At 65.3% G+C, this 57,671-nt stretch carries 45 protein-coding genes (2 of these 45 running past the window's edge); 20 read left to right on the top strand and 25 right to left on the bottom strand.

Going from position 1 to position 57,671, the window contains the following annotated elements; all coding sequences use genetic code 11:
• The 3 genes from G4L39_RS01340 to G4L39_RS01330 all read left to right on the top strand — a co-directional run.
• Window positions 1-929: the 3' portion of an NADH-quinone oxidoreductase subunit B family protein gene (locus tag G4L39_RS01340; protein ID WP_165105329.1), read on the top strand. The gene continues 58 nt to the left of window position 1, outside the view; the window shows 929 of its 987 coding nt (coding positions 59-987); the start codon falls outside the window, past its left edge; the stop codon is at window positions 927-929.
• Window positions 930-934: 5 nt separating this feature from the next.
• The gene (locus G4L39_RS01335; RefSeq protein ID WP_165105327.1) at window positions 935-2,467 is read left to right on the top strand and encodes a Ni/Fe hydrogenase subunit alpha; all 1,533 of its coding nucleotides are present in this window, start codon (window positions 935-937) and stop codon (window positions 2,465-2,467) included.
• A 586-nt stretch (window positions 2,468-3,053) separates the two neighbouring features.
• The gene (locus G4L39_RS01330; RefSeq protein WP_165105325.1) at window positions 3,054-3,596 is read left to right on the top strand and encodes a VPDSG-CTERM sorting domain-containing protein; all 543 of its coding nucleotides are present in this window, start codon (window positions 3,054-3,056) and stop codon (window positions 3,594-3,596) included.
• On the opposite strand, the gene ruvB is transcribed toward G4L39_RS01330, so the two are convergent.
• The 10 genes from ruvB to G4L39_RS01280 all read right to left on the bottom strand — a co-directional run bounded on the left by ruvB (window position 3,578) and on the right by G4L39_RS01280 (window position 13,885).
• Window positions 3,578-4,609: a Holliday junction branch migration DNA helicase RuvB gene (gene ruvB, locus G4L39_RS01325; RefSeq protein WP_283950740.1), complete on the bottom strand. Its 1,032-nt coding sequence runs from the start codon at window positions 4,607-4,609 to the stop codon at window positions 3,578-3,580. The genes G4L39_RS01330 and ruvB overlap by 19 nt on opposite strands.
• A gap of 45 nt (window positions 4,610-4,654) precedes the next feature.
• Window positions 4,655-5,485, bottom strand: coding sequence for a phosphoribosylformimino-5-aminoimidazole carboxamide ribotide isomerase (gene hisA, locus G4L39_RS01320; protein WP_165105324.1), 831 nt, complete (start codon window positions 5,483-5,485; stop codon window positions 4,655-4,657).
• A gap of 42 nt (window positions 5,486-5,527) precedes the next feature.
• The gene (locus G4L39_RS01315) at window positions 5,528-7,108 is read right to left on the bottom strand and encodes an amino acid permease (protein WP_165105322.1); all 1,581 of its coding nucleotides are present in this window, start codon (window positions 7,106-7,108) and stop codon (window positions 5,528-5,530) included.
• 81 nt (window positions 7,109-7,189) lie between these two features.
• Entirely contained in the window at window positions 7,190-7,609 is a 420-nt protein-coding gene (locus G4L39_RS01310; protein WP_165105321.1) for a phage holin family protein, read from the bottom strand.
• Window positions 7,606-8,619, bottom strand: coding sequence for a type I phosphomannose isomerase catalytic subunit (locus G4L39_RS15295; RefSeq protein ID WP_205880689.1), 1,014 nt, complete (start codon window positions 8,617-8,619; stop codon window positions 7,606-7,608). The genes G4L39_RS01310 and G4L39_RS15295 overlap by 4 nt, the downstream gene beginning before the upstream one ends.
• A gap of 335 nt (window positions 8,620-8,954) precedes the next feature.
• The gene (locus tag G4L39_RS01300) at window positions 8,955-10,010 is read right to left on the bottom strand and encodes an acetyl-CoA carboxylase carboxyltransferase subunit alpha (protein WP_165105320.1); all 1,056 of its coding nucleotides are present in this window, start codon (window positions 10,008-10,010) and stop codon (window positions 8,955-8,957) included.
• 75 nt (window positions 10,011-10,085) lie between these two features.
• The gene (locus G4L39_RS01295; protein WP_165105319.1) at window positions 10,086-10,361 is read right to left on the bottom strand and encodes a hypothetical protein; all 276 of its coding nucleotides are present in this window, start codon (window positions 10,359-10,361) and stop codon (window positions 10,086-10,088) included.
• Window positions 10,362-10,381: 20 nt separating this feature from the next.
• Entirely contained in the window at window positions 10,382-10,963 is a 582-nt protein-coding gene (locus tag G4L39_RS01290) for a GNAT family N-acetyltransferase (RefSeq protein ID WP_165105318.1), read from the bottom strand.
• A 223-nt stretch (window positions 10,964-11,186) separates the two neighbouring features.
• On the bottom strand, window positions 11,187-12,227 hold the full coding sequence (locus tag G4L39_RS01285; protein WP_165105317.1) for a PEP-CTERM sorting domain-containing protein: 1,041 nt from the start codon (window positions 12,225-12,227) through the stop codon (window positions 11,187-11,189).
• A 179-nt stretch (window positions 12,228-12,406) separates the two neighbouring features.
• Window positions 12,407-13,885, bottom strand: coding sequence for a glycoside hydrolase family 30 protein (locus tag G4L39_RS01280; RefSeq protein ID WP_165105316.1), 1,479 nt, complete (start codon window positions 13,883-13,885; stop codon window positions 12,407-12,409).
• A 341-nt stretch (window positions 13,886-14,226) separates the two neighbouring features.
• On the opposite strand from G4L39_RS01280, the gene G4L39_RS01275 reads away from it, so the two are divergent.
• From G4L39_RS01275 to G4L39_RS01260, 4 genes are all read left to right on the top strand, one after another.
• Entirely contained in the window at window positions 14,227-17,004 is a 2,778-nt protein-coding gene (locus G4L39_RS01275) for a glycoside hydrolase family 95 protein (RefSeq protein ID WP_165105315.1), read from the top strand.
• Between the two features lie 385 nt (window positions 17,005-17,389).
• Window positions 17,390-19,456, top strand: coding sequence for a S9 family peptidase (locus G4L39_RS01270; RefSeq protein ID WP_165105314.1), 2,067 nt, complete (start codon window positions 17,390-17,392; stop codon window positions 19,454-19,456).
• A 365-nt stretch (window positions 19,457-19,821) separates the two neighbouring features.
• Complete coding sequence (locus G4L39_RS01265) at window positions 19,822-20,679, top strand: HDOD domain-containing protein (RefSeq protein WP_165105312.1); 858 nt, start codon at window positions 19,822-19,824, stop codon at window positions 20,677-20,679.
• Between the two features lie 202 nt (window positions 20,680-20,881).
• A complete protein-coding gene (locus G4L39_RS01260) occupies window positions 20,882-22,219 on the top strand; it encodes a nucleoside permease (RefSeq protein ID WP_165105311.1) in 1,338 nt (445 codons plus the stop codon).
• A 336-nt stretch (window positions 22,220-22,555) separates the two neighbouring features.
• On the opposite strand, the gene scpB is transcribed toward G4L39_RS01260, so the two are convergent.
• On the bottom strand, window positions 22,556-23,362 hold the full coding sequence (gene scpB, locus G4L39_RS01255) for an SMC-Scp complex subunit ScpB (protein WP_165105309.1): 807 nt from the start codon (window positions 23,360-23,362) through the stop codon (window positions 22,556-22,558).
• Window positions 23,363-23,368: 6 nt separating this feature from the next.
• Window positions 23,369-24,205, bottom strand: a complete 837-nt coding sequence (locus G4L39_RS01250; RefSeq protein WP_165105308.1) for a segregation and condensation protein A — start codon at window positions 24,203-24,205, stop codon at window positions 23,369-23,371.
• A gap of 340 nt (window positions 24,206-24,545) precedes the next feature.
• Between G4L39_RS01250 and G4L39_RS01245 the strand changes: the two genes are divergently transcribed.
• The 4 genes from G4L39_RS01245 (at window position 24,546) to larA (ending at window position 29,065) form a co-directional block, all read left to right on the top strand.
• Window positions 24,546-25,943 carry a purine-cytosine permease family protein gene (locus G4L39_RS01245; protein WP_165105306.1) on the top strand — a complete coding sequence of 466 codons (1,398 nt, stop codon included), beginning with the start codon at window positions 24,546-24,548 and terminating at the stop codon, window positions 25,941-25,943.
• 2 nt (window positions 25,944-25,945) lie between these two features.
• On the top strand, window positions 25,946-26,119 hold the full coding sequence (locus G4L39_RS01240; protein ID WP_165105305.1) for a hypothetical protein: 174 nt from the start codon (window positions 25,946-25,948) through the stop codon (window positions 26,117-26,119).
• Between the two features lie 41 nt (window positions 26,120-26,160).
• Window positions 26,161-27,660, top strand: a complete 1,500-nt coding sequence (locus tag G4L39_RS01235; RefSeq protein WP_165105304.1) for a rhamnulokinase — start codon at window positions 26,161-26,163, stop codon at window positions 27,658-27,660.
• A gap of 133 nt (window positions 27,661-27,793) precedes the next feature.
• Window positions 27,794-29,065: a nickel-dependent lactate racemase gene (gene larA / locus G4L39_RS01230; RefSeq protein ID WP_165105302.1), complete on the top strand. Its 1,272-nt coding sequence runs from the start codon at window positions 27,794-27,796 to the stop codon at window positions 29,063-29,065.
• 629 nt (window positions 29,066-29,694) lie between these two features.
• Here larA and G4L39_RS01225 read toward each other — a convergent pair.
• The 4 genes from G4L39_RS01225 to G4L39_RS01210 are packed head-to-tail and all read right to left on the bottom strand — an operon-like array spanning window position 29,695 to window position 33,848.
• Window positions 29,695-31,158, bottom strand: coding sequence for a Gfo/Idh/MocA family protein (locus G4L39_RS01225; protein ID WP_165105301.1), 1,464 nt, complete (start codon window positions 31,156-31,158; stop codon window positions 29,695-29,697).
• Complete coding sequence (locus G4L39_RS01220) at window positions 31,155-32,231, bottom strand: DUF6807 domain-containing protein (RefSeq protein ID WP_165105299.1); 1,077 nt, start codon at window positions 32,229-32,231, stop codon at window positions 31,155-31,157. The genes G4L39_RS01225 and G4L39_RS01220 overlap by 4 nt, the downstream gene beginning before the upstream one ends.
• A 43-nt stretch (window positions 32,232-32,274) precedes the next feature.
• On the bottom strand, window positions 32,275-33,528 hold the full coding sequence (locus G4L39_RS01215) for a 3-keto-disaccharide hydrolase (protein ID WP_165105298.1): 1,254 nt from the start codon (window positions 33,526-33,528) through the stop codon (window positions 32,275-32,277).
• On the bottom strand, window positions 33,525-33,848 hold the full coding sequence (locus G4L39_RS01210; RefSeq protein ID WP_165105296.1) for a hypothetical protein: 324 nt from the start codon (window positions 33,846-33,848) through the stop codon (window positions 33,525-33,527). Before G4L39_RS01210 ends, G4L39_RS01215 begins: the two co-directional genes overlap by 4 nt.
• Before the next feature lie 144 nt (window positions 33,849-33,992).
• Between G4L39_RS01210 and rseP the strand changes: the two genes are divergently transcribed.
• From rseP to G4L39_RS01185, 5 genes are all read left to right on the top strand, one after another.
• Window positions 33,993-35,420 (top strand): RIP metalloprotease RseP, encoded by a 1,428-nt coding sequence (rseP, locus tag G4L39_RS01205; RefSeq protein WP_165105295.1) that lies wholly within the window; start codon window positions 33,993-33,995, stop codon window positions 35,418-35,420.
• Entirely contained in the window at window positions 35,417-37,243 is a 1,827-nt protein-coding gene (gene ispG / locus G4L39_RS01200; RefSeq protein ID WP_165105294.1) for a (E)-4-hydroxy-3-methylbut-2-enyl-diphosphate synthase, read from the top strand. Before rseP ends, ispG begins: the two co-directional genes overlap by 4 nt.
• Window positions 37,243-37,701: a BON domain-containing protein gene (locus G4L39_RS01195; RefSeq protein ID WP_165105292.1), complete on the top strand. Its 459-nt coding sequence runs from the start codon at window positions 37,243-37,245 to the stop codon at window positions 37,699-37,701. Before ispG ends, G4L39_RS01195 begins: the two co-directional genes overlap by 1 nt.
• 141 nt (window positions 37,702-37,842) lie before the next feature.
• Window positions 37,843-38,022 (top strand): zinc ribbon domain-containing protein, encoded by a 180-nt coding sequence (locus tag G4L39_RS01190; RefSeq protein WP_165105291.1) that lies wholly within the window; start codon window positions 37,843-37,845, stop codon window positions 38,020-38,022.
• A gap of 14 nt (window positions 38,023-38,036) precedes the next feature.
• Complete coding sequence (locus G4L39_RS01185; RefSeq protein ID WP_165105289.1) at window positions 38,037-38,330, top strand: TMEM14 family protein; 294 nt, start codon at window positions 38,037-38,039, stop codon at window positions 38,328-38,330.
• 131 nt (window positions 38,331-38,461) lie between these two features.
• On the opposite strand, the gene metX is transcribed toward G4L39_RS01185, so the two are convergent.
• From metX to G4L39_RS01160, 5 genes are all read right to left on the bottom strand, one after another.
• Window positions 38,462-39,631, bottom strand: coding sequence for a homoserine O-acetyltransferase MetX (gene metX, locus G4L39_RS01180; protein ID WP_205880688.1), 1,170 nt, complete (start codon window positions 39,629-39,631; stop codon window positions 38,462-38,464).
• Between the two features lie 51 nt (window positions 39,632-39,682).
• Complete coding sequence (locus G4L39_RS01175) at window positions 39,683-40,972, bottom strand: O-acetylhomoserine aminocarboxypropyltransferase/cysteine synthase family protein (RefSeq protein ID WP_165105287.1); 1,290 nt, start codon at window positions 40,970-40,972, stop codon at window positions 39,683-39,685.
• Window positions 40,973-41,140: 168 nt separating this feature from the next.
• A complete protein-coding gene (locus G4L39_RS01170; protein ID WP_165105285.1) occupies window positions 41,141-42,718 on the bottom strand; it encodes a hypothetical protein in 1,578 nt (525 codons plus the stop codon).
• Between the two features lie 103 nt (window positions 42,719-42,821).
• Window positions 42,822-44,207 carry an ABC transporter permease gene (locus G4L39_RS01165; protein ID WP_165105284.1) on the bottom strand — a complete coding sequence of 462 codons (1,386 nt, stop codon included), beginning with the start codon at window positions 44,205-44,207 and terminating at the stop codon, window positions 42,822-42,824.
• Between the two features lie 124 nt (window positions 44,208-44,331).
• Entirely contained in the window at window positions 44,332-45,546 is a 1,215-nt protein-coding gene (locus G4L39_RS01160) for an ABC transporter ATP-binding protein (protein WP_165105283.1), read from the bottom strand.
• A gap of 534 nt (window positions 45,547-46,080) precedes the next feature.
• On the opposite strand from G4L39_RS01160, the gene G4L39_RS01155 reads away from it, so the two are divergent.
• A complete protein-coding gene (locus G4L39_RS01155) occupies window positions 46,081-46,773 on the top strand; it encodes a zinc metallopeptidase (RefSeq protein WP_165105281.1) in 693 nt (230 codons plus the stop codon).
• Between the two features lie 64 nt (window positions 46,774-46,837).
• On the opposite strand, the gene G4L39_RS01150 is transcribed toward G4L39_RS01155, so the two are convergent.
• Window positions 46,838-51,898, bottom strand: a complete 5,061-nt coding sequence (locus G4L39_RS01150; protein ID WP_165105280.1) for a S8 family serine peptidase — start codon at window positions 51,896-51,898, stop codon at window positions 46,838-46,840.
• Window positions 51,899-52,044: 146 nt separating this feature from the next.
• Here G4L39_RS01150 and recG point away from each other — a divergent pair, with 146 nt between their 5' ends.
• Window positions 52,045-54,168 (top strand): ATP-dependent DNA helicase RecG, encoded by a 2,124-nt coding sequence (recG, locus tag G4L39_RS01145; RefSeq protein ID WP_165105278.1) that lies wholly within the window; start codon window positions 52,045-52,047, stop codon window positions 54,166-54,168.
• Between the two features lie 40 nt (window positions 54,169-54,208).
• Here recG and G4L39_RS01140 read toward each other — a convergent pair whose 3' ends face one another.
• Window positions 54,209-54,934, bottom strand: coding sequence for a 3-keto-disaccharide hydrolase (locus tag G4L39_RS01140; protein ID WP_165105277.1), 726 nt, complete (start codon window positions 54,932-54,934; stop codon window positions 54,209-54,211).
• A 405-nt stretch (window positions 54,935-55,339) separates the two neighbouring features.
• Here G4L39_RS01140 and G4L39_RS01135 point away from each other — a divergent pair, with 405 nt between their 5' ends.
• Complete coding sequence (locus G4L39_RS01135) at window positions 55,340-55,810, top strand: hypothetical protein (protein ID WP_165105276.1); 471 nt, start codon at window positions 55,340-55,342, stop codon at window positions 55,808-55,810.
• A gap of 123 nt (window positions 55,811-55,933) precedes the next feature.
• The gene (locus tag G4L39_RS01130) at window positions 55,934-56,548 is read left to right on the top strand and encodes a DUF4230 domain-containing protein (protein ID WP_165105275.1); all 615 of its coding nucleotides are present in this window, start codon (window positions 55,934-55,936) and stop codon (window positions 56,546-56,548) included.
• 34 nt (window positions 56,549-56,582) lie between these two features.
• Here G4L39_RS01130 and G4L39_RS01125 read toward each other — a convergent pair whose 3' ends face one another.
• A complete protein-coding gene (locus G4L39_RS01125; RefSeq protein WP_165105274.1) occupies window positions 56,583-56,849 on the bottom strand; it encodes a hypothetical protein in 267 nt (88 codons plus the stop codon).
• Window positions 56,850-57,378: 529 nt separating this feature from the next.
• Window positions 57,379-57,671, bottom strand: partial view of a PTS sugar transporter subunit IIA gene (locus tag G4L39_RS01120; RefSeq protein ID WP_165105273.1) — the 3' portion only. 208 nt of this gene lie beyond the right edge of the window; the window shows 293 of its 501 coding nt (coding positions 209-501); its start codon lies off the right edge, out of view; its stop codon occupies window positions 57,379-57,381.

The raw sequence follows: 57,671 nt of genomic DNA, 5'->3' as shown, positions 1-57,671 counted from the left end.
CCGTCGTGGACCTGGCCGAGGACATCCTCGACCTCGTCCAGACCGTGGACCTCGTGTTCTGGCCCTGCGCCATGGACTTCAAACGCGCCGACGTGGAGGCCATGCCCGACCAGTCCATCTTCGCCACCCTCGTCAACGGCGCCGTCCGCACCACCGAACAGGAGGAAATGGTCCACCTGCTCCGCCAAAAAAGCCGGTTCCTCATCGCTTACGGCGCCTGTGCCCACCTCGGCGGCATTCCCGGCCTCGCCAACCAGTTCAGCCGCGAAGCCATCCTCCGCTACTACTACGAAGACGGCCCCTCCACGGTGAACCCCGAAAAGGTCCGACCCCAACCCCACCTCAACCACAACGGACACAACCTCACCCTGCCCTCCCTCCACCACATGGTCCGCGCCCTCGACCAGGTCGTGCCGGTGGACTACTACATCCCCGGTTGTCCGCCCACCCCCGCCATCACCAAAAACGCCATCGCCGCACTCCTGTCCAACAACCCGCCACCCCGCGGATCCGTCCTCGCACCCGACGTCGCCCTCTGCGACCAGTGCCCCCGCAAAGCCTCCAAGCCTCTCCAGCTCAGCTTCCACCAATTCCATCGGCCCCACACCCTCCAGGCCGACCCCAACCAGTGCCTCCTCGCCCAGGGCCTGCTCTGCCTCGGCCCCGCAACCCGCGCCGGTTGCGAAGCCCTCTGCCCCCGCGGCAACATGCCCTGCACCGGCTGTTTCGGCCCCACCTCCCGCGTCCGCGACCCCGGCGCCAAAATCCTCTCCAGCCTCTGCGCCAACCTCGCCGCCAAAACCGAGGAGGAAATCGACGCCGCCCTCGACACCATCCCCGACCCCGTCGGCACTTTCTACCGCTACAGCCTGCCCCACAGCCTCCTGCGGCGCAAAGTCGACCTCCCAGTCAACGGAAACGGATCCTGAACGCCATGCAACCGGAAGCCCAAACCCTCTGGAACCAGGCAGCCCGGCGCGCCAACACCGCCTACGCGGAGCACCGGCGCAAGGTCACCATCGACCCCATCACCCGCCTCGAAGGCCACGGCAAAATCGACATCTTCCTCGACCCCGACGGCAACGTCGAACAGGCCTACCTCCAAATCCCCGAACTGCGCGGCTTCGAGGTCTTCTGCCAGGGCCGACCCGCCGAGGAAATGCCCCAAATTACCAGCCGCATCTGCGGCGTCTGCCCCACCGCCCACCACATGGCAGCCACCAAGGCCCTCGACGACCTCTACCACGTCGAACCCCCACCCGCCGCCCGCAAAATCCGTGAACTCGTCTACCACGCCTTCATGCTCGAAGACCACGCTCTCCACGTCTACCTGCTGGGCGGCCCCGACTTCATCGTCGGCCCCGACGCCCCGGCCGCCCTCCGCAACGTCGTCGGCGTCGCCCAAAAGGTCGGCCCCGAAGTCGCCCGCCGCGTCATCTCCATCCGACGCCGGCTCCGCGACCTCATCTCCTGGCTCGGCGGCAAGGTCATCCACCCCGTCCTCGGCCTGCCCGGCGGGGTCGCCAAACGCCTCGACCCCGAGAAACTCCCCGAATTCCAACAACTGGCCACCGAAGCCCTCGACTTCGCCCTCTTCACCCACGACGTCTTCCAAAGAATCGTCCTCCAAAATCCGGACTACCTCCGGCTCATCACCTCCCCGGACTACACCCACCGCACCTACTACATGGGCCTCGTGGACCCGCAAAACCGCGTGGACTTTTACGACGGCCAACTCCGCGTCGTAAACCCGGACGGCCACGAATACGCACGCTTCGATGTCCGCCAATACCGCGACTTCATCGCCGAACACGTCGAACCTTGGAGCTACGTCAAGTTCTGCTACCTCAAGCCCCTCGGCTGGCACGGCTTCGAAGAAGGCCCCCGGACCAGCATCTACGCCGTTGCACCGCTGGCCCGACTCAACGCCGCCGATTCCATGGCCACCCCGCGCGCCCGCGAAGCCGCCCGGCTCTTCTTCTCCACCCTCAGCGGCAAACCTGTCCACCACACCCTCGCCAACCACTGGGCCCGCGTCATCGAAATCATCCAGGCCGCCGAACGCATGGTCGAACTCACCCGTGACCCCGAAATCACCAGCGACCAGATCCGGCGCCTGCCCACCGAAAAACCCACCGTCGGCATCGGCGTCGTCGAGGCCCCGCGCGGCACACTCATCCACCACTACGAAACCGATGAACGTGGCCTCATCACCCGCGCCAACCTCATCGTCGCCACCCAAAACAACGCCGCCCGCATCGCCATGAGCGTCGATCGCGCCGCCAAGGCCCTCATCCGCAACGGCGCGGTCTCCGACGCCCTTCTCAACAAAATCGAAATGGCCTTCCGCGCCTACGACCCCTGCTTCGGCTGCGCCACCCACGCCAGACCCGGGCACCTCCCGCTCACCCTCAACCTCTACGACCACCAAAAACGCCTGGTCCGCCAAATCACCCGCACCGACTAAACCCTCCGCCCCCACACACCGCGCCAACCCGCCCGCTGACCTGGGTCACCGGCCAGCCCCTACAACCACTTTGTCTCCGCCCAACCCTACCCCTGCACCAACCACCGAACCGACCCAACCGGCCCCACCATTCCCAACGATCCCGCGCGCCGCGGCCTGATCCACGCTCCACTGCCTGAAACGAGCACTCCTGACACCCGGCGTCCGCCGTAGCGCAAGAACACCCCACGCAAGCCCCAGACCCGCCACCCACAAGGTTCGCCGGCACAAACCAACCCGCTGCTGCCCGCCCCAAAAGTGAAAAGTGTAAAGAATGGCAGACAAAACACCCCCAAAACAGGCCAATTTTCTGGCACACTTTACACTTTGGAGGCGCCGATAAATCACACGGCAAAAACTCAAGGCGCCCATGACCAAGCCAACACGTTGCGGTTAAGCATGTTGCCCCGCTCGAGTTCTCGCCGCCACTTGCAAGTTGGCACAATTGATGCTACTTCACAAACCACAACTTGAGACTAAAGCATTCAGCCGAAGCCGCCGATGATCAGAGACGGGTTGGATTCGGCCCGGTAGACATCAACCAACCATGAAGACCATGAACCTGTGCCTCGCCGCCGTTGCGGCCGCCCTTTTGGCAGCGTCCGCAACCACCCAAGCCGTGCCCATCCGGCTCGATACAGCACCTTACATCGCCCCCACCACAACCGTGCCCGGCGAGCCCGGAAACCAGGGAGTGGGCACCATCAGGTCCTGGCTCCAAGCCCTCGTCGACGAGTACAACGCTGTCAACGATCCCGACCTGCCCGCGGTCCAGAACGGACCAGCCGTGGATTACACGGCCCCATCCGGAATCACCACGGTCGTAATCCCCGTCGCCGGGTACACCTACCTCACCATCCATTGGGGCGGAAAAAGAAGCTCCGACCACTCCCAGGCCTGGTACTTGGGGGGAGACCTGACCACGTTGGAACTCGTCTCACCGACCGGCAAGGGCCTCTCCGGTTACCGGCTCTGGAACCCGGTCCCGGTCACCCGTGTCCCTGACGGCGGCAGCACACTCGCCTTACTGGGCATCGCCCTGCTCGGCGTCGGCGCATGGGCACGCCGCGCTCAGAACAGGGTCGGTTGAGTCCCGCGCGCCGGTTGGATCCCCAGCTTTTTGGCGGCCCGGTCCGTGGCCACTCGCCCCTGCGGGGTTCGCTTCAGGTACCCTTCCATGATCAGGTAGGGCTCGTACACCTCCTCAATCGTGTCCGGTTCCTCGCCCACCGCCACCGCCAGCGAGTGAATCCCCACGGGGCCGCCCCCAAACTTCACCACCACCGCCTCCAAAATCCGCTTGTCCATCTCGTCCAGCCCATCCTCGTCAATCTCCAGCATTGCCAGGGCTCGATCCGCCAGCTCGCGCGTAATCCGGCCGTCGCCGCGCACCTGCGCATAGTCCCGCACCCGCCGCAACAGATTGTTCGCAATCCGGGGTGTCCCCCGGCTCCGACGAGCGATCTCAAACGCAGCCTCTGAATCCATCCGCACCCCCAGGATCCGGGCCGCCCGCAACACCACCTGCTGCAAATCCTCCGCCGTGTAGTAGTCGAGCCGTTCCCGAATCGGAAACCGCGTCAGCAACGGTGACGTCAGCAACCCGCTTCGCGTCGTCGCCCCGATCAACGTGAACCGCGGCAGATCAATCCGGATGCTCCGCGCGTTCGGGCCCTGATCAATCACAATGTCCAGCTTGAAATCCTCCATCGCCGGGTACAGGTACTCCTCGATCGTCTTCTGCAGCCGGTGAATCTCGTCAATGAACAGTACGTCCCCCGGCTCCAGATTGGTCAGCAACCCCGCCAGATCCGCCGCCTTCTCAATCGCCGGCCCGCTCGTGCACCGGATGTTGGCGTTCATCGCCCGCGCCAGAATGTGCGCCAGCGTCGTCTTCCCCAACCCCGGCGGACCGCTCAACAAAATGTGGTCCATCGGCTCGCCCCGCTGCCGCGCCGCCGCCACCGTGATCTCCAGCCGTTCCTTCACCCGCGCCTGTCCCACAAACTCCTCAAACCCCGCCGGCCGCAGCGTCTGTTCCCACGCCGCGTCCGGCTGGTTCAACACATCCCGCATCCGCCGATCCGCCATGTCCCGCAACATGAACAACCCAACCTCACCCGGCAAGGTCGAAACCCCGTCCTCCACTCAACCGCGTCCCGGGTCCCCCGCGTCATCGCCCGGAGCCGCCGACCGGATGCCCGGCCCCGTCCGCTCCAACCACCGCCGGTTGAACGCCACACAATCCGCATACCGCACGCCCGTCCCCCCGAAAATGTCCAACGCCGAACCAATCGTCAGGTCCACCCGCCCCCTGCCCACCTCCGTCACCCGTTCCAGGTCCTCCAACGACCGCGCCCCGCCCGCGTACGTCACCGGCACGGGCGACCACGCGGCCAGTCGCTCCACCAACTCCAGATCCACCCCGCGGCACAAACCTTCCACATCCACCGCATGCACCAAAAACTCCGCGCAACTGCCGGCCAGCCGTTCCAGGGTCTCGGCTGACAACCGCAGCTCCGTCCACGTCCGCCACCGATCCGCCACCACCACGTAATCCTCCCCCCGACGCCGGCAGCTCAAATCAATCACCAACCGGTCCCGACCCACCGCACGCACCAGCGCCCCCAGCCGATCCTCGTCCAGTCGCCCCTCCCGAAACAACCAGCTCGTCACAATCACATGCGACGCGCCCGCATCCAACCATCCCGCCGCATTCGCCGCCGTGATCCCGCCCCCCACCTGCAACCCACCCGGGTACGCCGCCAGTGCCGACCGCGCCTCGGCCTCGTTCCCTGGCCCCAGCATGATCACGTGTCCACCCGTCAACCCGTCCCGCCGGTATAACGCCGCGTACCACGACGCCGGCCGATCGGAAACAAAATTCGTCCGCAACCGTTCCGGCGCAGCCTCATCCAACGAGCCGCCCACAATCTGCTTCACCCGACCCTCATGCAGATCAATACATGGCCGAAACATACCCCCACAACCTACCCGAACCGCCGCCGCGCCAACAGCCCGTCAATTCACCCGGTCCCCATCCACACCCCCGCAGCCCGCCTGCGACCCGTCCACCGGCCGCCGTCCCAACCACCATACCCGCGCCCCGTAAAACATCAGCCCCGCCACCAGCCATAACCCAAACCGCCACCAGGTCCGCGCCGGCAGTTGCCACATCAACCACCCGCACGTGGCCATCGCACCCAGCGGCACCCACGGCACCCACGGCACCCGAAACGGTCGGGGCCGATCCGGCTCCCGCCACCGCAACACCAACACCCCGGCTGCCACCACCACAAAGGCAAACAACGTGCCGATGTTGCACAATTCCACCATCTCCTCAATATGCGTCACCGCCGCCACCGACCCCACCACCACACCCGTCCACACCGTCGTCACATGCGGCGTCCGAAATCGCGGATGTACCCGGGCCGCCCAGGCCGGCAACAACCCGTCCCGCGCCATCGCAAACAAAATCCGCGGTTGCCCCAGCTGAAACACCAGCAACACCGACGCCGTCGCCACCACCGCCCCCAGCGCAATCCAGCCGCTCAACCAGTCCAACCCCCGCTCCACAAACGCCATCGCCAGCGGATCCGCCACGTTCCGCAACCGGTCCCACCGCACCATCCCCGTCAGCACCAACGCCACCACCGCATACAACACCGCACACACCAGCAAACTCCCCAGAATCCCCCGCGGCAGGTTCCTCTGCGGATCCCGCGTCTCCTCCGCCGCCGTCGAAACCGCGTCAAACCCGATGTACGCAAAAAACACAATCGCGGCCGCATGCCCCACCCCCGCCCAACCATTCGGCAAAAACGGACGCCAATTGCCGGGGTCCACGTAAAACGCCCCCACCCCGACAAACAACCCGATCACCGCCAGCTTCACCAGCACCATCGCCGTGTTGAAGGCCGCGCTCTCCCGAATCCCGCGCACCAGCACCCACGTAATCAACCCCACAATCGCCGCCGCCGGCACGTTCAACACCAACGGCACACCCCACAGCCGTGGTGCCTCCAACCACGCCCGCGCCTTCTCCACCACCGCCGGCGCCAGCGCCCCCACCTCACCCCCCTGCGCCAACCAGGCCGACATCTCCCGCGCCGCCGCCCACGCCGACCGATAATCCGTCCCCAGCCAAACCGGCCATTCCCACCCCAAACCCGCCACCAACGTCTGAAAATAATCCGACCAGCTGATCGCCACCGCCACGTTCCCAATCGCGTATTCCAGAATCAGGTCCCACCCGATGATCCACGCCACCAACTCCCCCAACGTCGCGTACGCGTACGTGTAGGCCGAGCCCGACACCGGCACCAATGCCGCCAGCTCCGCATAACACAACCCCGCCAACGCACACGCACCCGCCACCAGTAAAAACGACAACACCAGACCCGGCCCCGCCCCCAAATGATGCTCCCCACCCGCCGCCGCCGTCCCCGCCGTCGAAAAAATCCCCGCACCCACAATCGCACCCACACCCAGGAACACCAGCTCCCGCGCACCCAACGCCCGCCGCAAACGTAAATGCCCGGGGATTCCCTCCCCACCCAGCGCCTCAATCGGTTTGCACCGGTTCCAACGCCATCCACTCATACCGTCCACATCCAACGCACACCCCCGCGACCTCACACCAGCCGGCGTACCCGCACCCGATCCTGCACGCGCCGACCCGGTTCAAATGTCAATCACCGAACCCGACCCGCCCCGCCGGGACCCACGCGAACCGCCCGACCCCGACGACCCCTCCGAACCCGACCCCGTCAGCCGCGTCAACAACCCGTTCATCACGCTGATCACCAGCGCGCCCCAGAACGCCGCCCAAAAATCCTCCACCACAAAATGCGGCGCCATCAACCAGCCCACCAGCCACAACAACAACCCGTTGATCACCAGCACAAACAACCCCAACGTCACCACCACCAGCGGCAACGACAACACCACCAGCAACGGCCGCAACACCGCGTTCAACACCCCCAGCAACAACGACGCCACCACCAGGTCCAGCGGCTTCTGATATTGCACCCCGGGCACAACGTAAACCGCCACCAACACCGCCAGCGTCCCGATCAACCACTGTTGCAAAAAACGTTTCATCGTCCCTCCCTCGACATCACCGAGCCCGCCGACTCCAGCGGCCCCGGCTCGGCTTCCAATAGCTCCGCCGACCCTCCCACCTCCAACTCCAACGCCGCCACCCCGGCCGGCACCACGCAAAACGTCCCCGGCAACAGCTCCACAACCTCGCCCCCGCCCCGGACCCTCACCCGACCCCTCACCACCCCCAGCACACGACACCGGCCCCCCGGCCACTTCACAACCGTTGGCCCCTCCCACCGCCACGCATCCACACGAAACAACTCATGATCCACCAACCGACGACGACTCCCCTCACCCGATCCCTCCCAAACCTCCGGCAACGGACCCGGCTCCACATCGTCAAACCGGATCGATTCAAGCGCCTCCGCCACATGCAACTCCCGCGGCCGCCCGTCCAACCCCACCCGGTTCCAGTCAAACACCCGATACGTCGTGTCCGAGTTCTGCTGAATCTCAAACAACACCACCCCCGCACCCAGCGCATGGACGCGTCCGCTCGGCAAAAACACCGCGTCCCCGGCCCGAACCGCAAACCGGTGAATGCATTCCTCCACCCGACCCTCCCGCAACCGCCGCTCAAACTCCTCCCGTGTCACCCCACGCCGCAGCCCCGCATAAATCACCGCCCCGGGCTCCGTCTCCGTGAAATACCACAGCTCCGTCTTCGGTTCGCCCCCCAACCGCACCGCCACCTCCGCCGGGGGATGCACCTGCACCGACAACAGCTCCCGCGCGTCCAGGATCTTCACCAGCAACGGAAACCGGCCGCCCTCATCCCGCGCACCACCCAGCAACCCCTCCCGATGCTCCTCCATCAGCCACCGCAAATCCCGGCCCGCCCACCGGCCATTCCGTATCACGCTCACGTCCCCGGGCCGGTCCGTCACCTCCCACGATTCCCCAATCGGCAGTCCGGGCGGCAACGCCTTGCCATACAAGGCCGCCAGGCGCCGCCCGCCCCACACACGCTCCTTGAACCGCGGTTCCAACAGCAACGGATAGAACATCTCCCCCACTCAACATGCCCGGCACCATCGCCGCAAACCAAAAACCCGAACCATGTCCACACCCGCACAACCCGTACCGGGGCGGGGCCCTCCCCGCAAACTCATGCACGGGCCCGGACGTCCCGGAAACCAACCCACCAACGCCAAACCCCGTCGAAACCAGTGCTTCCCGCCGACGAGACCTCCAGAAACGTCCGCCCGCCACCTCCGCCCATCACAACAGCAACCCGCCCCTCGCCAGGCCGGCCCGCCAGGACGCCAAGAAAACCTCATCCACAGGGCGGTGCCCTGTCAGACGCGCACGCACAAACCCCATCCGGCGGTCACGCCTCGGATCAACCCGACGTCGGCGCCGCCCCGGCCGCCGCGCCCGAACCCTGACCGTTGCAACCCTGTCCCGACTCAACCACCGGCGCCGTCAGCCGCATCGGCTGCCTCTCAAACCGGCCGTACGCCCGAAACTTTTCATACCGGCGCCGACGCCGCTCCTCGCCCGACCACCCCTGCAACTCCGCCAAATGCCGCAACACCGCTTCCTTCAGCGCCGCCGCGGCGGCCGCAGGATCGTTGTGCGCACCCCCCAGCGGTTCCGGGATCACCTCGTCCACCAAACCCAGCGCCAGCAAATCCGACGCCACAATCTTCAACGCCGCCGCCGCCTGCGGCGCCGCCGACCGATCCTTCCACAAAATCGCCGCGCAACCCTCCGGACTGATCACCGAGTAATACGCGTTTTCCATGATCAACACCCGGTCCGCCACCCCGATCCCCAACGCACCGCCCGAGCCGCCCTCGCCAATGATCACCGCCACAATCGGCACCTCCATCAACATCATCTCCCGCAAATTCACCGCGATCGCCTCCGCAATGTGCCGCTCCTCCGCGCCAATGCCCGGATACGCCCCCGCCGTGTCAATCAACGTCACAATCGGCAAACCGAACTTGTCCGCCATCCGCATCAGCCGCAGTGCCTTGCGATACCCCTCCGGATGGGCCGACCCGAAATTTCGCAGGATGTTCTCCTTCGTGTCCCGACCCTTCTGCGTCCCGATCAACATCAGCGGCTGCCCGTTCAACCGCGCAAACCCGCCCACCACCGCACGGTCGTCCGCGTACAACCGGTCCCCGTGCAGCTCCTCAAAATCCGTGAACACGAGCCGCACATAATCCAGCATGTACGGCCGCTTCGGATGCCGGGCCAGCTGCACCCGCTGCCACGGCGTCAGTTGCGTGAAAATCTGTCGCCTCGTCTCCGCCAGCTTCTGCTCCAGCCGCTGGATCTCCTCTTCAAACGCCGCGTCCATCCCGTGCGCAGCCGCGTGTTTCCGCAGCTCCTCCAGCTTGGCCTGCAGCTCCACAACCGGCTTCTCAAAGTCCAGATAATGCCTCATGGACGCCACCAAACTAGGTCCGCACACCCCGGCTGGCAACGGCGAACTCCCTTCATGCCCGACCCGCCCGGCCGTTCACCACACCCGCAACCACCCCGTCACCAACACCCCCAACACCAGCATCCCCACCACCCACCAAAACCACGTCAGCCCCTCCGGCTTCAGCCGCGGTCCCTCCCGGCCCCCAAACTCCCGTCGCACATACGCCTCGTAATCAAACTCCTCCTCCTCCGGCTCCTCGCCCGACCACGCCCCGGCCCAACCCGTCCGCTCATCCGCCCCGCACTCCGGACACACCGGCGCCTCCGGATCCAACCGACACCCGCAACACGGACAAACCGGTGGCGCCACACCGCACCTCCTCCCTCCCCTCAGCCCGCACCCGCGTATTCCTCGTCCGTCCGCAACACCAGCTCCATCAAAATGTAGTCATGCTTGATCCCCTGCATGTCCTTCACATGATCGGGAATCCGCACCAGATGCGTGAACCCCAGCATCGCAAACAGTTTCATCGCGGCTTCCTGCTCCCCGATGAACTCCGCCTCCACCTTCTCCAGGCCCAGGTTCCGCGCCACCTCGACAATCTCCGACACCAGGGCCCGGGCCAGACCGCGCCCCCGAAACCGCGGATGCACCAGTACACTCACCCGCCCCACATGCCGTTTCCACCCCCCCAACTGCTGATGCAACGTCGCGTCCCCCACCACACGGTTCCCCGCAAACGCCAGCAACGGAAAATTCCGACCATAGTCAATGTTCTGACACCAGTTCCGGATCACCGCACGGTCCGTCACCCGATACTTGATGAACATCCGTTCCTGCTCCGGCACCGCCAGAAAAAACTCGTGTAACGCCGGCTCGTCGCTGCTCTGCAACGGCCGCAACGTCACCTGAGTGCCGTCCTTCAACGTCACAACCTTGGGAAACTTCTGAAGCTCCAGTTCCAGGGACATAGGCCAATACCCTCACCGTTTTACACCCAGTATGACCCCCGCTCATGACCCCCGCAAGCCTTCCCCACAAAAACCCCGGTCCACGCCCGGCACTGCCCGGGACCGAACAAACCGGCCGGATCAGCCCGATCCGTCGGATCAGCCCGATCCGTCGGATCGGCTCCATCCACAAACAAAAACGGCGGGGCCCAAACAGCCCCGCCGTTCGGAGTCCGTCCTCGCCTCACGCCGTACGCCGCCGCAACCACAAGGTGACCAGCGCCATCACACCACCGACCGCCAAAAGGGAGAGTGCCGAAGGCTCGGGAATCGGCGCCACATCGAAGTAGGTGGTGCCGATCCGAATTTCATCCACCTGCACCGAGCTGTACCCCACGGTGGTGTTGAAGTTCCCACCAAAGAGCCGAATCACGTTGAACACGTAATCGCGGTCGTTGTTCAAATCGAATTGCGTGGGCGTTAGCGTCAGATCGGCCGAATTGATGTCCGGTTCCACCCTCAGGTCCGCGGGGTTGAACCACAGGTAAATCCGGTCTGCCGCCCCCGCCACCCTTGGATCCGTTCCGGGGTTGTGATCAATGCGGGCCACAATGAATGTGACAGGTTCATTGGTCAACGGCACCGTGGAGGTCACCTGCTGGGCCGCCGAACCACGATTCAACACCGCCCAGGTGTCAACATTGCGGTTCGGGTCGATGCCCGAGGTGTTCTCCGACCCCCGCCCGATGGAGACCATCTCGTTGCCGGCACTCGAGCTGATGTTCCTTGAGGCATTATAAAAGAACTGGAGCGCCCCGACGCCGCGGCCGTAATAGGCCACCTTACCGTCCGGGCTGTTGTACTCGTAAGGCATCCCCACCCGCAACGCCAGCAAGCTGACCCACGTCGTCGTGGGTTCGCTGTCAAGGCCGCGATCCACGTCAAGCAGCCTTCGCGGGGCGGCGTTCCCGTTGACGCCGCCGGGAAAGTTGTCCCCCTCAGGCCGACCGTCACCGGTCACCCAAACGCGGTTACCCGAGGTCACCAATGTGTTCCCAAACGCGTCCGTGTAGGTAAAGCTACCGGCGACAATCAAGGTGTTGGCGGTGGTGTTCGCGTCGCCCAGCCAGTTGGTGGCAAAGCCCAGGCCACCGGACTGTCCCACCAGGCTCTGACCGGGGGTGTAATCGAACCCTTCGTAGGCCAGCAGCACCGCCGCCGCCTTCATGGGTGCCACGGAAATCGCAGCCGATGCAATCAGTGCGGGCAGGAATCGCGTCTTCATAGCTTCTGAATCGAGCGGGTTTTCTTTCGTTTTCCAGCGCTCTTATAACGACGCGCGCCCCGTGGCATGAATGCCGTTCCTGACAAAACGCCTTTAAAAATTGCCAATTGCCCGGTCGGCCGGGACGCGGGGTCCGGGCAGTCTGGCCACCAGAGCGGGCCGGTCATTCGCCATGCCTGTTACAACTCACTCACCCACGTCACCATGCTTCGGGCCGGGAGAGTCCAAGCCCGACCGGTTTCCATGAGAGGGCCCGGCTGCAGATTCACATCGGGCTCCGGCGTCGTTAGATACGATCGGAACCTGAGTCGCGACCCGTCGGCCATCCGCAGGATCACCGGCACTTCGCGGTCCGTCCGGTTCAACGCCACAAACGTGTACGTGCCGGACCGGGGATGTCGAAATCCCGAAATCCATGGGCCCGACTCATCCGGCAGACGCGCCCCGGCCGGGTCCACCTGCACGTGGATCCGGACCGCCCCGGGTCGCACAAACCGTGCGTAATGCCCCACGGCCCAGAGCAGCTTGGATTCGTACACCCGGCCTCCGGCAGGGTTGCGATCCACATACACCAGTCCGTCCTTGTAATCGTACGGGCTGATGGCCAGCCACCATTGCCACGACGTGGCCCAGGCCAACACCAGATCCTGATGAATCACCTCGGCCACAAACAGCGCCGGCTCAATCCCGAGGTCGCGGCCCGGGCCGCGCAGCCGGCCGCCGTCATTCTCGTCCAGGATGCAGTACTCGCTCATCCAGTACCGCAGGCGCGGATGGTCGGTGCGGAGCCGTTCTCCGAGATCCTGCCGGACCCGGCGCAACTGAGTTCGGCTCGTGGTTGTGCCGTAGCCATGCGCGGCCACCACTGGTGCCACCGCGGGCGTGCGCAGGAGCGCGTCGGACCGGTCCCCGAACAACTCCCGCAGCTGATCCGAACAGAGCGGTTCACCCTCCGTGGGGCCCAGCAAATGAAGCAATTGGGCCGCTTCCGGCAGCACAAGCCGAACCTTCAATCCGCGCGTCTGGAGGGCCCGGCCCAATACCGGCACCAAGGCACGAATTTCCTCGTTGGTCCAGGGGCATCCCTCCTGGCCGTTGCGACGTGACCAGCGCCATTGGGGTTCATTGATCGGGCTGAGGTAGTCGAAGGGCAGGCCGGCCTTCTCGAAATGCTCACACACCGTCGCCAGAAACTCGGCAAAAGCGGCGTATCGTTCGGGGGCAAGGTTGCTGTGTTCGGAGCCGTCGCCCCAGGCACGCCCGTTGCGGGTCAGGTGCACCGGCGGGCTGTTGACGAAGGCGACCACGGTTTCCACACCGTGGCGCCGGGCCGCCTCCAGAAACCACTGTTGACCGGCCTGCTTGGACCAATCCCAATAGCCTTGCGCATTCTGGAAACACTCGGCCCGCCGCCATGGGTCGCGAATGCCGCTGTCGGCCCCCTGTTCGGCGCTGCCGGCCCCGATGTTGAACCGCCAGATCGAAAGGCCAATCCCCCGAGGTCGTCCGGCCGGGTCGAACTCGCGACTGAACAGGAGCCGTGCCACCTGTTGCCGGGTCTCTTCCGGCCAGCGCCCGACGAATTGGGCCGCCCATGCATCCGACGCACCAAATCCCTCGATCGGTTGAAACGACTCGGCCGGGTTCGCCACCCACATCACCGGGGTCGTTTCCGGAACGCCGGCCCCTGCAGCTTCAAATGGCGCCGCCCACCCCAACACCATCAGGATCCAGGCGCACGCGAGGTCCCTGAATCGGCGGTCAACCCACGGGCGGCTCGCCGGACCCCGTTCCGACCCAAACCACTCTCCGACCCTTGCCCGGATGCACATGTCCCTGACTAGACGGGCGCCGGCCACACGCTTATTCACCGACCCGGCGGTGCGAACCGCCGGCCGCGGACGGAAAGGGTGGTTCACCCGCTCGAACCTGAACTTGGGTCCCGTCGTACCGTCGCCCGACCGTTGCCCGATCCGCCGAATTTCCCTACCCTCTCCCCATGCGCGTGCACGCCATCCAAGCCCTCCTTCGGTTCCCGTGGGTTCTCTGCGTGTGGGTTCTGCCGGCAATCCGTGCGGAAGCCGGGCAAGGTCATCTCATCCGGTTCAATCAACCCGCAGCCGAATGGGTGGAGGCCCTGCCCATTGGCAACGGTCGCCTGGGTGCCATGGTCTTCGGAGGCGTGGCCAAAGAACGTTTGCAACTGAACGAGGACTCCGTTTGGGCCGGCCCGCCCGTGCCCACCAACGCGCCGGACCTGGCCCCCAAGCTGGCCGAGATCCGGAAACTCTTCTTCGAGGGCCGTAACGCCGAAGGACAGAGCCGGGTGGCGCGCGAGATCCTGGTACCGCGGATTGCGCCGCGGTCCTACCAGCCGCTGGGCGATCTCTGGATCGAACATCTCGACGGGTCCGGTGCGGGCTTTCCCATGGCTCTGGAGGCGTGGCAACGATCGCCCCTGGACGACGTGCCCGATCCCTCGGTACACCGGCCCGGATTCCAGGACCCGCGATGGAAACCCGCGGCGACAGCCGAACAACGTGAGGTTCCCCCGGGCCGGTCGGTCTGGTTCCGGACCGAATTCAACCTGACCTCCGAGCAACTCCAACGCATCGCCGGTCGGCCGGTGTTGGTGATCTCGCCCGTGGACGATCGAAGCGTCTGGTACCTCAACGGGGCTGAGATCGGCCGCACCACCGACTACGGACGCACGTATCGGCTGCGTCTGCCGTCGCTGGAGCCCGGGACCCACGTGCTGGTCGTCTGCGTCACCAACGAGGGTGGCCAGGGGCACTTCGCCCAAAAGGTCAGTCTGGAGGCGGCCGAGGCCGGTGGTCCGGATTATGCCCGTCAGCTCGATCTGCAAACGGCCGTGGCCACCACCCAATATCGCTGGCTGAGACATCGCGTCCGTCGGGAAGTCTTCGCATCAGCGCCGGACGATGTCCTGGCCGGCCGCATCGAGATCGAGGCGCCCGGCCGGCTCCAGTTGCGGTTCCGGCTCAATCGCGCTGCGGATTTCACCACCCGCGTGGCCGGGCCCGATCTGCTCATCATGGAAGGACAGGCCCAGCACAACGGTCGTCACCTCGGCGTCCGCTGGGTGGCGGCTCTCAAGGTGATCCCGGAAGACGGCCGCCTCCTGGTCGAAACCAACACGCTGCGGGTGCAGGACGCCCGCGCGGTTCGTTTCCTCCTGACAGCCGCCACGGATTACAATTTCGACAATCCCTGGCAGCCGCTGACGCGGGATCGGGAGGCCTTTTGCCGGGAACGCCTGGACCGCGCCGCCGGACTTTCGTGGGTCGAGCTGCTGCAGCGCAGCGTTGCAGATCATCGGGAGTTTTTCGACCGGTGCACCCTCGACCTGGGCAACACCGCACCCGAACGGGCCGCCCTGCCCACACCAGCCCGACTGGAGGCATTCCGCAATGATCCGAATGACCCCGACCTGATCGAGACCTACTTCCAGTTCGGCCGGTACCTGCTCATCTGCTCTTCGCGACCCGGCTCCCTGCCGGCCAATCTGCAGGGTCTCTGGAACGAACACCTGGAAGCCCCGTGGAACGCCGATTACCACATCAACATCAACCTGCAGATGAACTACTGGCCCGCCGAGGTCACCGGTCTGCCGGAACTGACCGAGCCGTTCTTCCGCCTGCTGCAGGGCCTGCGCCGCAGCGGCACCGAGCTGGCCCGGAAACTCGGCTGCCGCGGCTTCGCCGCCACCCACACCACCGACGCCTGGCAATGGGCCGCCCTCATCGGAGCTCCAAGCTACGGCATGTGGCCCCTGGGCGCCGCATGGTGCACCGCCCATGCCATGGAACATTACCGGTTCACCGGCGACCGCGCCTTCCTGGAAAACGTGGCCTACCCCCTGCTGCGCGACTCGGCGGCGTTTCTCCTGGACTGGCTGGTGGAGGATCCGGAAACGGGGCTGTTGGTCTCCGGCCCCACCACCTCACCGGAAAACACCTACCTCCACCAGGGGCGGCGGCTCAACCTCGCCATGGGCAACGCCATGGACCAGATGATCATCCGCGAAAACTTTGAAAACCTGCTCGAAGCCGCACGCCTGCTGGAAAAACAGGACCCCATCGTGGAGGAGGTCCAACGCGCCCTGCCGCGTCTGGCCAGGCCCCGCATCGGCCCGGACGGCCGGCTCCTCGAATGGGGCAAACCCTACGAAGAAGCCGAACCCGGCCACCGCCACATTTCGCATCTCTACGGACTCCACCCGGCCAACCAGATCAATCCCTGGGACGAACCTGAATTGCTCGAAGCCGCCCGCAAGGTGTTGGAATACCGACTCCAGCATGGCGGCGGTCACACGGGTTGGAGCCGCGCATGGATCATCAACTTCTACGCCCGCCTCCTCGACGGCGACAAGGCATGGGAAAACCTCGTGGCCCTGCTGCAAAAGTCCACCCTGCCGAACCTCTTCGACACCCACCCGCCCTTCCAGATCGACGGGAACTTTGGAGGATGCGCCGGCATTGCCGAAATGCTCCTCCAAAGCCACGACCGCCGCGGCACCCTGCGTCTTCTGCCGGCCCTGCCCGCCGCATGGCCGAACGGTGAGGTTCGAGGTCTGCGGGCCCGCGGCGGGTTCATTGTCGACATCCAGTGGCGGGACGGCCGCCTCGAACACGCCCGTATCCAGTCCCTCCTGGGCCGCACCTGTCGGGTGGCCTGGCGCGACCAGGTCGCCGAATGGCCCACACGCCCGGGCGAGGTCCTTGAGTTGGACGGTCAACTCCATCGGCGCCCCTGAACCCGCCCGGCCAAGCCGTCCCCCCGGTGGCCCATCCACCGGCACCATGCCCCGGACGCATAACAAACTGGCCGGGCCCGGGGCCACAAGCGCCCGCGCCCCCGCCCCACCGCGTGGCAGGAACGCCCCATCTGGTGCCCTTACGCAGCCCTTACGTTGACACGGCAACCTCTCGGACAGTGGCCCTTGCGCCCGCTGATCCCACAACGGAGCCACCCGCACCCTTGGCCAGCCCTCACATCTCAACCTCCTTCCTGCCCTCATCCCTGCATCACGCACCCGACCTCAAACCGGGCCGCCGGCTCTCCGGCATCCGCTCACGCCACCCTCCCCAAAACCGTTTCCGGTCTTGCAAACCAACCGGGAGCAACTCGAGCATGAACCCATGGAATCGCGTCTTCACCTTGGGCTCCTGTTGGCGGCACTCTGCCTGATCGGCGCCAGGGGTGCCGAGTCGGTTTCTTCATCCGCCCAGGGGCTCGACCCTCGAGATGTGGCCCGGCTCCAATGGGTCACCACGGCGGTGGTCTCGCCCGACGGACAGCATGTGGCCTTCCTCCGCACCGTGCCCCGGGACCTTGAGAAAGACCCGGACGGCCCCGCATGGTCCGGCCTGTGGGTGTACGACATCGAAACCGGCCGGGAACGACCCTTTGTCACCGGCCGGGTCGAGATCACTCGACCCGCGTGGACCCCGGACGGCCGGGCCATCACCTTTCTGGCCAAACGGGGCGACGACAAACACAAGGCACTCTGGCTGATCCCGATCGACGGCGGCGAAGCCCGCAAGGCCGCAGAGCTGCCCACCGACCTCGCCGACTATGCCCTGGCCCCGGACGGACGGCGCGTGGCTGTGGTGGCACCCGAGCCGGAACCCAAACACCGCCGCAAACTCCAGGACAAGGGCTTCAACCAGCAGGTCTACGAGGAAGATTGGGCCACCAACCGACTGTGGGTGCTCGCCCTATTCGAACCCGGGGAGGATCCCCGACCCCTCCCGCTCACCGGCCATGTGCACCGCGTGGAGTGGCGGCCCGGTTACGAGCACCTCGCAGTTTCCCTGGCGCCCACACCCTCCGTGGACGACAGCTACGTCCGACAGCAAATCCGTATCGTGCACGCCGGCAGCGGCGAGGTCGTCGCAACCGTCAACAACCCCGGAAAGCTGGCCGGGTTCCGATGGAGTCCGGACGGGCGCCGTCTGGTCATGATCGCCGCCGAAGATGCCCACGATCCCGCCCCCGGCCGGCTCATGCTGGTGGACCCCGGCACGGGCCGCTTCACCCAGCTCCTGCCCGACCATTCGGGACAGGTGGAGGATTGCGCGTGGTTGAATCAGGACCGCCTTCTGGTCCTTTGCAGCGAAGGGGTCGGTTCCGCCCTCTACGAGGTCACATGGGAAGGACCGAACATGAGCCGCCAACGACGGTTTGAATCCCTTGCGCCGGTGTTTGATTCAGTCACCGCTGGCGGGACAAACCCCGTGGTGGCCCTGGTGGGCAGCCATCCCACCCACCCGGCCGAGCTGTTCCTGTGGCAGACCGATCGCCCCGGGCCGGATCGCGTGACCGACAGCAACCCGTGGTTGGCCCGGCGCAGGTTGGCCCGGCAGGAGCTGGTTCACTGGACCGCCCGGGACGGACTGGCGCTGGAAGGTATTCTCATCCGGCGGCTGGAAGACGACGGCAGGCCCGGACCTTTAATCCTCTCCGTCCACGGCGGGCCGGAAGCTCACGTCCGCAACGGATGGTTGACCTCCTACAGCCTGCCCGGCCAAGTGGCAGCCGCCAGGGGCATGGCCGTGTTTTACCCCAACTATCGGGGCAGTACCGGCCGCGGCGTGGCATTCTCGCGGCTGGGCCAGGGCGACCCCGCCGGGAGAGAATTCGACGACCTCGTGGACGCAGTGGATCACCTCATCACCATCGGCGTGGCGGACTCGAATCGGGTGGGTGTAACCGGCGGATCCTACGGCGGCTACGCCACCGCGTGGTGCGTGACCCGGTATTCCGACCGATTTGCCGCCGGCGTGATGTTCGTGGGCATCAGCGACAAGATTTCCAAGGTGGGCACCACCGACATCCCGGAGGAAGAGTACCTGGTGCATGCGCGATTTCGGCCATGGGAAAAGTGGACCTTCCTCCTGGAACGCAGCCCCATCTATCACGCCGGTCGGTGTCGCACCCCGCTGCTCATCCTTCACGGCAAGGACGACCCGCGCGTACACGTCAGCCAGTCCCTGGAAATGTACCGGCACCTCAAACTCCGCAGCAGCGCCCCGGTACGCCTGGTCCTGTACCCGGGCGAAGGCCACGGCAACCGGCGGGCTGCATCCCGATACGACTACCACCTGCGCATGCTGCAATGGTTCGAACATTACCTGCTCGGCCCCGGCGGTGAGCCCCCGTCGCCCGAAGTGGACTACGGCCTGCCCGAAGCTGCGGAGAACTGACCCTTCCGAACACTTCCGATCCCATTGGCACCTTGCGGCCCGCGCCACCGGCCGCAGCTTGCGAGACACGGCCCCGCCGGGCGATTGTCCCCGGCATTTCCCCGGGGCCCGCACCCCGCGGCCCCCTGCGCCTCGGAGCCCTGATCGGGCCCGTACTCCGTGCCCGGTAGGAGCCCTTACTTTCTTCACGCCGAAGCTTTCTTTCCAGGCTTGGAGTGATCATTCTGGGCCGGGTAAAAGGTCGCAGATGCAGGGGCGCGTTCTGCCGGACCCGGCGCCACGCCCCCGCGCGGCCCCCGCATGTGGCCCAAGCCCGGGTTTTGGCGGCCCGGGCGGGCAAAACTCGGATTTGCGAGCAGCTCGACATGAAAGCGCAAGAGATCGTGGCCAAGGTCCGGAATCTGCCGCCGGTCTCTCAGGCGGCGTTGCGGCTGGTGACCATGTTGGACCAACCGGCCATCAGCAACGATGAGATCGTGGAGGTCCTCAAATGCGACAATGTGCTCACCGCCAAACTCTTGCGCGCCTGTAACTCGCCGTTTTTCGGCCTGGAAGAACCGGTGGCTTCGGTGGATCAGGCCGTGTTTTTACTGGGGCACCAACAGATCCTGCACATCGTGCTCAGCCTGGCCTTCGGCGGGGCGATGTCAGTGGTGCTCCCGCAGCATGCCGTGGAAGCCGAGGATCTCTGGCGTCATTCGGTGACCACTGCGCAAGCGGCCGAAACGGTCCTGGCTGAGGGCCTGGAACTGCGGGAAGAGGTCGAACCGTCGGTGGCATTCACGGTGGGGTTGTTGCATGACCTGGGCAAGCTGGTCATGGCCCAGGTCCTTCCCGCCGATCAACAGGCGGAAATCCGCGCCCGCGTGGCCCTGGCAGGCATGTCGCGTTCCGAAGCCGAACAGGACGTGGTGGGGACCGACCATGCCGAGGTCGGCGGCGAGCTGTTGAGGCTCTGGCACCTACCGGAAACCCTGGTGGAGGGTGTTCGATACCATCACCAACCGCGCCTGGATCATCCCCGCTGCCTCTCGGTGATTGCGCACGTGGCGAATGTGGTCGCGCACCGGGCACGGTCCGACGCCCCCAACGTACCCGGCACCGGTTTGCTGGATCCTGCCGTCGAACAGCGTCTACAGCTCGATGAAAACCGCCTTGAAGAACTGGCCGCGCGGCTGCGCGACCAGTTCGAGCAAATCGAGCATCTGATGCGCCTGGGCTGATCGCGGTCCCGACACAACCCGGCATCGGGTGCGGGAGCAACCCCATTCAACGACGATTTGTGGCCCGGCTGGACCGGTCGGGTCCCCTCACCGGACACGCCGGCTCCGAAGCAAACCAGCAAGCTGACCGCCCGTTTTCTCAAACAAGCCGGGGCGCTGTGCTTGCCTCGAACCTCGCCCACCCCCTACTCTGCGGCCGCCTATGCACAAAGCCATCCGCCTCCGGCTGTTTGGGATGATGGTCCTGGAGTTTGCCATCTGGGGTGCGTGGTTGCCGCTGATTTACTCGTACCTCCCCAGCCTGGGCTTCACTCCGCTGCAACAATCCTGGATCCTGAACGCATTCCCCATCGCTGCCATCGTCGGGATGTTCTTCAGCAACCAGTTCGCGGACCGGAACTTTGCTGCGGAACGTTTCCTGGCCTTCAGTCACGCCGTGGGCGGCCTGGCCATGCTGGGGTTGGCTTTCACCACGTCCTTCTGGCCGTTCTTCGGTCTCATGCTGGTGCATTGCCTGCTGTATGTGCCCACCATCTCCATCTGCAACTCAATCGCCTTTGCCCACATCCGCGACCCGCAACGCGAGTTCGGTCCGGTCCGCATGGGCGGGACCATCGGTTGGATCCTGGCCGCCTGGCCCTTCACCTTCATCCTGGTGGATTGGGAAGCGGTCCGGGCGGCGGCGCCCCGGGACTGGATTGAGTGGCTCGGCACCGTGCTGGGACACGGCCTGAAGGGTGAAGCCCTGTTCCATGCAGTCCGCTGGACCTTCATCGTCGCCGGAATCACCTCGCTGGCCATGGCGGTCTACAGCCTGACGCTGCCGCATACGCCGCCCCGGAAAACGGCCGAGGGCCTCGATCGACTCGCCTGGCTCAAAGCCATGCGCCTGCTGCGGCAACCGTTCGTGCTGGTGCTGTGGATCATCACCTTCGTGGACGCGTTCCTCCTCTACAGTTACTTCAACTGGACCGGCGCCTTCCTCGCCACCGAACCCCACCAGGGCGGGCCCGGCATCCCGGGCAACTGGATCATGCCGGTCATGAGCATCGGCCAGGTCATGGAAATCCTCACCATGCTCATCCTGGGCGCCACCCTCAAACGACTCGGCTGGCGGGTCACCATGACGCTGGGCATCCTGGGACACACGGCCCGTTTCGCCGTCTACGCGTTCTTCCCCCAAAACCAGCTCTTCATCATCCTCGTGCAAATGCTCCACGGCATCTGTTACGCGTTCTTCTTCGCCACGGTGTACATTTTCGTGGACGCCTACTTCCCCAAGGACAGCCGTGCCAGTGCCCAGGGCCTGTTCAACATGATGATCTTCGGTTTCGGCAACATAGCCGCCAATTTCATTTGCCCATGGCTGCGACAAGAAGTGTTCACCCACGACGGGGTGACCGATTACCGCGGCCTGTTCCTGGTGCCCACGGTGATCTCGGTGCTCGCCGCGCTGGCACTCGCCGTGGCCTTCCGTCCGCCCCCACCACCTGTGGAGGCCGCGCCGGCCCCTGACAACCAGGGATCTCCCGCCGCCTGACCCGCGCCCGCGCAAGGCCCGCGTACCAAGCCGGCACCCTCACACCCATCAACCCGCAGACCGCCCCCGGTCGCATCGAGGGGAGAATCGCCGGTGGACACTCTCCCGCCCGGCTCCGGACCGCCGCGCCGACTCTTCCCATACCAACGGTTCCGGGGCCGAGCCGCTGCCAAAAATCAGGCCAATCGGCAGTGTGTCGCCCCGGACTCCGCCCGGGGCTCCAATGGCAGCATCGGAGCAGAAAGGGGCTGACTTGTAGCGCGGCAGCAAGGCGCGGCCCGGGGCACACGGTTGCTCCGCCCCGATGGCGGTTACACGAAAAGCCAAGCGACGAAACTAAGACCCCGCGGGCAGGGAGCCGGATGCAGCCTCGATTCCGGCCGGCGACCCGGACTCCGAATTCACCGTTTTCACCCCTGCCGCCTGTGCACCGGCTCCGCCCGGGTCGGCCGGCGCCGACCCGCGGGAGTCCGCGCCCACGGTACCCTCCGCGACCGGGGCAACAGCCGACCCGGCGTCGGCCTTCTCGGAACCCGGGACTTCGGAGTTTGGGGATCCACCGGCCCGTTCCGCCGGTTTCCAGCGCCGGAGTTCATCCGCTGCCGGCAAATCCTCCAGGCTGCGCAAACCAAAGTATTCCAGGAACTGGTCCGTCGTCCCGTACGTAACCGGCCGGCCCAGGGTCTCCGCACGGCCCACTTCCTGGATCAGCCCGCGTTGCAACAGGGTCTGCATCACACCGTCCACGTTCACTCCGCGGATCTCTTCGATCTCGGCCCGCGTCACCGGCTGACGGTATGCAATGATGGCCAGGGTCTCCAGCGCCGCCAGGGAGAGGCGCGGCGGCCGAACCTTCCCACCGACCAACACGCGGATCCACGGGGCAAACTCGGGTCGCGTCACAAACTGCCACGCACCCGCCACACACACCAATCGGTAACTGCGCCCGGCCTTCTCCAACTCGACCGCCATCGCGTTCAATTCGGATTCCACCTCCAATTCCTTGATCCTGCCCCAGGCCCGCGCGTCCTCGGGAGTTTCTTCGGCCTCGGCCGCCTGCACCAAAACGTCCCGGATCTCCCGGGCCGACAGCGGCTTTTGCGAAACGAACAGCAGGGCTTCCAAAACAGAACGAAGTTCCATGCTTGCTCAAACCGGGGTTGCAGACGAATCGGTATCCGACGGGGTTTCCAACCCCGCGGGTTCCCGGGCCGTACCACCGGGATCAACTGCACCAGACGGCAATGTCTCGACGGCCACCGGCTCGCGGCGGATCAGCTCGATCTCGCCAAACTCCTCCCGCTGAAAAGCCGCGACCTGCTGAAGCCGCATCAATTCCAGCAACGCCAGGAAAGTCGCCACCACTTCGGCCCGATGTTGCATCGACCCGAACAGGGCTTGGAAACTCACCCGGGGCCGGTCCGACAACACCCGCAGGATCAACTGCATCTGACCGGGAACGGTCCAACGATCGTCCACGATCTCCGCGGGCGGTTGGCGGAGCGCCAACCGCTGCAAAACCTGCTGCACCGCCGTCAACAGGTCAAACAACGTGGCGCGCGGCCCGGGCAACGTCACGGGCTCAAGGTCACGCACCGGCGGCGGACGATGCGGAAACACCGATTCCTGATGCCGTTCCAACTCCTGCAACTGCACCGCCGCGTCCTTGAACTTCTTGTACTCCACGAGCTGCCGGATGAGCTCCCAGCGCGGGTCCGGCCCTTCCTCCTCCCCTTCAACGAGGCTCTGCTGGTCCTCGGGCAGCAACTCACGACTCTTGATGTAAAGCAGGGTGGCGGCCATGACGATGAACTCACCGGCCACCTCCAGGTCCAGCTGCCGCATCAACTCCAGGTACTCGAGGAACTGGTCCGCCAACCGGGTCAGATTGACCTCGTAAATGTCCACTTCCTGCCTCTTGATGAGGTAAAGCAGCAGGTCGAGCGGACCTTCGAACACCTCGAATGTTACCTTGTACTCCGCCATGCCGTGCCGGGCCGGAAGCCTTTCCGTCCCAGGGTCCGGGCATCGTAGGCCGCCGCCGGGCGCTTGGCAACCGCCCTCTCGGACCGGGCGCGCCGGGAGAAATCGCGCGGCCGTAACACGACCCCACCCAACCAGACCCATATCCAGGACCGGCCCGGCGACCGTTCCCGGGCTCCCCCGCCCACACCGCCGGGGCCTTCCCCACACCCTCAACAACACGCCCGGGCCCGGCCAACATTCCGGGCTGGTCAAATGCACAGGGTCGGATTACTCTGCGCGCCCGAACATGCGCGACGCAGAGGCTCAGTCCAGGCGCGGAACGGATGGTTCTGCCACGGCCATGAACGAAACTGCACCGGCTGCCGCCCCGTCATCCGCTCACGCGGGCGACGAATTCGAACGGGAACCCGTGCCCGAACACGCCCTCAAGGGCCCCACCGCTTTCTGGGGCATGTACGCCGGTGAACACACGGCGGGGACGGAGTTCATGATCGGACCGCTGTTCGTGGCCTGGGGGGTCAGCGCGTTTGATCTGTTGGTCGGCTTGCTGGTGGGGAACCTCCTGGCGGTGCTGAGCTGGCGCTACATCACCGCCCCCATCGCCACCCGGTACCGGCTCACCCTCTATTACCAGCTCGAACGAATTTGCGGCCGCAAATTGGTGGTCCTGTACAACCTGGCCAACGGGATCCTCTTCTGTTTCCTGGCCGGGGCCATGGTGACCGTGTCCGCCACCGCGGTAGGAGTTCCCTTCCCCGGCATTCAGATGCCCACCTTCCAGGACACCCTGCCCACCAATGCGGCCTGGTGCGTGACCGTTCTGGCCCTGGGCGCCGCGATGACCTTCGTCGCCATTCGCGGGTACGGTTTTGTGGCGCGCGTGGGGCACCTGGCGGCCCCGTGGATGTTCCTCGTGTTCGTGGCCTGCGGCCTGGTCATGCTCGGCAAACTGGGCTCGCTCAACCTCGTCGAGCTACTCACACCGCCGGAGGGGCATCAGAGCCGGATCGGATTCTGGGGCGTGGTGTTCTTTGCCTGGTTCTGCAATGCCGCCATGCACATCGGCATGTCCGACCTGTCGGTGCTCCGGTTTGCGCGGAAACCGTCGTACGGATGGGCCTCGGCTGCGGGCATGTTCCTGGGCCATTACATTGCCTGGATTTGCGCCGCCCTTTTGTTGGTGTACTGGGTGCGGGAAAAGGGCGTGGACCCGGCCCAGGGCATGGCCCCCGGTCCGATGGTCTGGGACGCGGTCGGTTGGGCGGGACTGATCTGTGTGGTGATTGCCGGCTGGACGACGGCCAATCCGACCATTTACCGCGCCGGGCTCGCCTTCCAGTCGCTCTACCCCCGCATGTCGCGGGCCACCGGCACGTTGATCGCCGGAACGCTCTGCACGCTGGCGGGCCTGTTCCCGGCCGTGGCAATGAAACTGCTGGATTTCGTGGGTTTGTATGGCACCACGCTCGCCCCCGTGGGGGCGGTGATCCTGGCGGAGGTGTACCTGGCCCACCGCTTCGGTCTACCCCGGGATTGGGCGGCCTCCACCGGTCGGAGCTTCAACCTGGCCGTCCTGCTGGCCTGGGCCATTCCGCTCGCACTGTTCTACTGGGCCTACTGGCACTGGAACGTCTTCCCCTCCTACCTCACATTGCCGGTCTACCTGTTGACAGGGGTTCTGTACCTGTTCCTTGCCAAGACGCTGTACGGGCACAGCGCGACTTCAACCCGGGCATAACCATGCAAACGATCTTTCGAGTCCTGGCATTTGCAGCACTGGCGCTGACCGTGGTCCCGCCCTTCCTGTTCATGATCCAGCAACTGGCCGAACCAACCATGAAGAGCTGGATGCTGGCCGGGACCGTGCTCTGGTTCGCAACGGCTCCGTGGGCCCTGCGGGGAGGTGCCCGCTAACCCATCCCCACGTCGGCCCGGCTGCAGAAAAGTGGCAGGCTATGAACGCGCAAGTCTACCTGGCAATCGACCTGGGCGCAGAAAGCGGCCGTGTCATGGTCGGCCGCTGGACGGGCAAACGGATGCTCATGGAGGAAATCCACCGGTTCCCCAACGGACCCGTGGCCCTGGGTGACACGCTCCGTTGGGACATCCTCCGGTTGTGGGAGGAAATCCAACAGGGCCTGATCCGCGCCGCCCGGCAGTACGGTCGCCGCATCGTCTCCGTGGGTGCCGACACCTGGGGCGTGGATTACGTCCTGCTCTCGCGCAGGGGCGAGTTGCTGGGGCTGCCCTACGCCTATCGCGACAACCGCACCCGCGGCGTGATGGAACGGGTTTTCCGCAAGATTCCCCGTCCCAAACTGTTTGCCCGGACCGGCCTCCAGTTCCTGCCGTTCAACACCTTGTTTCAACTGATCGCCCACCAACAAACGCACCCCGAGCTGCTGGCCACGGCGCATCGGCTCCTTTTCATGCCGGATTTCGTCCACTGGGCACTGTGCGGGTCCGAGGTGGCCGAGTACACCATCGCCAGCACGTCCCAATGTCTGGACCCCAAACGCCGCACCTGGGCAACCAATCTGCTCAAGGAACTGGGCCTGCCCACCAGGCTTCTCCCGGAAATCGTGCCCCCGGGAACCCAACTGGGCCCGCTGCGCCCAAGTGTGGCGGAACGAACCGGTTTGGAAGGTGTCCATGTGGTGGCCCCACCGGCTCACGACACCGCCTCCGCGGTGGCCGCCGTGCCCGCCCGCGCGGGCCGCAGCGTCAACTGGGCCTACATCAGCTCCGGCACATGGTCGCTGATGGGCGTGGAAATGCCGCAGCCGGTCCTTACCGAACGCGCCCTGGCCATCAACATCACCAACGAAGGCGGCGTGGACGGCACTGTGCGGCTCCTCAAAAACATCACCGGCCTCTGGCTGGTCCAGCAATGCCGCAAAGCCTTCGAAGCCCGCGGCCGCAGCTTCACCTACCCCGAGCTGGTCCAGAAAGCCACCGAGGCCGTGCCCCTGCGGTCGCTGGTCAACCCGGACGACCCCCGGTTTCTGAACCCGCCGGACATGCCCCGCGCCATCCAGGAGTTCTGCCACGAAACCGGCCAACCCGTCCCCCGTACCGAAGGCGAGCTGATCCGGTGCGCCCTGGAAAGCCTGGCCCTGCGCTACCGCCAGGTGTTGGGCTGGCTGGAAGAACTGGTGGGGCAACGGCTCGAGGTGGTCCACATCGTGGGCGGCGGATCGCAAAATCGCCTGCTCAACCAGCTCACCGCCGACGCCTGCCAGCGTCCCGTCATCACCGGACCCGTTGAGGCCACCGCCATGGGCAACGCACTCACCCAGATGCGCGCCCGGGGCGAACTCAAATCCCTGGCCGATATGCGCGAGGTGGTGCGCAAGTCCGTGGACCTCGGCGAATATCAACCCCGCAAGTCCGACCTGTGGGAGGAAGCCTTCGCCCGCTTCGAAGAACTTACCCGCCGCTCCGGCGGGACCTGAAACCCACCCCACACCAGGCAACCGGCGCCGGCCCCGGGCGCCCGCACCTCCGTTTGCCTCCGCGCCCGACCCGGACTACGATGCCCTTGCAAAACCGCGACAACCCAAACCGTTCAAACCAGCAGGGTCAGCCATGATCGTTCACCTTGCCTACGGCGAAGGCACGTTGCCGGTGGACCTGCCGGACGACCGCACCACCGTCATCAAACCCCGACACCTGCCCGGCCTGCCCGACGAACGCAAGGCCGTGTCGGAAGCCCTCGAACATCCCATCCACGCGCCCCCGCTGCGGGAATGGATCCGGCCCGACACCCGCATCTGCATCCTCTTCACCGACATCACCCGCGCTACACCCAATCACCGGCTCATCCCCTGGCTGCTGGAGTACCTGTCCTTCGTGCCCCGCGAAAACATCACCCTGCTCAACCAAACCGGCACGCACCGACCCAACACTCGCGCCGAGCTGGAACGCATGCTCACCCCCGAGGTTGTCGCCCGTTACCGGGTCATCAACCACGAATGCGAAAACGAAGCCGACCTCAAGTATCTGGGCGACCTGCCCAACGGCACCCCCCTGTGGATCAACCGCCACGCCGTCGAGGCCGATTTGCGCATCGTCACCGGCTTCATTGAACCGCACTTCTTCGCCGGCTTCAGCGGCGGCCCCAAGGGCATCATGCCCGGCGTGGCCGGCCTGCGCACCATCATGGGCAACCACGGCGCCCGCAACATCGGCCACCCCAACGCCACCTTCGGCGTCCTCGACGGCAACCCCATCTGGGAGGAAATCCGCGACGCCGCCCTGCGGGTCGGCCCTTGCTTCCTCCTCAACGTTACCCTCAACGAAAAACGCGAGATCACCGGCGTGTTCGCCGGCGACCTCATCCGGGCGCACCGCGTCGGTTGTGACTTCGTCAAGGCCTCGGCCATGTATCGGTGCGCCGAACCCTTCGACGTGGTCGTCACCACCAACAGCGGGTACCCCCTCGACCTGAACCTCTACCAGGGCGTCAAGGGCATGAGCGCCGGAGCCCGCATCCTCAAACCCGGCGGCACTCTCATCTTGGCCGCCGAATGCCGCGAAGGTGTACCGCCGGGCAGCCCGCTGGATCGCCTGCTCCGACGGGTCAAACACCCCGGCGAAATCCTCCAACTCCTCGCCACCCCCGGCTTTGAACATCCGGAACAATGGCAGGCCCATATCCAGGCTCTGGTCCAGCAGCGCGGCCGCGTCCTGCTCTACAGCTCCCTCCCGGACGACATCGTTCGCGCCGCCCACCTGGAGCCGTGCCACGACATTGCCGCCGCAGTCCGCAACGCCCTCCGCCAAGCCCCGCCCCACGCCAAGGTCGCAGCCCTCCCCCAGGGCCCGCTCAGCATCCCCTACCTCGAATCTACCAACTAACACGCCCGCCGTCCTTCATCGCCGCCGGCACCCGGCCCGCCCGGTTCCCGCCTCAACCAAGCCCGGGACTCCCAATCAATTTCCTCCACTTCCGTTCCACACCCGGTTCAACAGCACCTCCGGCGATGAATCGGAGAATGAGGCCCGAAAGCTGCAAAACCGCTCCGTGTCATCGCCCGTCCACAACCGTCCGCCAGGGACGACGCACGGCGGCCGCCGCCGCCAGCCTGCTCATCCCGGTTTGCAGCCTTCATCCTTCCGCGCCGCGTTGAAAAGTCCGCACCGCCCTTCGCACGGTTGGCCACCGGGCGTCAGCCCCAACAACAAGGTCGCCCCGGCAACAGCCCGGCCGTTCTTGATCCGCGTCCCGGCCGAACCGACCCGGCACCAACGGCAGATTTCCAAATCACCGAACCCCCGCCCCACCTGGTCACCGGGACCACCATCCCGCTGGGCCACGCTACACGTCCAACAGGTCACGGACCGGGCCTGCTGCTGGTCCGAGCCCGGGACATGCCACGCCGGGATTCACCGGATCGGATCGGCCGACCAATGCCGCCCCGCCCCCCAAGCGCATCCCCGCGCCCGTACCCCGGAAGCAAGACCTGCGCAGCCCGCCGGCCGTCTGCCTACACCCGCCGGGGCACCACAAACGGTTCCCGATACTCGCGGGTCAGCAGCGCGTTGGCCTGGGGATCACCCACAAAGGTTTCACGGTCCGGTCGGATGCGCAAAAACCGGCCCAGGATGAGCGGCGTCAGTCGAAAATCCACTTCGTTGGCCCGCATGTGCTCCATCATTCGACCGAACATCTCTTCCATCTCCGGTTGCTCCCGCAGCCGCGCCGCGATCTCGTCCGGCGGAGCAAACGACCCCAGCCGATACGAGATGTTGGCCGTGTGACAGAGCGCGGCCGAGATGTGCCCCTCCCGCGCGTCCGAATGCAAAAGCTCCGGTCGCCGCGCGCGCACCGCCTCGATGAAGTTGGCGTAGTGATTGCCGCCCCCGTCGAATACCCGCACCTGCTTGCCGTTGCGATCGTACACAATGGCACGCGTGTAACTCGGGATCACCACCGTCCCGCCCTCGCAGTCCACCACCACCCCGATGCTGGCCCCGCGGAAATCGTCCATGCGATTTGACCCCGACTTCTCCGGCAGCCCACGAACCTCAAACAGCAGCGGAGCGGGCTTGTAGTCATGGAAAACGATCAGCGTGTTGGGCGTCTCACCATCGTCCACGTAACCCACCCGACCGCCCACGGCCCACACCGCCGGCGACAACTGTTGCTGGCCGAGAATCCATCGGGCAATGTCCACCTGGTGGACCCCCTGGTTCCCCAGATCCCCATTGCCGGTGTCCCAAACCCAGTGCCAGTCGTAGTGCAGTCGCGCCCGGCGCAACGGCTTCAACGGAGCCGGCCCCAGCCAGAGGTCATAATCCACCGTGGCCGGAATGGGTTGCGGCCCGAAAGTGCGGCCGATGCTCTCCCGCCGCTTGTAACACAAACCGCGCACCCGGAGGATCCGACCCAGGTTGCCCGCCTGAATCCAGGCCACCGCTTCGCGCAAACCCTCCGAAGACCGACATTGCGTCCCGATCTGCACAATGGCCCGGTATTTGCGGGCCGCCACCTCCAGTTGATGGCCTTCGAACACGTTGTGCGAACCGGGCTTCTCCAGGTAAACGTCCTTCCCGGCCTGGACCGACCAGATCGCCGCCAACGCGTGCCAGTGGTTCGGCGTGGCGATGCTCACCACGTCCACCTGCGCCTTCTCCAAAAGCTTCCGAATGTCGGTGTAGGCCTCCACGGGTTCTCCCCGGTCCTGGAACCTCCTCACCTCCCGTTCCAAAATCGCCCGGTCCGCATCGCACAGGGCCGTCACCCGCACGTTGGGCAACTCCTGAAAACCCCGGATGTGATCCCGTCCCCGTCCCCCGAATCCCACCACCGCCACGCGAATGGTTTCGTTGGCACCCAGAATCCGGGCACGCGGCCGACTCGCAGGTGCCACCGTGTGGCAGCCGGCCCCGGCCGCCACGGCAGCCGATGCCAGCAACGAACGTTTCAGGAATTCACGACGATTCATCATGGTGCTCGGTTTTCCCTCTGGACGTTTTCACCCTGGCGGCCCGTGCCGTCCCCCCGGCCGCGAATCCAGGCGGCGTACTGTCGGGCCACTCCGGCCTGCTCCGCATCTCCCTCGTGCAGGTAAACCCGGTAACGAAACGTGACACGGCCGCCGGCGGGCAACACCAACCGACCGGCCGTGCTGTCCTTCAGCCGCTCAAAATCGTGCCGGCCAAACGGATTGGCTGCAAACAGACCATAGTCCCGCACATGCCACCAGGTCGGATGCCGCGGATTCTCCGGATGATCGAATATGGCAATCCCCATCCACCGATCCCCCACCGGCCCGGAATAATCGCACCAGGCCGCCCGTTTGCCCCAGGCATCCCCGTCCCGATCCCCCATGCTCGTCAGGATCCGCCCCGGCGTGCGCCCCGCCCCGGCACGGTTCGGGCGCACCCGCATGCTCTCCGCCACCCGCACGGCGAAGGTCCCCTCCTTGGTGTCGCCAAACACAACCTCCCCATGAGAAGCCATGATCGTGATCTCAAAATCCAGCAGCCGCGCTCCGCCGGGCCCCGGCAAAAACCGTAACGCGCGCTCGTCCGTGCACACCACCCGCCCGTCCGGCGCCACCCAGCGGTTGCGCGTCCGCAACCGGCCCTCGCCACGGCCCGATCCCGCCTCCAAAATGGCTTCCTGCACAATCCGGCCCCGCCCCGGGCCCTCCGTCCAAAAATCAATCCCGTTGACCTCGCCGTGCGCGTACCACAACCCCCGATGATGCGGATGATCGTGCTCCTCCCCCACTGTCTCCTGCATGGGCCACAAACGGGTCAGAATCACACCATCCGGACCCCGCAACGGGTGACAATACGGTTTGGGCACGTCCCGATGAAAGTACTCGGTGAAAACCTGACCGTCGATGAGCACGCGTACACGATCCCCGGCCGCAACCACCTCCACCACGGCCTCCGCCGGCCTCGGGACCTCCACACCCCGGCCCGCACAGCCCGCCAGTAGGATCCACCCCAGACCCCACAGGGTGGACGCCCATGCGAACCGGCGGGTCGTGATGGCTGCCACAGTGTGCATGAGCCCAACTAACCTCACTCTCCCACACCCTGACAAGCCGGAATCAACGGTCGGGCACCAGCCACTCAATGTCCTTGAACCAAATCTCGCAATCCTGGCCGCCGTGCAGCTGCAGGGCCAGGTGGCCCTCGCGTCGCCCCGGATCCTCGCGTAGCTCGGCCGTTTTGTAGCCGTTGACGTGAACCACAATCCGGCCCTCATGCGCACTGACGGTCAGCGTGTTCCAGTCTCCGCGCCGGAAGTATTTCGCCAGCTCCTCTGCCGAAGGCTGCACCACCCAGCCGCGCCCGTTCGTCTCATACAGACCGCCCACGTCCTTCTCCGCATCGATCTCCGCCTGCAGGCCGGTCACGCCGCTGAACCCCGTCGGTTCCACCCGAAAATAGAAACCGCTGTTGCCACGAACGGCCTTGAATTTCAGGCGGGCCGTGAAATTCGTGAACCGGGCCTCGGTAATGAGATGCCCGTAGCCGGCCTGGTCCCGGCGGTGAACGCCCCGTAAAACGCCATCCTCAATGAGCCAATCCCCCTCGCCCGCCGCCCGCCAGCCCGTCAAGGTCCGCCCATCCCACAACGGTTTCCATACATGCCGTCCGAGCTCCCGGATCCGCAAGTTGCGCCAGCGCACCTCCAAGCCGGCCTCGGACGACCCGTGCACCTGCAGCCCGATGAACCCGCTCAGCGTCATCGAATCCACCACATCCGCCGCGGGCACCCCGTTCACCCACGTCTGGATGTGGTCGCCCACACAACGAATCCGGTAGTGGTTCCATTCGCCGAAACGAAAGGCCGCACTGGCCTCCGGCTGATTGGTTAACGGCCAAATCCACCCCCGACGTGCCTCATCATAAATCCCGCCACTCCACCGCCGGTTCCGGTTGTGGTCCACCTCCACCTGATAGCCGTGGACACGACCGGCCGGGATCCGCAGGGTCTGGGTCCCATAAATCACCTCGGTCGGTCGATCATAACACTCGCTGCGGATCTGAACCCCGGAATTGAGGCCCGGCTCCGCCCGAACCTCCAGTTCCAGCTCAAAATCACCAAAGGCCTGCGTGGTGCAGAGAAAACTGTTGGCCGTCTCACGCGCCGACCGGCCCACAATGCAACCCTCCTCCACCGTGTACGTCGCGTGTCCGCCCCGCTGGACCCACCCGGCCAGGCTCTGCCCGTCAAACAACGGCCGGAACCCATCCGCCGCCCCGGACACCCACAACTCCCCGGCCAAAAAACCGGCAAGGAACAACCACCCCCAAGCCCCCCGACTCCCTCGCGCCAGCAGTTTCCAACCTTTCATGCCGCGCAGAAAACACCTTGGGCCCGCCCCTGACAAGTCCACAGACACTCGAACATTTGTGCGACCGCCCCGGTGCCGCCCCGGGCGAGGCCACCCACCTCCACACCACCGGCAACAACCTCCGCTGCAGCCGCCACGCCGCCCAGCCCCACCCCGGCTCGTTCCGTCCATCCCGGACAAAACGGCGTCACCGCGGGGTAACCCGCCAGAGCCGGTGAACCGGCCCCGGTCTGGCCTGCCATGGAAGACCTCGCCAGCTCCCATGGCCCCGCACCCTCGGCCGGCCGACCCGACCCGGTCCCATCCGATCGCCCTGGCATCACTCCGGGCCCCGTCGAATCGGTTGCAAGGACCAGCTTGGCCCCTTGACCCGCCCCGGGCCCGGCAACGGTTGGTCGGTTGTCACCAGGGCCAATTGCCGATAGATTGGCCCGTGGTGCGTGGGTTCACCACCACGGTGTAGCATGAGCGTTTGGAACATTTTGTATGTGGCGGTCGCGGTGGTCCTGTTGTTCGGCGCGGCCGTCTTTGTCCACGAGTTCGGCCACTTCTGGATGGCCCGGCGCCGAGGCTTGAAGGTCGAGGCGTTCGCCATCGGTTTCGGCCCCAAATTGTTTTCGTGGACCCGCGACGGCGTCGAGTATTCCTGGCGACTGATCCCCGCAGGGGGCTTCGTGAAACTGCCCCAGATGACCACCGCCTCCCTGATCGAGGGCCAAACGGCCGATGGCAAACCCCTGCCGCCGGCCACTCCGGGCTCCAAAATCCTGGTGTCCGTCGCCGGCCCGCTCATGAACGTCGTCTTTGCCTTCTTCATCGCCACGATCCTCTGGATCGTCGGGCTGCCCGTGCCGGTGAATCCCCCGATCGTCGGCTACGTCGATCCGGACTCCGAAGAGGCCCGACTCGGCATCCAGCCCGGCGACCGCGTGGTGCTGGTGGACGGCCGCAAAATCCGGTCCTGGCAGGACGTCAATGAAGCCACCGCCATGGCCCGCACCAACGTCGTCCAGGTGGTCACCGAACGAGACGGCCGGTTCTTCACCAACCACCTCGCCACCGTGGTCAACAAGACCTTCGGACTGAAACTGCTCCGGCTCGAACCGCGCGATCACCCCGAGATCGTCCGCGTGCAACCCGGTACCGCAGCCGAGGAGGCCGGGCTGCAACCCGGCGATCGCGTCCTTGCCTTCGCCGGTGTGCCCGTCGTCAGCGACCAGCACCTGGTTCAGTTGATCCGTAAACACCCCGAACAGCCCGCCGAAATCCGGATCGAGCGCAAGGGCGAAAAACTCACCCTCACCATTCGACCCCGACGCGACCCGCAAACCGGCCACGGAATGATCGGCGTCATGCTGGGCAGCAGCAGCACCCAGCGGTTCGTGGTCCAACGACCGGGGCCCACTCCGTGGGCCCAGGTGAGCGAGGTCGTCACCAAAACCTGGCGCACCCTCGTCGCGCTGGTTTACTCCAGGCAAACCGGCGTGGGCGCCAAAGACCTGAGCGGCCCGGTCGGCATCCTCGCCATGCTGGCCGGCTGGGTGAATACCGACTACCGCCTCGCACTCAGTTTCCTCGTCCTCCTGAACGTAAACCTGGCCATCCTGAACCTGCTGCCCATCCCCGTGCTCGACGGAGGACATGTCCTCCTGGCGCTGATCGAGTGGATCCGGCGCCGACCCCTCAGCGCCCGGCTGGTCGAATCCGTCACCACCGCCTTCGCCGTGCTGTTGATCTCGTTCATGGCGTACGTGACCTTTTTCGACGTCAAACGCATCCCCCTGTTCAGCGCCTGGTTCAAGGCAACCCGTCAGGTCGAACTGGCCGCGCCCGAGTCCGTCGAGCCGCTGACCGACCCGGCGGGCGCCCCTGCAGGTTCTTCGAAGCCATGAGATACTGTCCCTCCCCCTATCGCTACGAACGACGACGCACGCGGGAAATCCACCTCGGCGACCCTCTACAGGGCGGGGTGACCATCGGCGGCGACCACCCGGTGGTCGTCCAGTCCATGATCACCTCCGACACCATGAACACCGAGGCCTGTGTCCGCGAAGTCCTCGCCCTCGTCGAGGCCGGCTGCCAGGTGGTTCGCATCACCGCCCCCACCGTCAAGGACGCCGCCAACCTCCGCAACATCGTCGGCGAACTGCGCGCCCGCGGCTGCCGCGTGCCCATCGTGGCCGACATCCACTTCAAACCCGAGGCCGCCATGGAGGCAGTCCGATGGGTCGAATGCGTCCGCGTCAACCCGGGCAATTTCGCCGACTCCAAAAAGTTCATCGTCAGGGAATACACCGACGAACAGTACGCCGCCGAACTGGCTCGCGTGGAGGCCAAGTTCACCCCCTTGGTCCTCGAATGCAAACGCCTCGGGCGCGCCCTCCGGATCGGTACCAACCACGGCTCGCTCTCCGACCGCATCCTCAACCGGTACGGTGACACCCCCCTGGGCATGGTCGAAAGCGCGCTGGAATTCGCACGCATCTGCCGCAAACACGACTTCCACAACTTCAAATTCTCCATGAAGGCCTCCAACCCCAAGGTGGCCATCCAATGCTACCGGTTGTTGGTCGCCCGCCTGGCCCAGGAGGGCGAGGACTGGAACTACCCCCTCCACCTCGGCGTCACCGAGGCCGGCGACGGCGAAGACGGCCGCATCAAAAGCGCCATTGGCATCGGATCCCTGCTCTGCGACGGCCTCGGCGACACCATCCGCGTCTCCCTCACCGAGGACGCGGTCCACGAAATCCCCGTCTGCAAGGCCATCCTGGATTGCATCCCGGCACTCACCCGCCCGGACCTCCAGGTCCCCACGGACGAGTTCCCCTACAGCCCCTTCGAATACCAACGGCGACCCTCCCGGGAAGTGCCCCTGCCCGGCGGCATCCGCGCCGGCGGCGACCAACCCATCCGCGTGGTGGTCCCGCGCGCGGCCTGGCAAATCCTCCTGCCGCAAATCCCCGCCCGGGCCGACGTCCGACCCGAAGCCGCCTACGAAGACCTCGCAATCGCCGAAGTCGACCCCCGACAGCCCTTCGACCTGCCGGACGAATCCCAATGGGTAACCGTCCGGGATACACCGGAGCTGCCAGCCCTGGCCGCTTTCCGGCTGCTGGCATGGCGACTGCGCCAAATGAACCGTCGCAACCCCATTCTGCTCAAAGACTGCCTCCAGGTGCCGCAACCGCCGCTGGACCCCCAAACCGCACTCCTGCGCAGCTCGATCGTCCTGGGCGGACTCCTGGCCGACGGCATCGGCGACGCCATCCTCGTCCGCAACGAATCCGACCCCCGCAGGGCCCTGCAACTGGCCTTCAACATCCTCCAGGCCGCCGGATGCAGAAGTTTCAAAACCGAGTACGTGGCCTGCCCCTCCTGCGGCCGCACCCTCTTCAACCTCCAGACCGTCACGGCCCGCATCAAGGCCCGCACCTCGCACCTCAAGGGCGTCAAAATCGCCGTCATGGGCTGCATCGTCAACGGCCCGGGCGAAATGGCCGATGCGGATTTCGGCTACGTCGGGGGCGCACCCGGCAAGGTGAACCTCTACGTCGGCAAAAAGCCGGTCAAATTCAACATCCCGGAAGAGGAAGCCGTGGACCGGCTCATTGACCTCATCCGCGAACACGGCAAATGGGTGGACCCGGAGCCGAACCCGGCGCCGGAACCCGCCCCGCCGGCTCCCAACCCATGTTCCGTTTCCTCTGCGGTTTGATGACGGGCCTGATCCTGGGGGCGGCCGCCGCATGGTGGCTCGGCCCCCGGCTCCGCCCGCAACAGGTGGCGCAGTGGCGGGATGAATGGACGGCCACGGGCGAGGAACTCCGCCAGGCCTTCCAACAAAAACTGGAACTGCTCCACCTGACCGCCACCAACATCCAGGAGGAACTGGCCCGCCGCGGCCAGGTTGTGCGCCGGGCCGCTCTGGACTTCGGTCAAACCGTGGCCGACGCCGCCACCGACGCCCGCATCGTCGCCGCCATCAAGGCCAAATACGTCGCCGACCCGCGCCTCTCCGCCCTCCGCATCTCGGTCCGCAGCTCCGGCGGACGCGTCTGGTTGAGCGGCACCGTCAACTCACCCGACGACATCGGCCGCGCCATCCTCCTGGCCATGGAAGCCGACTCCGCCGTCCGCGAAGTCACCGCCGATTTGAAGGTCGCCACACCCTGAGCCATCGCACGCCCGCATCACCACCAGCCGGATACCGGCGCAGCGTCCCACCCACGCCGGTGCGCCATCCCCGCAACTTCCTCCCAACCGCCCGCGCTCGAAACCCCCTTGCCTTTTCCCGCCCGCGGCGTAGGGTTCGGCATGGAAGTAACCCAAACCGTCATCTGCCCCCATTGCGGCCAGGCCTTCGACCTCGTAATCGACACCAGCGAGGGATTCCAGCGCTTCGACACCGACTGCGAGGTCTGCTGTCGTCCACTCGAGGTGGTCGTGGAATGTGAACCCGGCCTCATCATCAGTCTGGACGTCGTGCCCCAATGACGTACAGTGGGGCCATGACGCCGGATCGGGTGCTCTGGGTTTACATCGTACTGCTGGTCGTGGGCGGATTGGTGGGCTGGCTCAAAGCCGGCAGCAAGGTCTCCCTGATCGTTTCCGTCCTGTTCGCCGCCGCCCTGAGCGCCTGCGCCATGGGCTGGATCACCGTGCCGCTCGGGCCGGACCTCCTGCTGATCGTTCTGCTGCTGCTCTTCGGCTGGCGCCTGCTCCAGAGCAAAAAGTTCATGCCCTCCGGCCTGATGCTGGCCCTCACCGTCGTGGCCCTGGCCCTCCGCCACTGGCGGTGGTAAAACGCCGCAACCACTCAAGCCCGGCAGGTCCCTCCTCCCACCCACCCGTAGCTGGCAACTGCAGAAGCCGCCCTCCCGGTGCCCGCCTGCGCACAAAACGTCAGGCCGCCGCCGGGCCCGAATCAGTTCCTTCAGCCGGCCAGTTCCTGCTGCAAATGGGGTGTGTACAGCCGCGGCTCCAACAAGAATGAATCGTGGCCCTTCTCCGAATGCACCGTGATCCAGATGCACGGCACATGAGCACGCTTGAGCAAGTGAACCAGCTTTTCCTGCTCCGTCCTCGGAAACGACAGGTCCGAGTCAATGCTGAACACGAGGTATTTCTGACCCCGGCATCGCTCAAAAGCCGACGGCAGATCCGGCGCATTCGCCTCGGCCGCCAGGTCGAACCATTGCCAGGCGTCCAGGATCCGCAGGTACGTGTTGGCATCAAACCGTTTCACAAACTTCAACCCCTGATGCAACATGTACGACTCCACCGGATGGTTCATTTCGTACCATCCGTGGGGCGGTTTGTGCGGCACCACCTCGCTCCGGGCCCGTTCACTCAGCATCTCCAGCGAGACAAAGGTCTTGTGGGCAATCCGCCGCGCCAGCGCCAGGCCCGTCTCCGGCGGCGGACCGTCATAGTAATTGCCGCCCTTGAAATTCGGGTCGCTCTCAATGGCGGTGATCTGTTCGAAGTTGATGATCCGATGGTAAATGGTGGTCTCGGGACCGGTCCCGATCGGCACCACCACGCGGACCCGGTCCGGATACCGGGTGGCCAGCGTCAGGGCCAGAAATCCGCCAATCGAGGCCCCGATCACCGCATGCAGCTGCCGCACACCCAGCTCGTCCAACAACCGGATCTGCGAGTCCACAATGTCGCACATCCGCAACACCGGAAAGTCCGCCGCCCACCGGCGCCCGGTCTTGGGATTGATGGAGGCCGGCCCGGTCGACCCATAACAACCGCCCAGATAATTCACGCACAACACGCAAAACAACCGCGTGTCCAGCGCCTTCCCCGGACCAATGAAACCGTCCCACCACCCGATGTGGTTTTCCTCGGTCCACCGGCCGTCCACACCCGGCACCTCCGGATTGTACCCCGCCGCATGCTGGCTGCCGGTCATGGCGTGAAACAAAAGGATCACGTTGGACCGGTCCGAGTTCATCTTGCCGTACATCTCGTAGGCCAGGGTGAAATCGTCGAGTTCACCCCCCACCCGCAGTCGCAGCGGGTTCCTGCGGCTGCGGAACCGGATGAACCGGGTTTTGACTCGTGTCAGTTTTTGCATGAGCCAGGTCCTGCCCACGGTCCCCAAACCGAACCGCGCCCGTCCGCCCCTGCCCGGAAGCACAGGGGTTCATGCGGCCGACTTCCGCAGAGCCTGATCCAGATCCTCCAGAATATCATCAATATGCTCCAGGCCGACACACAAGCGAACCAGGTCGGGCGTGATCCCGGCCGCCCGTTGCTGTTCCTCGGTCAACTGGGAATGCGTCGTGGTCGCCGGGTGAATGGCCAGCGACTTCGCACCCCCCATGTTGGCCAGATGGGAAAACAACCGCAGGCTGTCGATAAACTTCTGGCCCGCCTGCCGCCCGCCCTCGATCCCGAACACCACCATCGCACCCCCCTTGCCCCGCAGGTACTTCTGATTCCTCCCATACTCGGGATCCCCGGGCAGGCCCGGATACCGAACCCACCGAACCCGTTGATGTTCCTTCAACCAGCGCGCCACGGCCAGGGCGTTGGCACAATGCCGTTCCATCCGTAACGGCAGCGTCTCGATCCCCTGCAGGAACATCCAGCTGTTGTCCGGCGAGATGCACGCCCCGAGGTTCCGCAACGGTACGGTCCGCATCCGCAGGATGTACGCCAGCGGTTGCAACGGCTCCGGCAGGTCCAGTCCCCAACGAAGGCCGTGATAGCTGGTGTCGGGCACCGTGTACAACGGATGCCGCCCCGCCGCCCACGGGAAACGGCCGCCATCCACCACAATCCCGCCAATCCCCGTCCCGTGGCCTCCCAGCCACTTGGTCAGCGAATGCACCACAATGTCCGCACCGAAATCCAGCGGCCGCGTCAGATACGGAGTGCTGGCCGTGGCATCCACCACCAGGGGCAACCCGTGCGCATGCGCGACCTCCGCCACCGCCTCCAGATCCGTCACGTCCAGGGAGGGATTCGACAGCGTTTCACAAAACAGCGCCCGCGTTCGATCGTCAATCGCCGCGGCAAAGTTCTCCGGCCGGGTCGAGTCCACAAACCTCACCTGAATCCCCAGCGTGGGCAGGATGTCATTGAACATCGTGTAGGTGCCCCCGTACAGGTTCCGCGCCGAGACAATGTTGTCGCCCGCCTGCGCCAGGTTGATGATCGAATAAAAAACTGCGCTCGTGCCGGAGGCCAGGGCCAGCCCACCCAGTTCGGGCGCACCCTCCAACAGGGCCACCCGCTTCTCCAAAACCTCCGTGGTGGGGTTCATGATCCGGGTGTAAATGTTGCCCAGCTCCTTCAGGGCAAACAGGTTGGCCGCATGCTCCGTGTTGCGGAACACATAGGACGAGGTCCGGTGCACCGGCACACCCCGCGCCAGGGTCACAGGATCGGGTTGCGCACCCCCGTGCAGACAAAGCGTTTCCAACTTCATAGGGGCGCGAGCTTACCCGAGAACTGCGGTCCAGGCAATGGCCGGACCAGTCCACCCGCAGCCCGGCCGGCGCCCCCACATCCCTTGCGAAGAAGAAGAACCTCCGAAACAGCCCGCTTGACGCACCCTCCCCCACAACCATCACAACCCGCACCCCCCAACGCCGGCTCACCGACTTGCAGGCGCGTTCGTGCCGGTGACCGCCGCTGGTGGACCGGCCTCAACCGAACCCGGCACGGCATTGGTGGCAGGAGCCGCGCCCGGCGTTTCCGCCGGCAGATTCAACCTGGTCCGGAGAATCGCACGTTCCTGCGGCGTGAACGGACTCTGTTGCGGGTCCAACAGCCGTTGCAACACCTCGCTGGCAATGTCCCGGAACGGCGGCAGCCCAACGCGCATCTCCGCGCCCTTGATCTTTTCCATGTACGTGTCGTACACGCGCCGGGCCAGCCGCTGGTAGGCCAGGGCCTCATCGTCCTGATCCAGAATCAAACGCGCATAGGAATGCGCCAGCATGGCCTCCAGATGCGCCCGAATCCGCAGGGGATCCGTCTCACCCACGTCTTCCGTAACCCGCGCCACGGCATATTGGTCCACGGTCATGTCCCGCGGCAGCGTGTCAGGTCGGCCTTCGATGAGGGGTTTGTCGGGATAGTGCTCGGCCAGATACCCGAACCACCGTTGCGCCTCGGTCTCGCGCCCGGCCGTGTAGAGGAAGTAAATCGCGTCCCTGAGAAAGTTCCGGTGCGCAATCTTGATGTTGTCCCGGTTCGCCGGGTCCTCCTCCATGGCCTGTTCGTAGGCGTAATTGACCTTCGGGACGATGTCCAGGTTGGGACCAAACTCGAACCGTCGGTTGACATAGTCCGGGATCAGCCGACCGCGACGAAAACTCATCAGCATGGACTGGAAGATGACCCGGCGAAGCCGGATCAGGTCGTTGGTGTTGACCCGGCGCGGGTTTTTCTCCGCCATTTCAAGCCCCCTGGCCGCCCAGTAAATCGCATGCGCCTCGGGCAGCCGCCACTCCAAAGGCCCGTATTCCTCGTCCACCTTCCGCACAAACGCGGGATCCATCTTGTACACCTCGGTCAACAACCGCACCCGCTCCCGATCCTCCTCCGTCCGCGGATTCAGCAGCGCCTCGAAATCGGGACGACCCATGCCGAAGATCCGGGTCATTTCGTTGGCCCACTGCTGCTTGTAGTACAGGTTCGCGTCGTCCAGGAAATGCCCGATCTTGTGCTGAAAAATCCAGGCCAGCTCCCGGTACAGGAGCGGCTCGTAGGGATTGTACTTCAGGGCCTCATCCCGCAGCAGTTCGATGCCCGCCTTGACCCACCGCCACCGGTCCGGATACACGCCAAACTCCGTCTCCTTGAATTTCACCGAGATGTTGTAGGCCATGTTCCACGCCTGCACGGCCCATACCTGCACAAAGTGCGGTTCCAACTTGGTGATCCAGTCGGCCAGCTGCTGCATCTCGAAAAACTTGTCCTGTTCCTGCAGCTCCATCATCCGCACCCACAGCAGGTTGGAGATCAACCCGCGGAAGCCGCCCAGGGCCACCGTGGTGAACGCCAGCAACGGCGGTGCATTCTGCAACGGTTCCACCCGCGTCAGGCCCAGCCGGTCACGATCCAGATTCAGGGATCTCTCCACCCGGGCCACGCCGGTCCAGCACAGGACCGCCAGCAAAACCAGGCCGACCTTCTTCCAACGCGAAGTGGATTCGGACACTTTCATGGATGCCGCAAACAACGCACCCCCACCCGGCGCGCGCCCGCGCAGTCATACCCCGGGCGCAGGCGCCCGGAGGACCCGACCGGATTGGAGACATGGGCCGTCATCATTGCAGGGGTGCGGCCGTGGCCAGTTCACGACGGTGAAACGCCCAAATCCCCCCGGCGGCCATCAAACCGCCCAGGAACACCACGATCTGTCCCACCGCCCGCGCCAGTTCCCACCAGGAAACACTCCGACCGGTGCTCAGAGCGTCAATCGGCGAAAAACCCTTGGCCAGCTGAATGACCCACCAGATCCCCTTGAAAACCGGCACACCCAACTTGTCCACCCAGGTTTGCGAATACGCTTCCGCCTCCGGATCCCAACCCAACAACGTCCCCTCCGTCACAACCGTCCGGATCGTCCCGCTCCCGAAAACCAGCACCAGCGCAGCCAGGGAAACAAACGCCGCCACCGGAAACGACAGGAAACTGGCCGTGCTCAACCCCAGCGTCGCCAACAACAACATCCAACAGTAAATGATCCCCAGCCCGCGCAGATAGTTCACCAGAAACCCGCCCTGCCAGTAGAGAACCTCGATCCCCTCGTCCAACGGAAACAACAGTGTCACGTCATTGGCATTGAAAAACGCAATGGTCAGAACACCCCGGTCGTCCCAGAGATCCGGCGGAATCTCAAATTCGTGAAAGGTGTCCGGAGCCAGGCTCATGGGGTCACTCCGCCAGACCTTCGGAGTCTCCGGCACACCCACCTGCCACAAACCGGTGAACGTGCCCGACTCGGATGTGGCCGCGGCATTGAACTTGATCCGCAAATGCATGGGCCGACCTTGAATGAACCGGCGCTGCAAACCCAGGTCCACCAGCCAAACCTTCACAAACCCGGGAGGCACCACCTGGTACTCCGCTTTCACCTGTTCCTCAATCTGGCGCCGGGCCTCGGCCAGATCGGCCTTCAAATCCGGCAGCCGGGCCAGTCGCTCCCGCAAACGCCGGTCCGTCTCCGCCTGAATTTCCTCCCGAAAATCCGGTGGCCTGGCCGAGCCCCGCGCCACCAAAACCTCCTTGAACAACGTCTGCCGCTGATCCGCCGGAAGCTGATGCGCCCGATACAACAACAGCCCATACACACCGCCCCCCGCCACCAACAGCATCACCCCGGTCAACGTCGCCAGCCCGAACCACTTGCCCAGCCAGATCTTCCAACGCGCCACCGGTTTGACCGCCACCAACTGGATCTGACACTCCTCCACGTCCCGTGCCAGCGTGCCACAACCCAGCCACAACGTGCACAACCCCAACAAACCCGAAATGGCACTCAGCGTGTAGGTCAACAGAATCTGCGTAAAACCGCGCGCCGTGCCATCATGCTTCAGAATCAACGGCAGCCCCACCACCGAGGCCAGCAACAACAGACAAATCACCCAGAACAGCCGGTACCGAAACGCCGCTTTCCAGGTCAACCACGCAATGGCCCAAACCGGTTTCATACCCCGCCAATCCCCCGGCCAATCCGCTCGGCCCCGCAATCCCCACGGGACAGGCCCCGCCTCGGCCACCGCCCCGACCCTTTCGGGGCGGGCTTCACCCTGAAACCTCGCACCAATACCCGGCTCATGACTTCTTCCCGCGATTCAGCAATTCCGCCAGCTTCTGGTCCGCTTGCTCCAGTGCCTCCCGTTCGGGTGGCGCCGCCGCAGCAGCCGGCGCTTCCGTCACGCCAGCCGGACCCGGCCCCGCCAGCTCCGCCAGCCTGGCTTCGTCCACCGCCGAACCTGCCGGCACTTCCGGCGCCGCCGGGCGCACCGGTTCCGAGGGCAGCGTCAGTTTCTCCAAAATGCGCTCGGGCTGCGCCTTCGGTTCCGCCTCGCCCCGCAAATAGGGCGCCACCCGGGTGCCCACCGTGGCACCACTGGTCTCGGCAGCCGCCTTGCGGGCCCGCTCCACCACCTCCAAAAAGAAGCTCTCCAGGTTCTGCGTCGGATTATCCACGCGGATCTCCGCGTCCCCCACCTCCGCCCGAATGATCTCCAATACCCTCTCCAGCGTGGGCCGTGACAACACCGGCGTGGTGATGCGGAGCCGGTCCGGCTTGCGCAACAGTTCCCGCAACGGCCCCACCGCCTGTACCCGCCCCCCGTAAAGGATCAGCACCCGGTCACAAACATCCTCCACATCCGCCAACAAGTGACTGCTCAAAATCACCGTCTTGCCCCGGCGCGCCAGCGCCAGGATCAAATCCTTCATCTCCCGACAACCAATCGGGTCCATCCCGGAGGTCGGCTCGTCCAGAATCACCAGATCGGGATCATTGATCAGCGCCTGGGCCAACCCGATCCGTCGTTGCATCCCCTTCGAAAACTCGCCCACCGGCCGCGAACCCACCTGACTCAACCCCACCATCTCCAACAACTCGTCAATCCGCCGCCGCCGCTGCCGGGCCGGCAGACCAAACAACCGACCGAAAAAGTCCAGCGTCTCCCGCGCACTGAGGTAACGGTACAAATACGATTCCTCCGGCAAATACCCGATCCTATATTTGGTCGCCACATGCCGGGGCGACCGCCCAAACACCTGAATCTGCCCCCGTGTGGGATACAACAGCCCCAACAACAATTTCACGGTGGTGGATTTGCCCGAGCCATTGGGGCCCAGCAGACCGAACACCTCCCCGCGATACACCTCGAAATCCACATGGTCCACCGCACGGGCCTTGGGGCGCCCCCAAAAATCCCGGAACACCTTGGTCAATCCCCGCACGGCCACCACCACCTCGGCAGTCGCTCGCGGTTTCGTCTCCGTTCTCGGCATCTCCATGGTCGTCGTCATGGCTCGGCCCTGTCGCTTGCCCAACATACTCATGCAAGAGGGTGGCGTCATCCCCATTCGCCATCCCCCGGCCTCCACGGTCACCAGCCCGGCCGTACCCGCCCCCGCACGCCGGGTCTGCCGACCGAACCGGATTCCGGCCCCCTCCGGCTAGACCGAGCGGATCGGCCCGACTCGAAACCCCGGAAAGTCCGTCCCCGGTTCAGGCCCTGCAACTCACACCCCTCGCCCCGGCACCCTGACCCGCCGGGCCCCAACCCGCAATCATCAAGACCACCAACGATCCATTCCTTTCATGGTCCGGCCTCAGCCGGGAGCCGTTTGTCCGGGCCCGCCCACCTTGGCCCCTTACAAATCCAACCGGTTCCAGTTGCAAACCGGCGTACACCGCATATGATCTAATGCGCCCGGAAGGCCGAGACCTGAACAACGGCGGGGCGAAAGACGGAAAGAAGCCGCCCCGACCACATCACGGAACGCCGAACTCGGCACGGTGTCCCGGGCAGGATTTGAAAAGAGCGAAAGGATAGCGCCATGATGCCGTTCATCTTGATCATGCTCGTCACGATGGCACTGTCGCTCTGGGCGACAGCGCGGGTGAAATCGGTCTACCATCGTTACAGCCGATCCGTGGTTAGGTCCGGGATCACCGGGGCGGAGGCCGCGGCGGAGATCCTCCATCACGCAGGCATCCATAACGTCGAGATCGTCGCTCACGACGGGTTCCTGGGTGACCACTACGACCCGATCCATCGGCGCCTGGTACTCTCCCATGAAAACTACTTTGGCCGGTCCCCGGCGGCGCTTGGCGTGGCCGCCCACGAAGCCGGCCATGCCATCCAGCACGCCCAGGCCTACAAACCCCTCCAATGGCGCATGGCCGCCGTCGGCGCCGCAACCTTCGCCAACCAGATCGTCACCATCCTGCCCCTCCTGTTCATGTTCGGCGGGTTCCTCGAACCCATCGTGGGCTTCACCCTCATGGCCGTGGGCTGGGGCATCATCATGGCCTTCAATCTCATCACGCTGCCGGTGGAATTCGACGCCTCCCGCCGTGCCCGCGTGCTGTTGACCCGAATGGGCATGATCACCGACCAGGAATCCGAAGCGGTTGAAAAAGTCCTGCGTGCGGCAGCATGGACCTACGTCGCAGCGTTCATCACCTCGGCCCTCTATTTCCTCTACTACCTGCTGCCCCTGCTGATGGGCAACCGTTCGCGCGACTGATCCTCCACCAACCTGCCCGAAACGGGGAAAACAGAAACCACTGTCCGCCGGAGCCCGACCCACCTCACGGTCGGGCTTCCACGCGGTAAAACCGCGCGGCGCCGTCCCTCAACAGCGGCAGGTTAAACCGGACGGTCGGACCGGTGGCCCGTACCCAGTCGGTCGCCGGTTCCCATCCCGTCTCCAGAGTCCGCACCCAGAGCCGATACCCGTGCCCCGACGCGGACGGACAAACCAGCCGCAACGTATCCGCCGACCCCGCCAGTTCCACCGCCACGTTCAATGCACTGGCTGCGTTGGTGGGATTCGTGCCGGCGATGAACTCCGCCGCGTCGCTCATCCCGTCACCGTCCGCATCGGTCAGCCAACCCCGACGGGGATCCACTCCACCGAAGTACGCGACCTCGTAAGCGTCCGGCAAACCGTTCCCGTCTGCATCCACCATCCCGTAGTGACCGACGAACACCACCGTCCCGCCCGAGACCAGTTCATTGGTTTGCGCCGGCGGGGCCACATACCAGGGTACGTCCGCATACTCCACCACGTACCGGCCCGGCGGCGCGTTCGAAATCACCTCAAACACCCCGCGCACACGCCGCTGGATCGGCCCGGACAACAAACACTCCGCCTGCATCAGGTTGTTGGTGATCACCAGAACGCCAGGGTCCACCTGGCTGACCGTGATGCTGACATCGTCAATCAACCAGCCGGGCCGCGGATGGGAATCCAACGCCAGCGAGATCATCTGGTAGGCGAACACCACGTTGATCATGTTGCCCATGAACGGCGTCAGGTCCACCTCCACCTCGTTCCAGTTCTCGGCATCGAAGCCGAACTCGGCCACGGCCACGGGTCTCCCGACCCCGTTGGTGATCACGTACACGGTGCCCACCTCCCACACGTCCAGCTCATCGCGCGGGATGAAATCATAACTGTGCCAGAAGGTCAGCCGGGCCGTGTTCCCTCCGCCCAGGAAAATCGCAGGGCTGATCAGGAAGGTTTCCATGTAATCATAGCTCCGGCCCTGCAGGCTGGTGCCCCACGCCCACGGAGGTGAATGCGCCGCGGTTTCATGACCATTGGCGGGCACGCCGCGTTCCCACCCGCCCACGGTCTCCTCACTGTTGAACACGGTCCACTGGCTGGTTGAACCATCCATGTTGTCAAAAAACGGCGGACGTAACGGTTCCAGAGTACGGAAACTGTGGAGTCGACCTCCGTTATCGTCCACGCCCATGTTGCCCGCAGCATCGCGGCTGACCACGCGGTAGTAGTACACCGTGTTCGGACGCAGCCCGGACAACACCACCGTGTGGGTCGTCGCCGGGGTGGGATCGTATGCCGTTCGACTCAGCAACGGCGATTCCCCAAACTGCACCAGGGCATCGGCGGGCTCGTCCGTCTCCCACTGGATGCTGGCCTGCACGTAGTCCGGCTCGTGCGTCACGCCGCTCACCACCGGCGCCCTCGTGTCCACCCGGGCCGATGCACTCAGCTCGCGCCCGCTCACCCCGTCACGGTACCACACGGTCAACGTGTCCCCGTCAGCCACCCGCAATGTGCCGGGCCCCGCCGGATCGGACAGGCCCACCAACCTGACCTCCCCGACAAACACCCCGGGCACCACGGACTCCACCAGGTCCACGGTCAAACCCACGGCGTCCCTGCTGCTCTCCACCCGCACCGCCACGTTGCCCTGACCGCGAAGAGTGGCGTCCCCCAACTCAATCCGCATCAGGCTCGGCAACGTGTAGGCCGGCCGGTCCACCGTCAGCGTGACCAGACCCTCCGCACCCGGCGCCAAAAACCGCAGGACGTTCCGGATCAACTGAACCCGGTCGTTGGAACCGCTCCCCATCGGCACGGCATCCAGCGGGAATGACGCAAAGACCAGCCGGCCATCGCCCGGACCCGGCTGACGCGGCCACCTCAGCGCCACCACCCCACCCATCCCGTCCCCGAGCACCGGAACCGCATCCGCCGCGGGAACCAGGGTGTCCGAAATGTCACTGATGAATCCGAACCACAACTCCTCGTACACGCTGTAGTCCAGAGCCAGATCAATTCCCTCACCCACCGGATCCCCCAAACCCACCAGGAACGGTACCGTGGCGTCCTCGTCGAAACTCTCCACATGAAGCACGTCCCGGTTGAACGTCGGTCCCAGGGTTTCCACATTCCGGGTCAGCAGATCCATCGACGCCACAAACAGCGCTCCCCCCGATGCCAGATAATTGCTCACCAACAACCCCTGCGCTGGCGTCCACCCGGTGAACTCGCCCACCCGCCAAAACACCGCCCGATGGGCCAACAGGGCCTCCAACGGCGGATCCCCCTGCGCAGCGATATCCCAAACCTCATACGGAACACCCGCCAGGGCCAGGGCATCGGTGTAACCCTCCAGCGGCGGCGCGCCAAAAAACGGATCGTCATACCCGTCCACCACCAACACCGGCGGGGCGGGCGGCACCACAATCGTATACAACCCGCCCTGCCGATCTTCCACGGTTACATTCCCCGCCTCGTCCGTCGCCTCCACCCGGAAGTACCAGGTCACACCCGGAGTCAAAGCACCCAGACTGACTGCCGGCGTCATGCTCCAGTCCTCCGACACAGCCAACCGGTCCAGTGCTGCGTTGGTCCCAAACCGAACCCTGCCCAACACCGGTTCATCCACGCTCCAGCTCACCCAAACCACTCCATACTCGACCCGCGTCTGCACCCCGCTGATCCGCGGAGGTACCAGATCCACCCGGGCCGTCGCCACGCGTTCCTCGCCTGCTGACGCATCCCAATACCTCGCCACAATCTCGTCGCCATGCGCCACCTGCAGACGGCCATCCGACGCCGCCAACCCTGTCACGGTGGCCACACGACCCGTAAACGAACCCAGCCCGTCCGCAGCCGACAACACCACCAGCTCGCCCCCGGGTTCGGTCGTGCTGCTCACCCGAATGGACACCGACGGCTGGCCTGCCAGGTCCCCGTCAAACAAACGAATCCCCACCTCGTCCGGTGCCGTGTAGGCCCCGCGGTCCAGCCGCAACGCACCGATCCCGGGCGGAAGAAACCGGCCGGACACCACCAGCGCAAAGTCCTGATCCACCTCGGGCGTGTCCCGCCGCGCATCCTCGGGCACACGATACGCCCGCACACGGATCCGATACGGCCCCGGCTCCGGCTCCTGCACATACACGCACTCCACGTTGTTCCGGCGATCCGGCGTAACCGCGCCGGGCACGGACTCGCCCTGACGAAACGCATTGCCCAAATAAACCTCCCCTCCGGGCCCCACCACCTCCAGATCCAGATCGTTCACCAGCGCCGGCAGGACAAAAGGCGTCCCCGGCACATCGGTGTACACCAGCGTGATCCGCAGCGGCTCGGTCCCATCCACCACCACCACCGTTTCCCAGGACTGGCCCGTGACCAGAGGCGTGGTTTGATCGTAAAAGAGGAATTGCCGTTCCCCGCTCAGCAGCGGCACCACGTTCACCCGACCCCAGCCCTCGTCAAAGTTCGGCACCGGCCCCGTTCCCATCGCGTCATCCAGGTCCACCGCCGTGTTGATCAGGGCGGCCTTCACCAAAGCCGGCGAGGGAGTGGCGTTGGTGAAATGGTGACGGTAAAACTGCACAAAAAGCGCCGCGGCACCGGTCACGTGCGGGCCGGCCTGACTCGTACCGCCCATGTAACTGTAAAGCCGGGATATGGGCAGCCAGGCGTTGTCCTCCGGCGCGGCAGCACTTTGGAGGGAGGCAATCCACGTGCCGGGCGCCACCAGATCCGGTTTGATACGCCCATCCTCACAGGGCCCGCGGCTGGAAAAGTCGGCCACGGCCTCGGCGCCGACGTCGTACAGGAACAGATCAAACCGATCGTTCTGCGTGGCCCCGGTGGCAATGACGTTCTTGGCCACGGCAGGACTGCCGATCGTCCGGGCATACGGTCCGGCGTTGCCGGCCGAAAACTCCAAAATGTACGGTTGATCCCCCAAACGCAGACCGTCGGCATCCCGCACCAACTCGTCAAATTCCATCGCACTCAGGTCATAACGCCCCCCGGTGTCGTCCCCCCAACTGTTGGACCCGATGTCGGCCCCCGCCCGAACCGCATCCCGCGTCAGACGTTCAAAACTCGGCGGCGGCTGGTACCCGCCCAGGCCATCGAAAATGCGCTGTGTCACAATCCGCACCCCCGGCGCCACACCCAGGCCGTACAGGAAACCGTTCTCATCCATCTCACCCCCCGCACCGTCCCCGGCGATGATCCCGGTCACATGCGTCCCGTGCCCGTGCTCATCCGCCGCGTCGGTCAGATCGCCGTAGTAAAAAAACACCGGAGTGCGACCCATCAGATCCGGATGCATGGAAGCCGCCTCACCCCATTGCAGCCCGCTGTCGGCTACCGCCACCGTCACACCGCTGCCGTCCCAGCCCAGTCGCTGCGCCAACAGCCGGTTCGGCCCCCCGTCACCGGCCACGATCTTCGACGAAACCTCGTCGTACAACCGCATCCTGGGCGCGGGTTCAATCCACAGCACCGCCTCCGACCGGGCCAGCGCCTCCACATCCGTCCCGGGCAACCAACCCCGCAGGACCACCCCGCTGCGCAGCACGGATTCCTGACGAATCCGCTGAAAACGCAAGCGCACCGCCTCTACCTCCGCCGGATCCGCATCCGCAGCCACCAACACGCTGACTTCCACACCGCCCGGCCGGGCCGCCGCCGCCAGCGGCGCATGCACCTTGTAGCGGGCCTCATAAGGACCCACCCATGCCACAAACGGTAACTGTTCCACCCGGCGGATCGTGGCGCCGTCGCATCGAACCACATAGGTGTCCTCCGGCACGTACCGCAGCACGGTCACACCCAGCCGCTCCAACACCTGCCGCCATTGTGTCCCCGGCAGTTCCCGCAACTGCACCAGATACAAACGCCGCAAAGACCCCTCCCCTGGTTGCGGTACGCCGGCCGCCGTCAGCGAAGGCACGGCATTGGTCGCAGGATCAAAGGTTGCATTGCGGAGCAATACCGGTTTCGCCCCACTCCACGAAACCCCCAACAACAAGCCCAGGGCGACCGTCACCTCCCGGAAACGGCAGGCAAACCGAAGACGCTTCACGGCGCGACCATACGCCAGGACCGGCCGCCGGGCAAGGCGCCCCGCCGCGGTGCATCCCATCTCCCGAACCCATCCCCAACGGGCCGGTCCACCGACCCGGCGTTTGCCGTTGAGCCGCCCCCGGCTTGCCCGTAACGTCCCCAACGATGAGTTCGAACGCAGCCGCGTCCGACAACCTCCTGACCTGGCCGGTCACACGCCTCTACGGCGTGGGCGAGGAACGCGCCCGGTTGCTGGCCCGACTGGGCATCGAAACCGTGGGCCACCTGTTGTTGCACCGACCCCGCCGCTACGAAGACCGGCGCTGCTTCACCCGTATCGCCTCGCTCCAGGCAGCCCAGCCGGCACTCATCCGCGGCCGCGTCATCGCTGCCGGATTGAAAACCTTTCGCCGGCGCACCCGGTGCCTGTACGAGGTGATCGTGGACGACGGCACCGGCCGATTGCACTGCCGATGGTGGAACCAACCCTACATGGACGGCCAATTCCACCCCGGTGACGAACTGGTCGTCTACGGCAAAGTCCGCCAACTGAGGCCCCCCACCATCGACCACCCGGAAACAGAAACCGTCGAGGGCGACGAGGAATCATTCGTCCACTTCGACCGCATCACACCCATCTACCCCTCCACCGAAGGTCTGTCCCAGCGATGGCTCCGCGCACTGATCTGGCGTGTGCTGCAACGCTGGGGCCACCAGATCCCCGATCAGCCCGCCCTGCCGCCCCTGCCGCCGCCCTTCCATCCACTGCCCGGCCACGCACAAGCCATCCGATGGCTCCACTTCCCCGACACACCCGAGCAGGCCGAATGGGCACGACAACGACTCGCCCTCGAGGAATTCCTCGCGCTCCAACAGGCACTCTGGGAACGACGACGCCGCTTCATACAACTCGCCACCGCCCTCCCCTGCGCAGGTGACCGCAACCGATTCATCCGGCCCTTCCTGGCCCGACTCGGCTTCCAGCTCACCGGCGCCCAAACACGGGTCTTGCGCCAGATCCGCAACGACCTGGGCGGACGCTGGCCCATGCGCCGCCTCCTCCAGGGCGACGTCGGCAGCGGCAAAACCGTCGTGGCCGCTTGCGCCGCCCTCATGGCCCTCGAAAGCGGCTACTCCGTCGCACTCATGGCCCCCACGGAAATCCTGGCCGAACAACATTACAGCCTCTTCCAGCGCTGGTTCGAACCCTTGGGCGTGCCCGTCTGGCTGTACACCGGCAGCCGCAAAACAGGTCCCACCAGCCCCACGACCGCCCCCGCGGCCCCCCTTCTCCCCAAGCCCGACGCCGCCCTCCCTGAAGGCGTGGGTCTCTACATCGGAACCCACGCCCTCTTGAGTGAACACGTCAACCTGCCGCGCCTCGGCCTGGTCATCATCGACGAACAACACCGGTTCGGCGTGGCCCAGCGCGAAACCCTGGTCCGCAAGGGGCGTTACCCCCACCTGCTGGTCATGACCGCCACGCCCATCCCCCGCACACTCGGTCTAACCCTCTACGGCGACCTCGACGTCTCCGTCCTCGATGAAGCACCTCCGGGCCGCAAACCCGTTCGCACCCTCCTCCGCACCACGGCGCACCTGCCCGAGGTCTGGCAGTTCGTCCGCTCCGAACTGGCCGCCGGCCACCAGGCCTACATCATCTGCCCGCGCGTGGAAGATACCGACGCCGGAGCCGTCCGCGCCGTCGAACAGGAATACACCCTCATCCGCCAGGCCCTCCATCCCCACCCCGTCGGGCTCATGCACGGACGACTCCCCGCCCGGGAAAAAGACCGCGTGATGGAAGCCTTCCGTACCGGCACCATCGCCGCACTGGTCAGCACCTCCGTCATCGAAGTCGGCGTCGACGTACCCCGAGCCACCGTCATGGTCATCCTCAACGCCGAAACCTTCGGCCTCGCACAGCTCCATCAATTGCGCGGCCGCATCGGCCGCAGCAACCTGCCCGCGCACTGCATCCTCGTCTCCGACGCACGCTCCCGGGAGACCCGCCAACGTTTGGAAGTGCTGGTGCAAACCCAGGACGGATTCGCCATTGCCGAAGCCGACCTCAAACTCCGCGGCCCCGGCGAATTGCTCGGCCAACAACAAAGCGGCATGCCGCGACTCCGGTTCGGTGACCTGCTCAACGACCTGCCCCTCATCGAACTGGCCCGCCGCCTCGTCCGACAGGAACAGACCGAACTCGAACCGCACCCCGCAACCCCGCAGGCACCAGGACCGGTCGCCCCCGCATCCAACACCCCAACCTCAAAGCACGCAACCTGAAGAGGACCAGGACCGTCACCCGACAGCCGACCCCCACCACTCACAGTTCGCGAATCCAGATGTTCCGGAACCGGACCGGATTCCCGTGATCCTGCAACACCAGCGGGGCCTTGTCCGGATGCGGTTCGTAGCGCGGCGGATCCAAATAGGTGCTGCCCCGGATCTCCACGTGATCCTGCACCAGCACACCGTTGTGAAACACCGTGACCACGGCCGGTCGCGTCACCCGACCCTCGGCATCCCTCCGCGGAGCCCGAAACACGATGTCGTACACCTGCCACTCCCCCGGCGGCCGAGACGCATTCACCAGTGGCGGATGTTGACCATACACCGCGCCGGCCTGACCCGTGATGTAGGTCGGATTCTGCCACGAATCGAGAATCTGAATCTCGTACCGCCCCATCAAAAACACCCCGCTGTTGCCGCGTCCCTGGCCCTCCCCTTCCACCTTGGACGGCGTGGCCCACTCAATGTGCAGCTGGCAATCGCCAAAGGAGCGCCGGGTCCGGATGCTCCCCGTCCCGTTCACCACCATCGCGCCCTCCTTCAAGGCCCAACGCGCAGGCCGGCCCTGCTCGTCCTCCCAGGCGTCCAGGTTCCTCCCATCAAAAAGCACAATCGCATCCGCAGGCGGCGGCCCCGGATCCACCACACGCGGCTCCTTCGCCTCCCCACCCTCCACCGCGCACACCAGAAAGCCGAAACCGCAAATCACGGTAAGTTTGGACCAAGCCACTCCAACTCGGGACTGAACCGGTTCGTTCATGGACCCAAATTCAACATGAACCGCCCCGGACCGCAACCGGGAATTCCCGTTCACCACCACAAGCCCCGCCCTTCGGATGGCACCGTTGGGTCTGCAGGCAATTTGCCCTTTTACTCCAGTAACCGCATCCCGGCCGACGCCTTCTCCACCCTTCCCCATTCATCCAACCCGGGACAAAACGTAAGTGCCGGTCCCAACCTTGGCCCGACACCAACCCCATGACCCGCAACGCATCCGGGTGCAGCCCCGCACACCCTCGCCCGGCACCTCTCCACCCCGCCGCTCCCGGGAGCCGAGGTCGCCCAAAAGGTCGTCGCCCGCCCAATCCAAGCCGACACCCAAAAACAATGACCCACGGGCCGTTGGCGTTGCCATGGCAGGCCGCCGCCCTATAGTAGCCTGCGTATGCGCAGACTCGGGAAATGGCGATGGTGGGCCTGCCTCGCAATCCTCGGGGCAAGCCTGACCCCGGGAACAGCCCAGGTGTTGAAGGTTCTGCCCCAATACCTGGACCGCGAAGGCCGGGCAGCCCGGTCGCCCAGCCTCTTCGACCGCGACGCCTATCAGGCACAGCTCCGTCGGCATCCGGAACTGCGCGAGTCCATGCGGTTCCAAATCCTCTGGCGGCGACCCCCCAACGTCACCGGCAACCTCAAGCTCCGGATCGAACTGCGCGGTGTCGCCCGGGACGGTATCCCCCATGAGCAAACCCTCGAACAACCGCTCACAACCAAACGCACGGGACGGCACTGGACCTCAATCCGACTGGCCCCGGACACATTCCGTGCCTTGGGCGACGTGGTGGCATGGCGGGTCACCCTGTGGTCCGACGACACCCTTGTGGGCCAACAGCAATCCTTCCTCTGGGACCGCTGAAAGCCTGTTTATGAATCGCCAGCCACGCAACCGGACCCAACCGGGCCGCCCCGTAAAGGCACTCTCGGCGCACGGGAGTGGAATGCAATCTTGTGGTACCCACCTGCAGAAAAAGGTCGAGCCGTGAAATCCCTGGCCTCTTTCGCCCAAGCGTTGTTTCTGATCGTGCTGTTTGCCCTGGGCCTCTGGTTGGGCGCCCATTACAAACAATGGCTGGGCATACCCGAGGGCCCACGGATCCGAACCAGCGCCGCCGTCCTCCAGCAAATCCAGTCCCTGGCGCAACTGGTCACCGTGCGCTACGTGCTGGAAAAGGCGGTGATCGTGGAAGACGTCAAATGGTACGGCGAAAACCGACTCCTGTTGCTGGCCCACGGCGTGGTCAAGGCCGGTGTGGACCTGACCCGGGTCCAACCGGGCGACATCGAAATCCGCGATAACCGTCTGCGCCTGCGCCTGCCCGCACCCCGCGTCACCGATGCCTACCTCGACGAATCACGCACTCAGGTGATCGACCGTCAAACCGGCCTGCTGCGCCGATTCGATCGCGAAATGGAACAAATGGCCCGCCAAACCGCTCTCCGGGAAATCCGACTCGCCGCCCACGAAGCCGGCATCCTCAAGGAGGCGGAGGAACAGGCACGCCTGCAACTGACCCGGTTCTTCCAAGCCGCCGGCTTCCGCGAAGTCCAAATCGAATTCCGTCGCCCCGGCGACCCCCCCGAAACAACCCCCTGAAAGTCCGCCTCCGCCCCCGCCCGGCACTCCCTCCTCAACTCCGATTCCGTGACCGCTTGCGAGAATCGGACCCGACCCGGCCCACACTCACGACCCGCACCGGTACCTGTAACTCCGCGTCGTACCCTGACTGAAACTCCACCTGGAGCCGACGCCGCTGAATCCCAACCGGCCACTCGCTCGGCCAGGCCCACGTCCCCATCGCCTCCGCCCACACAGGCGGTCGGCCCTGCCGGTCCATGACGGCCGTGTAGTACCGGATCTCCTGCAGAAACGTCGCCAGCTGGAGCTTCGTCGCCATATCGCCCAACCGCGACGCGCAAAAACCATGCCACAACCCCGCAAAACCCCACACACGCAATCCACAACCCGCTGCAACCTCTGAAGGCCCCGCCCCTCCGGCCCCGGAAACCATCGCCATCCACACCATTCCACAGCCTCGCCTCCCGACCCATTTGCCGAGCGCGTCCCAAAACCGGACACCCCTGCCCACGATCATGCCAGCCCGACCCCCAATCAACCGGGTGTATCCCTGTCCTGACCCTCCACGCCGGATTCGTATCGCGCCAACATCCACCGGTTCGCCCCCCGACCCGTGCGCCCCTCAAGCAAAAACCCCGGGACAACCTCAACCATCCCCGCCGACCCCCGCACCCCCAATCCGCCCCATACAGCCATCAAAACCCACCAACTCCCACGCCTCCAGGGAAACCAGCCGGCTACGCACCCGAGTCGGGCCAACAGACCGCCCAGTTGGGTCGGAACCGGAGATGCACCGGCAATCGCCCCCCAACACGCCCAAACCTCATTCCCGCACCTGACCCGTACCCCTATCGGCCCTGGTCCAGCCGAGCCTCGGCTTCCCGCAGCAGCTCAATCACCGCCTCCGGCGTGGCAGCCGTCATCAAGGCCTCCCGCAACGCCACCTGACGTAACAGTCGGCTGATCCGCGCCAGCATGGCCAGGTGCACCGTCAAATCCGGCGCCAACATCAGGAAGAAAAGTCGCACCGGTCGACCGTCCACAGCACGGAACGCCACACCACCGGGGTGCCGCCCAAACACCAACACGGGCCGGTCCGACAAATGAGGCAGCGGCTGACGCGCATGCGGCAGCGCAACAC

Origin of the sequence: Limisphaera ngatamarikiensis, from assembly GCF_011044775.1 — a bacterium.
GTDB lineage: Bacteria > Verrucomicrobiota > Verrucomicrobiia > Limisphaerales > Limisphaeraceae > Limisphaera > Limisphaera ngatamarikiensis.
The sequence above is the reverse complement of the archived record's forward strand: the minus strand, read 5'-3'. Positions and strand labels throughout refer to the sequence as shown.

What these genes read in the sequence shown, in the direction of transcription:
- G4L39_RS01190 (WP_165105291.1), top strand. Translation starts at nt 37,843, where the DNA reads ATGGAAGTAACCCAAACCGTCATCTGCCCCCATTGCGGCCAGGCCTTC.
- larA (WP_165105302.1), top strand. Translation starts at nt 27,794, where the DNA reads ATGATCGTTCACCTTGCCTACGGCGAAGGCACGTTGCCGGTGGACCTG.
- G4L39_RS15295 (WP_205880689.1), bottom strand. Translation starts at nt 8,619, where the DNA reads ATGTTCTATCCGTTGCTGTTGGAACCGCGGTTCAAGGAGCGTGTGTGG.
- G4L39_RS01160 (WP_165105283.1), bottom strand. Translation starts at nt 45,546, where the DNA reads ATGACGACGACCATGGAGATGCCGAGAACGGAGACGAAACCGCGAGCG.
- G4L39_RS01185 (WP_165105289.1), top strand. Translation starts at nt 38,037, where the DNA reads ATGACGCCGGATCGGGTGCTCTGGGTTTACATCGTACTGCTGGTCGTG.
- G4L39_RS01250 (WP_165105308.1), bottom strand. Translation starts at nt 24,205, where the DNA reads ATGGCGGAGTACAAGGTAACATTCGAGGTGTTCGAAGGTCCGCTCGAC.
- G4L39_RS01165 (WP_165105284.1), bottom strand. Translation starts at nt 44,207, where the DNA reads ATGAAACCGGTTTGGGCCATTGCGTGGTTGACCTGGAAAGCGGCGTTT.
- G4L39_RS01155 (WP_165105281.1), top strand. Translation starts at nt 46,081, where the DNA reads ATGATGCCGTTCATCTTGATCATGCTCGTCACGATGGCACTGTCGCTC.
- G4L39_RS01265 (WP_165105312.1), top strand. Translation starts at nt 19,822, where the DNA reads ATGAAAGCGCAAGAGATCGTGGCCAAGGTCCGGAATCTGCCGCCGGTC.
- ruvB (WP_283950740.1), bottom strand. Translation starts at nt 4,609, where the DNA reads ATGTTGCGGGACATGGCGGATCGGCGGATGCGGGATGTGTTGAACCAG.
- G4L39_RS01330 (WP_165105325.1), top strand. Translation starts at nt 3,054, where the DNA reads ATGAAGACCATGAACCTGTGCCTCGCCGCCGTTGCGGCCGCCCTTTTG.
- G4L39_RS01225 (WP_165105301.1), bottom strand. Translation starts at nt 31,158, where the DNA reads ATGATGAATCGTCGTGAATTCCTGAAACGTTCGTTGCTGGCATCGGCT.
- G4L39_RS01280 (WP_165105316.1), bottom strand. Translation starts at nt 13,885, where the DNA reads ATGTGGGTGGCGAACCCGGCCGAGTCGTTTCAACCGATCGAGGGATTT.
- recG (WP_165105278.1), top strand. Translation starts at nt 52,045, where the DNA reads ATGAGTTCGAACGCAGCCGCGTCCGACAACCTCCTGACCTGGCCGGTC.
- G4L39_RS01275 (WP_165105315.1), top strand. Translation starts at nt 14,227, where the DNA reads ATGCGCGTGCACGCCATCCAAGCCCTCCTTCGGTTCCCGTGGGTTCTC.
- G4L39_RS01285 (WP_165105317.1), bottom strand. Translation starts at nt 12,227, where the DNA reads ATGAAGACGCGATTCCTGCCCGCACTGATTGCATCGGCTGCGATTTCC.
- G4L39_RS01290 (WP_165105318.1), bottom strand. Translation starts at nt 10,963, where the DNA reads ATGTCCCTGGAACTGGAGCTTCAGAAGTTTCCCAAGGTTGTGACGTTG.
- ispG (WP_165105294.1), top strand. Translation starts at nt 35,417, where the DNA reads ATGAGATACTGTCCCTCCCCCTATCGCTACGAACGACGACGCACGCGG.
- G4L39_RS01260 (WP_165105311.1), top strand. Translation starts at nt 20,882, where the DNA reads ATGCACAAAGCCATCCGCCTCCGGCTGTTTGGGATGATGGTCCTGGAG.
- G4L39_RS01220 (WP_165105299.1), bottom strand. Translation starts at nt 32,231, where the DNA reads ATGCACACTGTGGCAGCCATCACGACCCGCCGGTTCGCATGGGCGTCC.
- G4L39_RS01140 (WP_165105277.1), bottom strand. Translation starts at nt 54,934, where the DNA reads ATGAACGAACCGGTTCAGTCCCGAGTTGGAGTGGCTTGGTCCAAACTT.
- G4L39_RS01270 (WP_165105314.1), top strand. Translation starts at nt 17,390, where the DNA reads ATGGAATCGCGTCTTCACCTTGGGCTCCTGTTGGCGGCACTCTGCCTG.
- G4L39_RS01335 (WP_165105327.1), top strand. Translation starts at nt 935, where the DNA reads ATGCAACCGGAAGCCCAAACCCTCTGGAACCAGGCAGCCCGGCGCGCC.
- G4L39_RS01175 (WP_165105287.1), bottom strand. Translation starts at nt 40,972, where the DNA reads ATGAAGTTGGAAACGCTTTGTCTGCACGGGGGTGCGCAACCCGATCCT.
- G4L39_RS01210 (WP_165105296.1), bottom strand. Translation starts at nt 33,848, where the DNA reads ATGCCAGGGCGATCGGATGGGACCGGGTCGGGTCGGCCGGCCGAGGGT.
- G4L39_RS01315 (WP_165105322.1), bottom strand. Translation starts at nt 7,108, where the DNA reads ATGAGTGGATGGCGTTGGAACCGGTGCAAACCGATTGAGGCGCTGGGT.
- hisA (WP_165105324.1), bottom strand. Translation starts at nt 5,485, where the DNA reads ATGTTTCGGCCATGTATTGATCTGCATGAGGGTCGGGTGAAGCAGATT.
- G4L39_RS01215 (WP_165105298.1), bottom strand. Translation starts at nt 33,528, where the DNA reads ATGAAAGGTTGGAAACTGCTGGCGCGAGGGAGTCGGGGGGCTTGGGGG.
- G4L39_RS01245 (WP_165105306.1), top strand. Translation starts at nt 24,546, where the DNA reads ATGAACGAAACTGCACCGGCTGCCGCCCCGTCATCCGCTCACGCGGGC.
- G4L39_RS01300 (WP_165105320.1), bottom strand. Translation starts at nt 10,010, where the DNA reads ATGAGGCATTATCTGGACTTTGAGAAGCCGGTTGTGGAGCTGCAGGCC.
- G4L39_RS01195 (WP_165105292.1), top strand. Translation starts at nt 37,243, where the DNA reads ATGACGGGCCTGATCCTGGGGGCGGCCGCCGCATGGTGGCTCGGCCCC.
- scpB (WP_165105309.1), bottom strand. Translation starts at nt 23,362, where the DNA reads ATGGAACTTCGTTCTGTTTTGGAAGCCCTGCTGTTCGTTTCGCAAAAG.
- G4L39_RS01240 (WP_165105305.1), top strand. Translation starts at nt 25,946, where the DNA reads ATGCAAACGATCTTTCGAGTCCTGGCATTTGCAGCACTGGCGCTGACC.
- G4L39_RS01235 (WP_165105304.1), top strand. Translation starts at nt 26,161, where the DNA reads ATGAACGCGCAAGTCTACCTGGCAATCGACCTGGGCGCAGAAAGCGGC.
- rseP (WP_165105295.1), top strand. Translation starts at nt 33,993, where the DNA reads ATGAGCGTTTGGAACATTTTGTATGTGGCGGTCGCGGTGGTCCTGTTG.
- G4L39_RS01135 (WP_165105276.1), top strand. Translation starts at nt 55,340, where the DNA reads ATGCGCAGACTCGGGAAATGGCGATGGTGGGCCTGCCTCGCAATCCTC.
- G4L39_RS01170 (WP_165105285.1), bottom strand. Translation starts at nt 42,718, where the DNA reads ATGAAAGTGTCCGAATCCACTTCGCGTTGGAAGAAGGTCGGCCTGGTT.
- G4L39_RS01310 (WP_165105321.1), bottom strand. Translation starts at nt 7,609, where the DNA reads ATGAAACGTTTTTTGCAACAGTGGTTGATCGGGACGCTGGCGGTGTTG.
- G4L39_RS01125 (WP_165105274.1), bottom strand. Translation starts at nt 56,849, where the DNA reads ATGGCGACGAAGCTCCAGCTGGCGACGTTTCTGCAGGAGATCCGGTAC.